Origin of the sequence: Arthrobacter sp. GMC3 (assembly GCF_002929305.1) — a bacterium.
In the GTDB taxonomy this organism is placed as follows: Bacteria; Actinomycetota; Actinomycetes; order Actinomycetales; family Micrococcaceae; genus Specibacter.
The window spans coordinates 227816-283266 of sequence record NZ_PJIO01000001.1 but is presented as its reverse complement, the minus strand read 5'-3'; the positions used below and the strand labels follow the sequence as shown (position 1 = coordinate 283266).

The window sequence follows — 55451 nt, the reverse complement described above, 5'->3', positions numbered from 1 at the left end:
TCCAACAGAAGTGTGTAGGGACCAACCGCGTTGGGGCCAAACCGGGCGTTCGACGACGGTTCGGCCAGCAGCGGCAAGCCCAGCATGCGAGCAAAGTACTCAGCGCTAGGACCGGCCCCGTGCCCGGCCAGGACCACGGTCCGGTGGCTGGTGGAGGGGCGGGACATCACCGGTTCCACCCTGGCCGGCTCGCTCGGCGAAGCCATCGTGGGAAGGTCGTGCGCATCAATGACTGGTAACAGGCGTTCCCATTCGGATCCGTCCAGGGCCGGGGTCAACGGGTCCCTGAAGGCAAGGTTGACCTGGGCCGGGCCAGCGGGGATCGCCTCAAGACGGCCCTGGGCTGCGCTAAGAGCGGTGGCGATGGCACTGCTTGGGTCCATTCCCGCGGCGACATCGGTGGCGAAGCGCACGTGCTCTCCGAAAAGGTCCAACTGCACCGTGGTCTGGTTGGCGCCGGTGCCGCGCAGTTCCTCGGGCCTGTCCGCGGAGAGCACCAACAAGGGCGTCCCGCTGTGGTCGGCTTCCATCACCGCGGGCATGAGGTTGCCAACGGCTGTACCCGAGGTTGTCAGGACGGCGACAGGGGTGCGGGAGCCTTGGGCCAGCCCCAACGCGGTAAAAGCTGCAACACGCTCGTCGATGCGAACATGGGTGGTGATGCGGCCGTCGGCTTCCGCCTCGGCAAGCGCATAGACCAGCGGCGCGCTCCGGGATCCGGGGGCAATCACCACGTGCAGGACCCCAGCCCGTTCCAGTGCATCCACTACGTACCGGGCGGCATCCATCGAACTAAGCATCATCACGGAACCATCTAATCACCGTCCGCGCCCAACCCTCGACTAAAAGTGTTGCCCCTCACCGTCACGGGAGGCGGGAAAACCCCGTGGTGGATATAGAGTTACCGGTGATCTTACGGCAGCAATGAAGGGCACCAACATGGCATACGGACGTATCGCACGCAAGGGGGCGAGCCTTCTCGTTTGCATCGTGACGCTCTCCGGCTGCGGGGTCGCCGTTTCGGAGAGCAGGCCCATTGTTGCCGACCCGGTGACAACACAGGCCACCTCGCCCGCCACCGATGCGACCACGGGCCGGCAGTCACCACCGGAAGAGGCAGTCAGTCCCTGGGATCTTCCCACGGGCGCGTTGTACGTGAACCCGATCTCGGGCCGCAAGGAAATCATCGACCCTGGGGTCACCCGCTCCGCTGTGCTTATTGGCGATTCCCAATCGGGGGGCGCGGCAGGCGTCAAAGCCGCCGACACCTGGGTGGGGCGTGGTCTCGCGGCACGCGGGTACAAGGTGCGTATGATCGCCGTTGGTGGTACCGGATTCGTCTCAAGCATCGCTGCCTGGCCCAACTATCCAGATGCCGTGGAAAGCGGCAGCGCCGTGCTTCCCTTCGGAAATCCGGCCCTCGTGGTGGTCCAGGGCGGCGGCAATGATGCCTCCCGTGGCGTACCCGACTCCGAGATCCTCAGCAACGCCGCCAGGCTACTGGCGGACCTGAAAGTCACCTATCCACGCTCCAAGTTCCTGTTCATCGGCACACTGGCGAAAAGCAGCGCCGACGGCGGCGGCCGGCGAACCCAGGTTGACACCCTGCTGGCCGGTTTTGCCCAACGGAATGGGCTGAACTTTATCAGCGCAGGCGACTGGGTGACCCGCTATGGCTTGGGCGGAAAAATGGCCGACAGCGTGCACCTGAACAGCGAAGGCCACAAGGTCCTAGCGGGTGTGCTCAGCGACGAACTCACCTCGCTGGGACTCAACGGACCCGCCGCAAAATAGCTCTGGTGAGCTTCCCTTACAACAGGGCGTGGGTGCGGCGCAGCCGATCGAGCCACCAGTCGCGACGCTCGGGAGGTGCCGCAAATTTGGCCAACAAGGCTGGCGTGGCCACCACGTCCCGCACGGCCAGTCCCCCGGAAATCGCCACCAGGCTATCGCTGACGACGTCGGCTGCCATCAGCGATACGGTGCCCAGGCCGCAGGCGTAGTCCAGCTTGGGAAGAGCCGCGGCAAGGGCCACGCCGGCCCTGATCCCCACGGAGGACTCCAGGGCGGAGCTGACCACGGCCGGAAGACCCGCCTCGGCCACGATTTCAAGGGCGCGCCGCACGCCTCCCAGCGGCGCGGCTTTCACTACTAGAAGGTCGGCGGCGCCCGCCCGGGCCACGGCCAGCGGATCGGAGGCTTTGCGCACACTTTCATCGGCGGCGATCAAAACCGCCCCGCTCAAGGCTCGCCGAACAGCCGCCATCTCAGGTACTGAGGCAACAGGCTGCTCGGCATATTCCAAACCAAACACCGAAAGCATCCGCAGCGCCTGCACAGCCTGGTCCACGTCCCAGCCACCGTTGGCATCCACCCGGATCCGGGCATCCGGCAATAGATGCCGTACGGCACCCACCCGGGCAGCATCCTGGGCCAGGGATTGCCCGGGCTCGGCGACTTTGATCTTGACCGTGTGGAGGGCGTCGTAGGCGCCCAAAATGCCGGCCACCTCGGCCGGCTCAACCGCCGGGACAGTGGCGTTTACGGGCACCCAGTCCCTGACGGTTGCCGGATATCCATGCCAGCCCGCCTCCACTGCCGAGGCCAGCCACATGGCCGACTCGACGTCGTCGTACTCCAGGAACGGGCCGAACTCCGCCCACCCGGCCGGCCCCTCAAAAAGCATCACCTCACGCTCGGTGACGCCGCGAAATTTCACCCGCATGGGCAGGGTGACCACGTGGGCGGCGGCTTGGAGTTCCTCAAGGGACGGTACGGAAAGCATGAGTTCACTGTAGCGCTCCCGCCAGCTGGCTCCCATGAAACTGTGGGAACCTTAGGAGGATGATTAAGCACGCCGCACGCTCGCCCTCTGGATCCCGTACGCCGGGCAGAGGCCACATCCCGGCCGCGCCATTCATGGTCGCGGCGGCCATTTCACTTGCCGGGCTCGTAGTAACGTACATGTTTTTCATCAAGCGAGCCGCCGGCCAGTTCCTGGACGAGTCCGCCCTGGTGGAGGCAGCCGTGCCGCGGCGGATCATCGGCGTGCAGTCGTCGCAAGTCTTGGATTCCTTGCCCGCGACCTCGGTGGTGATCTCCGTGATCGTGGTGCTGTTCGTCACCCTGGCCCGGCGGCGCTGGAAGGCAGCCGGGATCGCGTTGGCCGCCATGGCCGCGGCAAACCTGACCACACAACTTTTCAAGTTCGGCCTGCCGGACAGGCCCAGCCTTGGCGTCACCACCCTGACACTGAACTCCTTACCATCAGGCCACAGCACCATCGCGGCCAGCGCGGCGGCGGCCGTTTTCCTGGTCGTCTCCCCCCGGTGGCGCCCGGTGGCGGCTTTTGCTGGCGGCAGCTACGCCGTGGTGGTGGGCGTGGCAACAGTGATCAACCAGTGGCACCGGCCCTCAGACGTCATGGCGGCCTTCTTCGTCGTGGCCTTGTGGACAAGCCTGGCGGGCCTGGTCATCGTGCGCACCGGACCCCAATGGAATGTGTGGCTTGGCGCCTCCCAACATTGGGCCTCCAGCCGCTGGTGGGTCGCCACATGCTCTGCGCTGGCACTGGTAGCCGGGATTTTCACGGTGCTGATCCTGCGCTCCGTGGCAGCCGACCCGAGCAGCAGCACCACTAGCTACTTCCTTGCCGGGGTGGGGCAGATTGTGCTGGTGGGGTATGGTTTGGCCGCGGCCGGGACTCTGCTGCTGACCCTCCCCGTTCGACGCCGTTCCTCCCGCTAGCCTGGCCTGGAAACCTGAGTCTGGGCTATTGGCGGGCAATGGGTTTGTTGCGCGGCACCCAGTAGCCCAGGACGGCGGCGGCGGCCAATCCCAATAATCCTGTGGCCGCAATGCCGAAGGACAGCGTCACTGCTGCGCTAAGCCCGGCCAGGATGGCGGGTCCGCTGGAGCCGCCGACGTCGGAGATCAACCGCCAAATCCCCAGGAATTGTGCCCTGCCGTGGCGTGGTGAGTAGTCTGCGCCAAGGGTCATGATCAATCCGGAACCTATGCCGTTGCCGAAGCCGATCAACAGCGCCACGAGCATCAGGGAGACCGGGCCGGTGGTTAGCGGCATGAGCAGCAATGAGATCCCCATCAGGGCCATCGACGGAACGGCAACCCAGATGCGCCCTTTCCTGTCCATGACCTTGCCCGCAGGGTAGAACACCAGCATGTCGATGGCCCCGGACAGGCCGTAAATGAGTGATGTCACCGCCGGGTTCAGTCCCAGACTGTCGGCCCATAGCGGCACCACCACCTGTCGTGAGGATCTCACGGCGCTGACCAGGAGCACGCCAATTCCCACTGTCAGGAATACTTTTTGATGTGTCACCATCAGCGAACGGATGGTGGGCTTGGGCGCGGTGGAGGGCACCCCGTGGGCACTGACAAGGTCTGGAAGCCACCAGGCAAGCGCGCCAGCACCTGCGACGGCGACCGCCGCCACCCAATACGCTCCGGCCAAGCCCACCAGGTGGATGACCAGCGCGCCAATGAATGGCCCGACAAACAGTCCGATCCTGCCCACCCCACCCAGGGTGGACATGGCCCGGGCCCGGAGCAATGGCGGCACGGCCTCCGTCAAATAGCTTTGGCGGGCCAGATTGAACACCGCTGAGGCCGCACCGATCAGGAAGACGCCGACGCCAAATTGTGGCAAGGCTGTGGCAAAAACACACAACAGCAGGGCGCACAGGCTAAGGGCGGCGGCGCCCACCATGCCAACCCGTTCGCCAAATTTCGCCGTAATGATGGAGGCCGGAATATTGCTCACAAGCGACCCAATACCAATCAGGGCCACCACTAGGGCGGCACCTGCCAGCGTGGAACCCATCCCGCGGGCGCTCAGCGGGATGATGGGCAGTATTGCGCCCTCACCAATGCCGAACAGCAGGGATGGCCCAAACGCCGGAATGGCAATGGACCACAGGTTAAAATCGCTGGGCGAGGCATTCTTAGTCACTGCCCCCACTGTAGTCCTGCCCAGGCCGGCCTTTCGCAGGGCGCCTACCAAGGACAGGCGCTACAGATCCGCGAGGACTCCCGCGGGGTCTTCCATGGCGTCTGCAATGAAGCGCAGGAACCCCGCGGCCACGGCGCCGTCGCACACCCGGTGGTCGAAGGCGAGCGTCAACTCGGTCATTTTACGCACGCAGAGCTCCCCCTTCACCACCCATGGCTTGTCAACGATCCGGCCAATCCCCAGCATGGCGACTTCCGGGTAGTTGATGATCGCCGCCGAGCCATCCACCCCGAATACGCCATAGTTGTTCAGCGTGAAGGTGCCGCCGCTCAGTTCCGCAGGGCTCGCTTTTCCCGCCCGGACGGTGTCAGCCAACTCCTTGATCGCGGCGTTGAGCTCTGTGGCGCTGCGGCCCTGAGCCCCGCGCACAACGGGCACTACCAGCCCCCTATCGGTTTGTGTGGCGAAGCCTAGGTTGATGCCGTCAAAGGAGACTTGGGTGTCCACGCCGTTTTCGCTCACCAACTGGGTGTTCAGCTGCGGGAACCGGGCCAGGGCAGCAACCGCGAACCGTGCCACAAAGGCAAGAATGCTCGGCGATTCGCCGGTCCGTGATTTCAATGCGGCGCGCACGTCCAGCAAGGCCGTGGCATCGACATCCACCCAAACGGTGGCCTCGGGGATTTCCCTGCGGCTCCTGGTGAAGGCTGCCGCGGCGGCCTTTTTCACACCAGTCAGTGGCGTACGTGCCAGGACCGGCAGCCCTGTCCGGGCGTCGACGGCGGCTGACGCGCCTTCACCGTGCTGCGGTATTGACGGCGCCTGGAGTGTCTCCGGGGAGTCCACGGTAAGGGATGCCGACACGGCAGCCTCGACGTCGCGGCGCAGGATCAGCCCACCATCCCCGGAACCTCGGATGTCACCGAGCACCAGACCGTTCTGGTGCGCCATCTTGCGCACCAACGGTGAGATCACCAGGGGTGCGGTGCCACCAACCGGCGGCGGCTGCGACACCTGCGGCGAGGCATTGAGCCGCGAGGGACGGGTTCGCCCCGGCCCGCCGTGTGCTGAGGTCCCGTAGCCGATCAGGACATTCCCAGAGCCGTCTGAATCCGCGGCAGCCACGGAGATCAGCGGTTTGCCGACTTCCAGGGTGTCCCCCTCGGCGCCGTGCAGTTCTTGCACCACGCCTTCAAAAGGTGACGGCACCTCAACCACCGATTTGGCGGTTTCCACCTCGGCGATGGGTTGGTCGATATGTACCGATTCACCCACCCCTACCAGCCAGGTCACTAGTTCCGCCTCTACCAGGCCCTCGCCAAGGTCGGGCAGCAGGAAAACTTGCAGACTCATGATTGCTCCCACTGAAGTTGGTCAACGGCGTCCAGAATCCTGTCCACGCCTGGCAGATAGTACTTTTCAAGTCGTGGTGCGGGGTACGGGATGTCGAACCCGGTCACGCGCAGCACGGGTGCGGCGAGGGAATGGAAGCAGCGTTCCTGAACGCGGGCCACAATCTCGGCGGCCATGGAGGCGAACCCGGGGGCTTCGGCGATGACAATGGCCCGGCCGGTGGAGCGCACGGCGGCGCTGACAGTCTCGTCGTCGAACGGGACGAGGGAACGCACGTCAATCACTTGCAGTGAATGTCCCTCGTTTGCCGCGGTTTCGGCGGCTGCGAGCGCAGCGGCTACGGAGGGCCCGTAGGCGATCAAGGTTGCGTCGGTGCCTTCTCGGGCAATGACGGCCTTGCCGATGCTGGAAGGTACGCCGTTGGCGCCGTCGTACCTTGCCCGCAGCGCGTCCAGGTCCACGGTGTCCTTGGAGAAGTAGAGCTTCTTGGGCTCCAGGAAGATCACGGGATCCGGGCTGGCGATGGCGTCGCGAAGCATGCTGTAGGCATCGCTGACCGTGGAAGGCGTGAGTACTGTCAGGCCCGGGGTGTGGACGTAGTAGGCCTCGGAGGAGTCGCAGTGGTGCTCCACTCCCCCGATCCCGCCGGCGTAGGGGATGCGGATAACCATCGGCAGGCGGACCGCGCCGCGGGTGCGGTTGCCCATTTTCGCCACATGGCTGGTGATCTGCTCAAACGCCGGGTAGGCGAAGGCGTCGAACTGCATCTCCACCACCGGTTTCATGCCGTTGATTGCCATGCCTGTGGCCATGCCGATGATGCCGGATTCGGCCAGTGGCGTGTCAAAGCAGCGTTCTTCACCAAAGGTGCGGGTCAGCCCGTCGGTCACCCGGAACACCCCGCCCAGGGTACCCACGTCCTCGCCAAACACCAGCACGGAAGCGTCGGCGGCCATGGCGTCGGACATGGCCAGGGTCAGTGCCTTGGCGAAGGTGATGTTCTGAATACCGGTCAGTGTGGGCTCGACGCCGGACGTGCTGGCTTCGGCGTTCCCTGCAGGATTCCTGTTAGCCATGGTGGTCATGATGGCGCTCCTTGAAGTGGCTGACTGGCGGCAAGTTCATCGGCCAGCATGTGGGCCTGTTCGCGCAATTGCGCCGTGGGCTCGGAATACACATATTTGAAGAGCTCGGCGGGATCGGGGGCGGTCTCGGTGTTGAGCCCGTCCCGGATGGTTTTGGCTAGCTGTTCGGCGGCTGCGGCGAAACGCTCGGTGTCGGCGGCACCCAAGAGACCGGCGTCGGCCAGGTACTTTTGCAAACGCAGCAGCGGATCCTTCGGCACCCACTGGGCCACCTCCTCGGCGCTACGGTACCGGGTGGCGTCGTCGGCGTTGGTGTGCGCCTCCATCCTGTACGTGTGCGCTTCCACCAGGGAGGGGCCGCCGCCGTCCCGCGCCCGTTCCACCGCATGGCCGAGCACGGCAAGCAACGCCGCCAGGTCATTGCCGTCCACGCGTTCCCCGGGCATGCCGTACCCCACAGCCTTGTGCGCCAGCGATGGAGCCACGGATTGGTGAATGAGCGGGACCGAGATGGCGTACTGGTTGTTTTGGATCAGAAAGACCACCGGAACATGGAAAACGGCCGCAAAATTCAGGGCCTCATGGAAGTCGCCTTCACTGGTGGCACCGTCGCCACAGAGGGCCAGCACCACGGTGTCCTCGCCGCGCAGTTTTGCCGCGTGCGCCACGCCCACTGCATGCAGCAACTGGGTGGCGAGTGGGGTGGTGGGCAGTCCCGTGTTGTATTGGTTCGGGTCGAAGCCGCTGTGCCAGTCGCCGCGCAAGGACTCAAACGCCTCCATGGGGGCAACCCCGCGCCCCAGCACGGCAACGGTGTCGCGGTAGGTGGGAAAGAGCCAGTCACTGGCACGCAGGCACATGTCCGCCGCCACCTGACAGGCTTCTTGACCGTACGACGACGGGTACACCGCCATCCGTCCCTGCCGCACCAAGGCACCGGCCTGCTCATTGACGCGACGTCCCACCACAAGGCGTTCATACCCTTGCCGGAGCGAGTCACTTTGGGGGAACACATACTGTTCCTTAAACCCCCCGGTGGGTGCCAACGTGCCCGCGGGCGTGATCAGCTGGACGGGCGTGCCGGACGGCAGCAAGTAGTCCTCGGCCTGGCCAGGGTGGGCACCGTCGCCCACATTTTCCGGATGGTTCGTCATCGAATTCCACTCCCTTCCAAGGGTCAAACAGCCAAAGATGTTCCGTCCCATCAGTATGGAATTGAAATACCTTTTGTATCCACAAAGCCGGGAAACTCTGGATATTTGCTACCCCAAGCCATACTCTGAGAGACATAACAGCAAGGTGATGCGGCTTACATATACAGCTTGTCTCGCCGCAGTTCACTGGCCCACGCAGAAACTGGCCCACGCAGAAAAGGAAAACTATGACTGGTACCGCACCTCTCGACGATGTAGACCGGAAGATCATCGCCGAGCTGACTCGCGACGGCCGGATGTCGGTGTCCGCGGTGGCTGAAAACGTGCATATCTCACGGGCGCACGCCTACGCCCGGATTTCCAAGCTCACCTCAACGGGAGTCCTGACCAAATTCACCGCCCTCGTGGACCCCGTCAAGGCAGGGCTTAAGTCCTCGGCCTATGTAACGCTGAAGGTCAGCCAGCATTCGTGGCGAAAACTGCGTGAGGACCTGCGCGCCATCCCCGAAGTCCAGCACATTGCGCTGGTGGGTGGCGATTTCGATGTGATCTTACTGGTTCGCGCCGAGGATAATTTGGGCCTGCGCCGGGTCATTTTTGACCAGTTGCAATCCATGCCCGGAGTGCTGGATACGCAGACCTTCCTGATCTTCGAGGACCTTGACACCCGTTGAGGGAGGAATTATCCATGAGTATGCCGTGAATAACAAGACTTCCATTGATTTTTTCGCCATCTGGGCGCATTCTGGTGCGGCGGGGGGATTTGAAAATTTGGGAGCAAATCATGACAACCGTGCAAAAACCTGTGCCGCCCCAAAGCTCTCGGCCAGGATTGAAACGTGAAATTGGTTTTATCGGGCTCCTCTGGGCGTCCACCGGTTCCATCATCGGATCCGGTTGGCTGTTCGGGGCAAAGGATGCCCTGCAAATAGCCGGTCCTGCCGCCATCATCTCCTGGGTGATCGGCGGCATCTGCATTTTGATCTTGGCCCTGCCGCACGCCGAACTGGGCGGCATGTACCCGGTTTCTGGTGGCACGGCCCGCTTCCCGCACTACGCCTTTGGCGGCGCGGTGGGAGCATCATTTGGCTGGTTCTCCTGGGTTCAGGCCGCCACCGTGGCCCCGATCGAGGTCCAGGCCATCATCAACTACGCCGGCCACTACGCCTTCGCCACCTCCTGGCTGGTCATCAAACAAACATCCGCCGGCCCTCAACCCACACTGACCGGCAGCGGCCTGGCCGTGGCCATTTTGCTCATGGCTGCGGTCACTGCCATCAACTTTCTGAGCATCAAGAAGCTGGCAACAGTGAACAGTGCCGCAACCTGGTGGAAGGTGGGCGTGCCGCTGCTGACCATCTTCATGCTGGCTGTCTTCAACTTCCATCCCGGTAATTTCACCGCGGCCAACGGCTTTGCTCCCGACGGCGTCAAGGGCATCCTGTCCGCCGTCTCCACCGGTGGCATCATCTTTGCCTTGCTGGGATTTGAACAGGCCGACCAGCTGGCAGGCGAGAGTAAAACCCCGAAACGGGATATTCCACGGGCCGTGATCGGTTCCACCGTCATCGGCATCATCATCTACTTGCTGGTGCAGTTCGCATTTCTGGTGGCGCTGCCGTCCTCGCAAATCGGCACCACCTGGAAGGACGGCCTGTACACCACCATGACGGGCCCGTTCGCCCAGTTGGCCACCCTTGTGGGCTTTGGCTGGCTTGCCTCCATCCTCTACATTGACGCCCTTATATCCCCCGCGGGAACCGCTCTGATCTACTTCACGGCGTCATCCCGCGTCTCCTACGGTCTGAGCCGCAACGGCTACGTGCCGGTGGTGTTTGAAAAGACCAACAAGGCCGGGGTGCCGTGGGTGGGGCTGATCGCGGCGTTCATCATCGGCTGCATTTGCTTCCTGCCCTTCCCCACCTGGCAGTCGATCGTCGGATTGATCACCAGCGCCAGTGTGCTGATGTACGCCGGCGCCCCACTGGCCCTTGGCGTGTTCCGGCGCAAACTACCCAACGAGGAACGGCCCTACCGGCTGCCCGGCGCCACGTTCATGTCGCCCCTGGCCTTCGTGATCGCGAACCTGCTCATCCTGTGGACGGGCTGGAACACCGACTGGAAACTGGGCATTGCGATCTTGATCGGCTACGTTGTCCTGATCGTCAACCGCGTGTTCAACCTGAACCCGACCAAGCCGGCCATGGATTGGAAGGCCGCCCAATGGCTGCCCGTCTACCTGGTGGGCATGGGCCTGATCGTGTACCTCAGCGACTTCGGACCGCTGGCGCGCCCGTGGTTCCCGCTGTACTGGGACATCCTGGCGACGGCCGTCTTTAGCGTCGTCATCTACTTCTGGGCCATCCACGTTTCCCTGGACGCCGAACAAATTCACAAGATGGCCAGCGCCGTGGTGCTGGAGGAAGAACCTCAACCGGGGATGGCGTAGTGGTTCGCTGCGGGGATAGGCTCGAGCCATGAGCACAGCAAGCAAAGCAACTGAACTGCTCCGGCTCCACCAAGCCCCGGAAATCCTGCAACTGGCCAATGTGTGGGACGTGATCAGCACCAAGGTCATCTCGGATCTGCCCGGCACCAAGGCGCTGGCCACGGCCAGCCATTCCATTGCCGCCTCCTATGGTTATGAGGATGGCGAATGCATCCCGCTGGCGACCATGATCGAGGCCGTGGGACGGATTGCCGCGGCCACCGAGCTTCCCGTCACGGCGGACCTTGAGGCTGGCTACGGGAATCCGGGCGAGACCATCCGCCGTGCCGTTGGGGTGGGCATTGTTGGCGCCAATATCGAGGACCAGATGCGCCCGCTGGCCCAGGCCGTTGCGCAGATGAAGCAAGCCGCCGACGCCGGTGCCGCCGAGGGGATCGACTTTGTCCTCAATGCCCGTACCGACGCGTTCTTGCGCGGCGCCGACCGCGATCCGAGGGAGGTGCTGGAGGCCGCCGTCGAGCGCGGAAAAGCGTACTTGGAGGTCGGGGCAAGCTGCGTCTTTGTCCCCGGAAAGCTCGACGAACACACGGTCAAGGCACTCGTGGCTGGTATCGGCTGGGGCAAGGTCAGCGTCATCAACGTGCCCGGCTCGCTCACACCGTCGGCCTTGGAGGCGTTGGGTGTGGCCCGAATTTCCTATGGCCCGTGGATCCAGCGGATTGCGCTGACGGCCATTGCCGACGCCGCCACGGCACTGATGAACGACGGCGTCCTGCCGGAGGGGACCCGGCCACTGAACTGAGGCTCGCTAGGAAAACGCGGGCGAGCCCGGCGGGACAAGGACTTTTACTGCCCTGGGCGCGATCTCCACGAGGGCGGGAAGTGGGCCCACCCTCTCGCCGTCGGCGTAGATGTTCAGCGGCTTGTTGGCACTGATCACCACCGCGCTTCCCCGTGTGGAGGCAATGTTCCCCTGCTTCAGGTGGGTGCCGCGGTAGGAGCGCAGGAATGCGGTGGCCACGGCCACAATCGTGGCACGGCCCAGCGAGACCACGTCCAGCAACCCGTCGTCGACCACAGCTTGCGGGCAGATCCGCAACCCTCCACCGTATTGGCCCACATTGCCCACCGCTACAAACCAGCCCGGGAATGTGGTCTCGCGGCCGTCAACGGAGAGCGTAAAGGTGACGTCCTTCCATGCCAGGAAGGCTTTCAGCCCACCGTACAAGTACACGAACGGCCCCAGATTCAGCTTGGCGCTGTTGCCGTATTCGTTGGCGAGCCCATCGAAGCCCACATTGGCGACACCAAAATAGGGGCGCCCGTTGACCAGCCCGAGGTCGAGGTCGGCCACCACCAAAGCATTGATGGAGCCAACCGCCTTGACCGGGTCGAGCCCCAGCCCTAGCCGCCGCACGGTGTCGTTGCCACGGCCACCGGCCAAGGGCAATATGACGGCACCCGACGTTCGAGCCCCGGCGGCGACGGCACCCAGGAAACCGTCCCCGCCAAGGACCGCCACCAAGGTACCCGCGGCTACCGCACCCGCCTGGGCTGTGGCGTCCTCGAGGCTCTCGGTGATGGAAACGGTTGGCGTGAGCCCTGCCGCTCGCAGGGCCTGGACCGTCCGGGGCCACAGCCTGCGCGCCCGCCCGCCGCCCGACGTCGGATTGACGAGGAGCAGCACCTGGCTGCCGGCAAAGGAGCTCACCGCACGGCCCCAAAGGATGGAGAGGTTGCCATGGCGAGAATCTGTTCCGCCCGGCCCCGGGCTCTGGCCGCGTCTGCAGGAACGAACGCCAGGCGGGTTCGCCGTTCCAGCAGGTCCTCAACGGTGGATGCGCCCTCGGCGCGCAGCGCAAACAGCAACTCCGCGCCCGTGATCTGTGCACCGTCGAACAACGGCTCCGCCAGGATGCCCTCCTGCCGTTGGAGCGCCTGCACCGAGGCGGCCTCCGTCCCGTATTTCGCCACCAGCCGGGCCGGGGCGTCAATGCCTCCGAGCACCTTGGCCGACGCCGCACCGACCAGGGGCAGGGTTCTGGTACCGGATTTTGACTCTGTGCCGAGCCTGGCGGCGGCGGCGTCAACGGCGTCCTGGGCCATCCGCCGGTAGGTTGTCATCTTTCCGCCCACCACGGTTATAGGTTCCCCGGGAACGTCCCGGATCAGGTGTGCGCGGGAAATGTCGGCCGTACCGTCGGGGCCGTCGCCGTGGGCCGCTTCCACCAGGGGCCGCAGCCCAGCAAAGGAACCCACGACGTCGTCGCGGGTCAGGGGGACCGCCAAGGTGGCGTTGACAATGTCCAGGAGGAAGTCGACGTCGTGCTCGGGAACCTGCGGGTGGTGGCCGTCCGCACTGTGGTCCTCCTCGTCTGTCAGACCGATGTACACGACGCCGCCGGGCTGGGGCAGCACGAAGACGTACCGGCCAAAGTGCCCCGGCACGGCAACAGTGTGTGCGGCGTGGGGATTGCCCAGGCGTTGCGCCCGAACCACCAGGTGCGTGCCCCGGCTGGGCGTCACCGTCAGCTGCGGCACAAAGTCGGCAGCCCACACGCCGGTGGCATTCACTACCACCTTGGCCTGGATGCGAACCGGCTCCCCCGTCCGGGTGTCCACGGCGTTCACGGTTGTTGCACTCATGCTGTTCGCGGCCACATCGCGCATGACGTGTGCGCCCCGGCCCGCCGCAGTCCGTAGGACCCCGAGTACTAGTCGGGCGTCATCCACCACTTGACCGTCCCAATAGAGGTAGCCTCGCCGCAGTGCCGCCACATCGAGGGCGGGTGCCAGGGCCGCCACCGCCCTGCTTGAGAGAAGTTGGGGCCGTGGCAGTGTCTTGCTGCCCAGGCCGGACACCCTGCGCAGGACGTCGTAAATGACCACACCTAGCCCCGCGACCGCACCCTCCCAGGCAGGGGCGGAACGGGCATCCGGGATGACAAAGCCCAGCGGGTGGACCAGGTGCGGGGCGATCTTGCTCATGAGCCAGCGACGTTCCACGGCCGATTCCCAAGCCACTGGGAAGTCCATTTTTGCCAGGTACCGCAACCCCCCGTGGATGAGCTTGGAGCTGTACCCGCTGGTCCCGGAGCCGAAGTCGCTGCTCTCGATCAGTGCCACGCTCAGCCCCCGGCTTACGGCATCAAGTGCCACCCCGGCACCGGTGATGCCGCCACCCACCACGGCCACATCCACAGTGTGGCTGGCCACGTGGGCCAGTGCCCGGCTGCGGCTGTCGTCATTGATCCAGCTCGGGTTTCCGGTCATGGTGTCACCGTCCGTTCTTGGCTGGTGTTCGACGGCGTGAGGTACCGTTCGAGCATCTTGTGCAGTTCCGCCAGCGAGTCCTCGAACGCGTCTGTCCTCAGCAACACTCGGGAGGATAGGGCCACACCCTGCAGCGTTAGCAGTAGCGCGGTGGCGGTCCCGGCCGATGCCTCGACGCTGCCATCGGCGATGCCGTCCCCGAGCAGGGCTCGCAATTCGTCCAGGATGAGCTGCTGGCTGGCCCCAAACCTGTCCGTCACGTAGGGGACCAGAAAGTCGGGGTCGCGTTCGGCGATCGAGGCTAGCAGCTCCGATGTCGCAAAGAGCCGCACACTTTCCACGGCGAAGCGCACCAGCTGTTCGCGTCCCGTGCCTGCGGGCGTTCCGGTTCTCAGGCTGCTCGCGGCGCTGGCGAACTCCTGCGTCAGGGTTGCCAGCACGGCGTTTTCCACCGATCCCATCCGGCGGTAGAACGTCATCCGGGAGATGCCGGCGCGTTCGGCAATGTCGTTCGCCGTGGTTCGCCGGACGCCGTGAAGCACTACGGATGCCCGGGTTGCGGCAAGGAGCCTAGTATTCGCCTGCACATTGGTACGTTGTGACTGCATGTGTCACACTGTATCTCATGGTGACGAATCTCACAGAAGAAATTCCCCCGTCCATCTGGTCGGGATGGGGAGACCCTGCACGCGCTCGGCCTCTGAGCGCCGGGGCTCTGGAATTTCTGCGCCGCACACTCAAGCTGGCCAGCGTTGAGGCCACCCACGCTCCCGTTGATCTGGCAGATGTCAGGGTGAGGCCCGCAGCCTTGGACGAGGCGGTCCTGGCCGAACTCCGTGCCATCACGGGGCCGGAGCACGTCTCAACTTTCGATTCGGACCGCGTTCTTCATGCGGGCGGCAAGAGCACCCCGGACCTGATGCGCCGTCGCAGCGGGGACGCACTCGACGCCCCGGACGCCGTCGTCTTCCCCGGCAGCAGCGAGGAGGTGGGCGAGGTCTTGGCTGTCTGTGTTCGACGGAAGTTGGCGGTGGTTACCTTTGGCGGCGGAACATCCGTAGTGGGCGGGGTGGAGCCGCTGCGCGGCCGCTTTTCCGGCCTCATCACCATCGACATGCGCCGCATGAACCGCCTGCTGCACGTGGATCCGCTCTCCCGTACGGCCACCTTTGAGGCCGGCATCCGGGGCCCTGCCATCGAGGCGGCGCTGGCGCCACGCGGCTTCACGCTGGGGCACTTTCCGCAAAGCCATCAGGAGGCGACCCTGGGCGGCTACCTGGCCACCCGCTCCGCCGGTCAGGCCTCCACCGGTTACGGGCGCTCGGATGATCTGGTCAAGTCGGTGCATCTTCAAACTCCCGCAGGCCCCTTCGACGCCGGCTCCCCGGCACCCGGCACCGCTGCCGGACCCAAGCTCCTCGACGTGGTGGTTGGCAGCGAAGGCACCCTGGGCGTCATAACCCAAGCAACTGTGAAGGTATCCCCGGCGCCCGAGGCAAAGGTGTACGGCGCGTGGTCCTTCCCTACCTTTGCCGCCGGGGCCGACGCCATGCGTCAACTGCGACAGCACGGCCGACGCGGCGACATGCCGCACGTGTGCCGTTTGAGCGACACCGACGAAACGGCGTCGACCTTCAAATTGGGCGGCTGGAAGACTGGCATACTCTCGCGCTACCTCACCACTCGCGGCCAAAAGAAGTCTGCGCTGGCCCTTTTTGTTTGGGAGGGCGACGGGCGCCAGTGCCGGGCAGGCAAAAGGCGCAGCGCCCGGATCCTTCGCCGCGCTGGCGGTATCCCGGTGGGGCCGCTCCCGGGGAAGTCGTGGGAGCATGGCAGGTTCAGTGGCCCGTACATGCGCGATGAACTGCTGACCCGAGGCGTGTACGTGGAGACGCTGGAAACGGCCGCCGTCTGGGGCAGCGTGGAGGGGACCTACACGAGCGTTCGCCGGGCCATCCTGGACGCCCTGGAGTCAAACGGTGCGGCCGCCTACGTGCAAACGCACATTTCCCACGTGTATTCCGACGGCGCCTCGCTGTATTTCACTTTTCTAGCGGGCTTGGAGGAGGACGGGCTGGCCCAGAATTCGCGGGTCAAGGAGGCGGCCTCAAAGGCCATCATCTCGGCTGGTGCCACCATCACCCACCATCACGCCGTCGGCCTGGACCACGCTCCCTATATGGCCGCCGAAATCGGAGATCTGGGCCTGAAGGTCCTCGCCAGCTTCAAAACCACATTGGACCCGGAAGGCATCATGAACCCGGGCAAACTCATCCCCTCACCACTGGAGCCGCAGCCGTGAATAGCACCATTGAATCCCTTGCCAATGCAACTGTACTGATCACCGGGGCCGCCATGGGAATGGGCAAAATGTACGCCCAGCTGGCGGTTCGGGATCACGCCGCACACGTGGTCCTGTGGGACGTCAACGCCCAGTTGCTGGAAGATGCTGCTGCCGAATTGAGCGGGAAAGGTTCCCAGATCCACAGCTACGTGGTGGATGTCAGCAAGCTTGAGGCCATCGAGGGCGCCGCAGAAAAGGTGCGCAACGACGTCGGCACCCCGGACATTCTGATTAACAACGCCGGTATTGTGCGTGGCAAGTACTTTTGGGAACACGATCAGCGCAGCGACATCGCGGCCACCATGGCCATCAACTCCCTGGCGCTGATGCACGTCACCCGCGAATTTCTGCCCGCCATGATCGAGGGCGGACGAACGTCCCGGATTGTGAACGTGGCCTCCGCGGCGGGGCTGCTGGCCAACCCCCGAATGAGCGTCTATTCGTCCTCCAAGTGGGCCGTGATCGGGTGGAGCGATTCCCTACGGCTGGAACTGAAGCAGGCCGGACACCACCACATCAAGGTGACCACGTTCTGCCCCTCCTACATCAAGACGGGCATGTTTGAGGGGGCTCGCGGCCCCTTGCTGACCCCGCTCATGGAGCCGGCGGCGGTGACGGAACGGGTGTGGAGGGCTATGAAGGAGGGCACACCCATTCTGATGATGCCGTGGACCGTGAAACTGAGCACGGCGCTGCGCGGGATCCTGCCGATCGCTGCCTGGGATGTGGTGGCCGGGCGTGTGTTCGGCGTCTACAAGTCGATGGAGCATTTCACCGGGCGCAAGTAGATCAGCCGTCCAGCTTTAGCTGGGAGGATGGAGCAATGAAGAATCCCCAAGTCACCCCTGCCAAAGCTGCCCAGACCGCCATTGCCGCCCAGGAGGCGCCTACGGTGAGCAAGCTGATCTTTCTGGCAGCTGGTGTCGGGGCGCTGTTCTCGGCGCTGATGCTGTTTCTTGGCGCAGGTGATCCCGCCACCACGTCCATGACCGTCTTTGTCGCCTCACCGTTGGTCCCGGCACTGTCCGCTGCAATTGTCTGGATTCCGTTGGCGCTCTCGCCTAAAACGGAGGCCCGCCGTCAAACCACCACGGCGGCTGCCTTGATGTTCATCCTTGCCATCATCTTTTTCTTCATAGAGTGGTCGGCGCGCTTTGAACTGAGCCTCTACTTCGCCGTCATGCTTTTTGGCTGGGGCGCCAGGCTCCAGTACCAGGCGCTCAAGTGGGCAGCCCTGCCTTTTTTGGTAGCCGCCGTGGCTCTGCGGGTGTTTGCGTTCCCGGGCGAGGCCTTCGTCCTGGTGGCCCTGGGAATTGCGGCGATCGCCTGGCCGTTCCTGCGCAGGGCCACGCCGCAGAGCTAATTCCCCGTGAAGTCAGGTTTGCGTTTGGCGGTGAAGGCGGCGAACCCCTCGGCATAGTCGGCCGTTTTTGACAGGGCCACCTGTGCGGCGTTTTCTTGTACGACGGCGTCCCACAGTCCCAGACGTTTGTCCCTGATCTGTGCCACCAGGGTTTTGCTGGCGTTGAAAGCCTGAGTTGGTCCGGTGGCTGCCTTCAGCGCTGCTGCCCGGGTGAAGTCCAGTAATTCATCGGCCGGCTTCGTCCTGCTGAACAGCCCCGCAGCGACGGCCTCGGAACCGCTGATCAGCTCCGAGGAGTAGATCAGATCAAGTGTGCGATGGCTTCCGAGCCGTTCGGTGAACAGCCAGTGTCCACCGGAGTCCAGGGTGGCGCCGAGGTTGCCGAACGGTGAGCCGAACTTGGCGTTCTCTGCCACGTAGACAACGTCGGTGGCGATCAGCAACCCGAGCCCTACACCGAGGCAGGCACCTTGCGCCGCGGCAAAGGTCGGCGCCGGGAACACACTCATTTTGCGCAGCAACGGGGTCAGTAACCCCTCAAGGTAGCCGCGCGCGTCGTCGTTGGCACCATCCACCCCGGCAATGTCCCGACCGGCACAAAACGCCCGGCCCGCTCCCCGCAGCAGCAGCGCCCGAACCGCACCGTCGGCCACGGCCGCCCCGGCCTCGTCATAGGCGGCGTCAAGCTCCACGAGCCCGGCCTCATCCAGTGAGTTCAACTTGTGCGGGGCATTAAGCACAATCTCGGCCACGCCGTCGGCAATGGAAAGCTCAATCATGGACACTCCTCAGTTGGCTGGACACAGGGACTGGTGAGACAACCACCACGGCGGCGGAGCCGACATTTTTTGTAGGCGACGTAAAGGAGACGCCAAAGGCCGCCCGCGGCCGACGCGTCGGATAGTCGCCGGAAAAATGCCGGTCCGCCTCCGAAGGTGACGACTTCGCGGCCGCAGTCTAGACGTCGTAGTCAACGGTGACCTCGGGCGTTGTGGGGCGGGACTGGCAGGTGAGGACGTAGCCGTTGGCTATTTCCTCCGGCTCCAGGGCGTAGTTCTCTTCCATATCAACCGTCCCGGTCACGAGCTTGGCGCGGCAGGTGCCGCAGACGCCGCCGGCGCAGGCGAACGGGACGTCGGGGCGCACTCGCAGGGCTGCGTTGAGGATGGATTCGCGGGCGTGGGTGGGGCTGAGGATGTCCGCCTTGAGGCCGTCGAGGGTGAAGGTGATTTTGTAGTTATCTTCCGATTCGTCCACGACGACGCGGCGCCCGGCCTGGCCTTCGGGGCGGTTGGGGGTGCCTGTGGTGAATAGTTCAAAGCGGATACGGTCCTTGGGTACGCCGCGGGCGGCGAGCACGTCGCGGCACAGCTGGACGAGTTCGAACGGTCCGCACAGGAACCATTCGTCGACGTCGTCGCTGTGAATGGCGGTGCCGAGCAGCGCCTCGAGTTTGTCGGCGTCGAGCCGTCCGCTCATGATGGGGGCGATGCGCTGTTCACGGGAGAGCACGTGATGCAGGGCCAACCGGGCCGGGTATTTGTCTTTCAGATCCGCAAGTTCTTCCAGGAACATAACGTCCATGGAGGCTTTGTTGGCGTAGATGAGGTCGAAGCGGGTTTCGGCGTTGGCGGCCAGCAGGGTGCGGGCAATCGCGATGACCGGGGTGATGCCGGATCCGGCCGCGATGGCCACGAAGGTGCCAGCACCGGCCACCAAGTCTTCGGGGTGATTCATGCCCGTGAGCACATTGGAGGGCCCGCCAAGTTTGGAAATGAAGGCGCCCATGGGGCTCATGACCTCCATGGCCTCGCCCTCGGCCAGTTCGGCGTTCGCCCAGGTGGAGAACTGTCCGCCGAGGTCTCGCTTGATGGCCACGCGAATTTCGGAGCTGCCGTCGTCGAACTTCACTGGCGCGGCGCAGATCGAGTAGCTGCGCCGCACTTCCCGCTGCACTCCGTCGTCGTCGGGCATTTGCCTGCGCAGGGCGACGTACTGGCCCGGAAGGTAGTCGTAGTAGCCGGCGAGTTCCGCGGGGACGCCGAAGGTGACCTCGATGGCGTCCTCGGTGAGGCGGCGAACCCCTGAGACCGTCAACGTGTGGAAGGCGGCGCGGCGCCGGGCGGTGGCATCAGCGGGGACGGTCATTAGAGCACCTTGAAGTAGTCGAAGGGTTCCTTGCAGTCCTGGCAGACATAGAGCGCTTTGCAGGATGTGGACCCGAAGCGGGTGATTTCCTTGGTATTCAGCGACTGGCATTGCGGGCATTTGACCGCCAGGGCCAGCCGGATCCGGCCGCTGTGCCCGCCCGCGCCGGAGTGCCCGCTGGGGGCAGCGATCCCGTATTCCTCCAGCTTGGCCTTGCCCGCGTCCGTCATCCAGTCCGTGGTCCAGGCCGGTGCCAGCACCGTTTCAATGGCGACGTGGGCGTAACCTTCGGCGGCGAAAACCGCGGCCAGGTCGTCGCGGATGGCGTCCATGGCCGGGCAGCCCGAGTAGGTGGGCGTGATGGTGATCTGCACGGCAGGTTTGCCCGCAGCGTTTGCTGCATCGCCGTCGTCGTACACCGCAACCCTGCGCAGAATACCCAAATCGGCGATGGTTAGCACCGGGATTTCGGGGTCACACACGCGGGCGGCAATGTCCCACGCCGTCTGCTGCGCCGTTGTTTCGAGAGTGTTCATGACGGTCACCAACTTGCCCCGGGGAATTCGCGCGCCAGCACCTGCATTTCGGCCAGCAGGTAGCCCATGTGTTCGGAATGGCGCCCGTGCCTGCCGCCGCCGGTAGCCGGGGGCGACGCGGGGACATCCAGTTCCGCTTCGGTGAAGACATCCGCCACGCCTCGGTCGAATTCCGCGCGCAGGCTGGAGGGCACGACGCCGGCATCGCCGAGTCGCGCCGTCAGCTCGTCATCCTCGAACAGCTCGCCAACGCACGGCCACATGAGCTTGAACCCGGCGATGATGCGGCGGCGTGATTCCTGTGTGCCGCCGGCCAGACGCAACACCCACTGGGTGCTGTGGTCAAGGTGGTAGTCCACTTCCTTGACGGCCTTGGCAGCGATGGCCGCCAGCATGGGGTCACTCGAACGGGTCAATTCGCGGTAGAGCGGGAACTGGTAGTTGGCCACGATGAACTGCCGGGCAATGGTCGCGGCAAAGTCGCCGTTGGGCTGCTCGAACAGGTGCGCCGAACGGAATTCGGGTTCTCGGCGGAAGTAGGCGAGGTCGTCCTCGCTTTTACCCCACGCGCTGCCGGCGTAGCTCAGGAACGAGCGGGCGTGACCTAGCTGGTCCAGGGCGATATTCCCCAATGCCACGTCTTCCTCGAGCTCGGGTGCACGGGAAATCCAATGGCTCAGCCGCTGCGCCAGGATCAGGGCGTCATCGCCCAGGCGCAGTGCGTATTCGGCCACGTCTTCGCTTGCCTTCGCTGCGCCCTGCCGGGTGGCTTGGGCGATGTCTTCCGGGCGGAGCGCGTTGCCGGGCGTGATTCGGGTGGCGGAGGCGGAGCTGTCACCTACGGACTGTGTCACAGGTGCTTCACCCCTTCGCTCTTCGTGTAATAGGTGGCGTGCCGGTAGTCCTTGCCCTGGGGGGACTCGAAGAAGGCGCCCTTGGCGTCGGGGTCGGAGGCGGCGATGGCGTCGGCCGGGACCACCCAGATGGAAACGCCCTCGTTGCGACGCGTGTAGAGGTCGCGGGCATTGCGCAGCGCCATCGAGGCGTCGGGCGCGTGGAGTGAACCAGCATGGACGTGGCTGAGTCCCCGGTTCGATCGCACGAACACCTCCCACAGGGGCCAGCGGTGGGCTCCCGGCTCGGGCGCCGGCGTCGTGCTTGAGGCTTTGTCTTGCTCATTCATTATCAAGCCGCTACTTTCTGCGCGTTCTTGGCGGCCTGTTTTTCGGCGTAGGCCGTGGCGGCTTCACGAACCCAAGCACCTTCTTCGTGGGCGGACCGGCGACGCTCCAGGCGTTGGGCGTTGCAGGGGCCCCGGCCGGCCAACACTTCCTTGAACTCTTCCCAGTCAAGGGGCGCGTGGTCCCACTTCTTGGTGGCCTCGTTGAAGCGGATCTGCGTATCGGGAAGAGTCAGGCCCAGCACCTTGACCTGCTCAACCATCATCCCCACGAAGCGGGAGCGCAGCTCGTCATTGCTGAACCGCTTGATGTTCCAGGCCATGGACTGCTTGGAGTTGGGCGAATCGTCGTCCGGCGGACCAAACATCATCAGCGATGGCGCGTACCAGCGGTTCACGGCGTCCTGGGCCATTTCCTTCTGCTCAGGGGTGCCGTTGGCCAGCTCAAGCAGAATCTCAAAGCCCTGGCGCTGGTGGAACGATTCCTCTTTGCAGACACGCACCATCGCCCGGCCGTAGGGTCCGTAAGAAGCGCGGCACAGGGGCACCTGATTACAGATAGCGGCACCGTCCACCATCCAGCCGATGGCTCCCATATCCGCCCAGGTGGGCGTCGGGTAGTTAAAAATGGAGGAGTAGCGGGCCTTGCCTGCCACGAGCGCATCCATCATCTCGTCGCGGGAGGTCCCTAGGGTTTCGGCCGCCGAATAGAGGTAGAGTCCGTGCCCGGCTTCGTCCTGAACCTTGGCCATCAGGATGGACTTGCGCTTCAGGCTAGGCGCCCGAGTGATCCAATTGGCTTCTGGTTGCATGCCGATGATCTCCGAATGTGCGTGCTGGGAAATCTGGCGGACTAAGGAGCGCCGGTAGGCCTCTGGCATCCAGTCGCGGGGCTCGATCCGGGAATCCCTGGCGATGATCGCGTCGAAGTTTTCCGCCCCGGCAGCATCCAGCTCGGATTGCTCGTGCGTGGATACTCCCCCGGACTGCACATTTTGTGCCATGGCTTCTCCTTGATGTGTGCCGATTCTTGGTGGATTTAATTACCGACCGTTCGTTCAGAATATAGTGTGACGAACGCCTCGTCAATCAACCCGGGTCACCGCTCAGGCCTTGATTGACAGAACACCCCAACAGGGTATTACCTAATGAACATTCGGTAAGAAAAGTGAGGAGTGACACATGTCGCCCATCGACGCGGATGTCCACCATCCGATGCTCACCCATGACCATGCGAGCGAGTGGCTGGGGATCGAGGTCCTTCACCTCGGAGACGGCCAGGCAACCATCGCCATGACGCTACGCCCGGAGATGATGAACGGTTTCGGCATCACGCACGGCGGCATGATCTTCGCATTCGCCGACTCCGCCTTCGCTCTGGCCTGCAACCCCGCCGACGGCGACGGCAGCACCGTGACTGTTGCGGCCGGCGTCGACGTTAATTTTCTTGCCCCCAGCCGCGCGGGCCAACGCATTACCGCCGTCGCCACCAGACGCCAGCAGCAGGGACGCAGCGGCCTCTATGACGTTCAAATCTTGAGCGACGACGGCGCCACCGTAATCGCCGAATTCCGCGGCCGCAGCCGGACCATTCCGAACAGGCACACCAAGTGAAAGGTCCGTCCACGATGACCGATACCACCCCGCGGGACCCTTCCAAGCTGGATGCGGCGGAACTCATGAGCCGCGACGAACTTGAGGCACTGCAACTGACCCGGCTGCAGCACACTGTGGCCTACGCTTACGACCGCGTCCCCCTGTACAAGCGCAAGTTCGACGACGCCGGGGTCCACCCCTCCGACCTTCGGGAGTTGTCGGATTTGGCGAAATTCCCGTACACCACCAAGGAAGACCTGCGCCAGGAATACCCCTTCGGCATGTTCGCCGTTCCGCAGAACGAGGTGGTGCGCATCCACGCCAGCTCCGGCACTACGGGCCGCCCCACGGTGGTGGGGTACACGGCCAATGACATCAAGATCTGGGCGTCCCTGGTGGCCCGGTCCATGCGTGCATCCGGTGTCCGGCCCGGCATGAAGGTCCACAACGCCTACGGTTACGGCCTGTTCACCGGTGGACTTGGCGCACACTACGGGGCCGAGGCGCTGGGCACCACCGTCATCCCCATGTCCGGCGGGCAGACCGAGAAGCAAATCCAGCTGATCACCGACTTCGAGCCGGATGCCATCATGTGCACGCCAACCTACCTCTTGACCATCATGGACGCCATGCTCCAGCGCGGCATCGACCCGCGCGCCACCTCCCTGAAATTCGCGGTATGCGGCGCAGAGCCGTGGACCGAAGAGATGCGCCACGAGTTGGAGTCGGGCCTGGACCTGCAGGCCTGCGACATCTACGGATTGTCCGAGGTCATGGGCCCGGGCGTTGCCGGAGAATCCGTGGAAACCAAGGACGGCAACCACATCTGGGAAGACCACTTCCGCCCTGAGATCATCGACCCCTTCGACCACTCCACCGTTCTGCCCGATGGCCAGGAGGGCGAGCTGGTGTTCACGGCCCTGACTAAAGAGGCTCTGCCGATCATCCGGTACCGAACCAAGGATCTGTCCAAGCTGCTGCCCGGCACGGCACGTCCGTCCATGCGCCGCATGGCCCGCATCACGGGCCGCAGCGACGACATGATTATCCTGCGCGGGGTAAACCTTTTCCCCTCTCAGATTGAGGAGATTGCACTGCGCATCCCGACGCTGAGCCCGCATTTCCAGTTGGAACTGACCCGCACCGGCCGGATGGATGAGATGACAATCCACATTGAACCGCGCGAAAACACCACCCCTGCTGAGCGCACCGCCGCGGCAGCAACGTTGAAGGCTCAAATCAAGATCCATGTGGGCTCTTCCTGCGTCATCGACGTGGTGGCACCGGGCACGCTGGAACGCTCCAACGGGAAACTTCGGCGCATCTACGACAACCGTCCCAAGGGCTGACGCCGTGAGAAACTAGGAACCATGCCTGCCACCCTCCCCACCACTACGCCGCCCGCCCCGACCAGCAAGCGCGGGCGCCCCGGCTACGACCAGCAATCCGTGCTGCGAATCGCCGTGGAGGTCTTCAACAAGCACGGCTACGAGGCCACCTCGATGGGCATTCTGGCCGACACCTTGGGCATTTCCAAGTCGGCCATCTACCACCATGTCCCGTCCAAAGAGGAGCTGCTGCGCCTAGCCCTCGAAGAGGCCCTGGGCGGTTTGGAAGAGGTATTGACGCTCGACGGCGCCACCTCGGGGACCGCCGTGGCACGTTTGGAATATGTGCTGCGCGGAACCATCGCGGTTCTCGTGGAGCGGCTGCCGTTCGTTACCTTGCTACTGCGTCTGCGCGGGAACACGGCGATGGAACGCGAAGCGATGGCCCGGCGTCGCGCCTTTGACCGGACCATCACCAGCTTGGTCTCCGCGGCCCAGCAAGACTGCACGCTCCGTGCAGATATTGACCCGGGAACCGTCACCAGACTGCTGTTTGGCACCATCAATTCGATCGTGGAATGGTACAAGCCCGGCGGACCACTGACCGCAAAAAAGCTGGCCGACGACGTCATCTCCATGGCTTTCGAGGGCCTGCACCGCTAGCCGCTTCCGCTCCCCGCCGGTGGCTTAATTTGGTGATTCGCTCCTCCACAGTTCGAATAGTTTCGAGAGAAATCCACATATCGTATTTTTCGTCGTAAAATGTCAGACCCTGACCGTAATGTTGAAGTTATGGAAGCGACGGCGACGATACCGGGGCAACCCGGATCCACAAACGGCAGTAGGACAGCTGGTGAACACATCCACCATCTGCTGGCCCTTGCCGAGTCGCTTATCCGCGCCGCTACTGCAAAATCCCGGGTCAACTTGGGCACAGCGGAGGAACCGGCATTGCTTGCCACGCCGCTGGGGCTCGAACTCGATGCACTCTCAGATGATGAAGCCGCGGCGTGGGCTCAAACCCTTGAACATCTCAACCGGCATCTTCAGGGGTTGCTGGTGCAGGCCGCCGGGGAGCTGTCCGCTCGTGTTGGAGCCGGCCGCTATCAAGAATCGGGGGCACGCACACCCGCTGAATACATCGGGTCGTCGCTGAAGCTCAGTAGGGCTGAGGCCTCCCATAGGCTGCTGTTGGCGCAAAAGTTCCTGCCTGCCTACGATTCATTGACTCAGATAGTGAGGCCACCGAGCCAGGTTGTCCTGGGATCAGCTTTGTTCTCGGGAAAGATTTCCGCCGGACAGGCACTGATCGTTTCCGGATTCGTTGACCGAGCCACCGCCCTTGCCGCCGCGGGAAGAATCCCTCAGGAGGCGTCCCGCGAGTTGGAGGAGACTCTGACTGAGTATGCCGAAGTGGAGCCTCCTTACTTCCTTCAGCATTTGGGTGTCCGAGCCATGGCCTTGCTTGATCCGGACGGGCAAAAACCATCCGAGGCCCAACGTTTAGCCAAACAAGGCATCTTCTTTCGAAAGCCGTATAAGGGTTGGGTCCGGATCGACGGTTACTTGACCGTCAGCCAGTACGAACGCGCCATGGCCTACCTCGGCTGGGCTACTAATCCCAAGAGGCTCGACGACCAGTCTCAAGATACGGGGCGGCAACATGACAGCTCTGAGCGTCCCATTCCAACTCCCAGGCCGCCCCTTCAGAACCCTGGACAGCCCCTGTGGACGGCGTCCACCGCTGAGGATGGATCTACGTGGCGGAAACCGCCGCCAGCAGACCGGGTTGCCGGGGTTGGCCAAGGCTGGCGGCCACCACTGGCCCCGGAAGATATCCCGCCGCGACCGCCCAATGCCCCAGCAAACGCACTGCCACCCGTCCATGAGGGTGACACTTGGTTTTGGTTCCCGGACATCACCGAACAGGACAATGGCTGGACTGCTCCCCCTGACGATAGCCCTCTTCCCGAGTCCGAGTCCGAGTCCGAGGACCAATGGTGGGGCGGCCCGGCAGTTCCAGATGCGGAGCAAGGAGTGCCCTGGCCCCACCATGTCGACGGGGTTTTTGTCCCCGTGCCCGGATCCGGAGGGGAACTGGAGGATTTGAGCCCCATTGATCCCAATAGCTCGGATCCGGCGGTGAAGGACAGGCGAACAGCCGCACAGAAATTGCTTGACGGGCTGATCAGCTGCCTCAAACTTGCGGCCAGCACGGACAAACTGCCCATGAATGGCGGTTTGAAGCCGCAGCTCTACGTCTCCGTCACCCAGGAGGACCTTGCCCGGAAGGACCATGGCGGATCTGTACTCACCCCCTATTGTGGTCAAGTTCCACTCGCACTATTCGAAGAAGAGCTGTGTGCATCCGAGGTCACCGAACTCTTCCTCGACAGCAACGGGAGCATTCTTGACGTGGGCCGCACGCAACGGCTGTTCACCTTCGCCCAACGCAAGATTCTCGTGGCCAGGGACATGGGCTGCGCCTTCCCCGACTGCATGGCACCACCGCAATGGACTGAAGGCCATCACATCATTCCTTGGAAGGACGGGGGCGTCACCAGCGTGGACAATGGCGTCTTGTGTTGCAGCCTCCACCACCACTACCTCCACGAGCGGGGCTGGACGGTCAGGCTCGAGGGCAGCATCGCCTGGTTTACGCCTCCCTACTCCGCGGACATCACGCGCCGTGAACGCCAAAACACTTTTCACCACAGCCGGCTTTGATCTCACATCTTGTCGGGCTGCCCTAGGGATTGACGTTTTTCCCGGTCCGGCGCACGCTTTAGGCATGGCCACCAAAATCTCCGAATCCTTGCAGGCACTCTCGCGCGAGCTTCGTTACGAACCAACCACCAAGCGCATCCGCGCATATCTGGGGCAGGAGCTAGTTCTGGACTCCCGCAACGCCGTCATCATGTGGGAACCCCGACGGGTGGTGCCGTGCTACGCGGTGCCGGCCACCGACGTCGACGCCGTCCTTAGCGCAGCCACCCCGGCCACCCCTGGCGGTGGCACTCCAGACGTGCTGCACCCCGGTATCCCTTTTAGCCGGCACAGCACCCCCGGGACAGCCCTTGATGTCACTGCGGGAGGGGCCAGCGCCGCGGGCGGGGCCTTCGAACTTCAGGACGCCGCGTTGGCCGGCTATGTGGCCTTCGACTCCGAAGCATTCACCTGGCGGGAGGAGGACGACATCGTTCAGTCGCACCCGCGGGACCCCTTCCACCGCGTGGACATCCGCCACAGTTCCCGGCACGTGAAGGTCACCTCCGATGAGCTGGTACTGGCAGAATCCTCGGCCCCCCTGATGGTTTTTGAAACCAACTTGGCGGAGCGGATCTACCTGCCCGCGGCCGACGTGAATTGGGATGCCCTGGTGCCCACGGACTCATCCACGCTGTGCCCGTACAAGGGCGAGGCCAGTTACTGGCGGTTGGCTGGCGGGCCGGACGGTGACATGGCGTGGAGCTACCAGACGCCCCTGCCCGAGGCCGGCGAGCTGGCCGGCTACGTATGCTTCTACGACAACCTAGTGGACGTCGAGGAACTCTAGCCGGCGCAGCGACAGTGGTATCCGGTGGCGGAGCCGACATTCCCTCGGCCGCTATCCGACTGACGGCCGCGGGCGGCCTTACAGTCTCCTTTACGCGGCCTACGGAAACGCCGGCTCCGCCGCCTCATTACAGCGCTACGCGTACAGGGTGTCCTCTTTTTCGACGAGGGTCAGCACGTCGTAGGTGGCCACGATCTCGCCGTTCTGGTTGTGCAGGATCGCATCCCAGCAGACTTCACCGTATTCGTCAGTCACGCGCGGGGTGATCTTCTTGGCCGTCAGCGTCACGCGGATCGAATCCCCGGCAGCCACAGGGGTGATGAAACGCAGGGCCTCGAGCCCGTAGTTGGCCAGGACGGGTCCCGGCGCGGGCTCCACGAACAGCCCGGCCGCCCAGGACACCAGCAAGTAGCCGTGCGCCACGATCCCCGGGAAGAACGGGTTCTTTTCCGCGGCAACCGCGTCGGTGTGGGCGTAGAAGGTGTCGCCCGTGGAGTTGGCAAAGGCGGTGATGTCCGCCAGCGTCACCTGCCGCAGGCCGGAGGCGAAGCCGTCACCAATGTGCAGCTCGGCGAGCGACTTCCGGAACGGGTGCACCGCGCTGGCAACCCCGCCGAACTCCGGATCGCCGGCCAGTACTTGGGCAGCGCCCGTGTGCCACACTCCGGTCACGGCCGTGAGCATGTTCGGTGAGCCCTGGATGGCGGTGCGCTGCATGTGGTGCTTGACCGAGCGGATGCCGCCTAGTTCCTCCCCGCCGCCGGCGCGTCCCGGGCCGCCGTGGACCAGGTGCGGTACGGGCGAACCGTGGCCCGTGGAGGTCCGGGCGTCCTCGCGGTTGAGCACCAACACTCGGCCGTGGTGGGCGGCAATCCCCGTCACCAAGGCGGCTGCCGTGGCGGGATCGTTCGTGCAGACGGTCGCCACCAGGGACCCTGCCCCCAACGCGGCGAGCCGGACTGCCTCGCTGACGTCGCCGTCGTGCGATTCATAGCCAATGACGCTCGACACCGGCCCAAACGCTTCCAGCGAGTGCACCTCCGGCGCCTCGGCGTTGGCCCAACTCAGCAGCACCGGCGACATAAACGCACCGTCGACGACGGCGGCAACAGAGCCGTCCGCGCGCGTCACCGCGGGCGCATCCAAGCTACCCCAGGCCAGCTCACCGCCGGCCGCGATCATGGTTTCCACGGCGGCCCGGACGTCGGCAAGCTGTTCCACCGAGGCGAGCGCACCCATTGTGACACCCTCCGCGCGGGGATCGCCCAGCACCACGCGTTCGCTGATCCGCGCACCGATGGCATCAATGACGGCCTGTTTGAGCTCGTTCGGGACGATGGTGCGGCGGATGGACGTGCACTTCTGCCCAGCCTTGACGGTCATCTCGGTGACCACCGACTTGATGAACGCCTCGAATTCGGGCGTACCGGGAACGGCATCGGGACCAAGAATGGCGGCGTTCAGGGAATCGGTTTCCGCCGTGAAGCGGACCCCGCCTTGAACCACATTGGGGTGATTCTTCAAGACATTGGCGGTGGAGGCTGAGCCGGTAAAGGAGACCATGTCGCGGTAGTCCAGGACATCCAGCAGGGTGCGGGCGGAACCGGAGATCAGCTGCAACGAACCGGCCGGCAGAATCCCTGATTCAACCATGGCTCGCACGGCAGCCTCGGCCAGGTAGCCACTGGGCGTGGCTGGCTTGACGATGGTGGGGACGCCAGCCAGGAACGCCGGGGCAAACTTTTCCAACATGCCCCACACCGGGAAGTTGAAGGCGTTGATCTGTGCGGCCACACCGGGGATCCGGGTGTAGATGTGCTCGGCGATGAAAGAGCCGTCCTTGCTCAAAACCTCCACGGGGCCGTCAACGATCACATTGGAGTTGGGCAGTTCGCGCCGGCCCTTGGAGGAGAACGTGAACAGCACGCCGATGCCGCCGTCGATGTCCACCATGGAATCGATTTTCGTGGCACCCGTCTGGGCAGAAACCGCATACAGCTCCTGGCGACGGTCATTCAGATAAGCGGCCAGTTCACGCAGTTTCAGCGCCCGCTGGTGGATGGTCAGCTTGCCGAGTTCGGCTTGGCCTACGGTTCGGCCGTACTCCACGGCCACGCCAAGGTCCAACCCTTCGGCGGAGACCCGGGCCAGCACCTCACCCGTGCTCGCGTCGCGCGCCTCCACGCCGGAGACGCCGTCGGCCGGGGTCCACCAGGCGTCCTGGATGTAGCTCGGAACAGTTTCAATCAGCGTTGCAGTGGTCATCGTCGAGACGTCCTTTCGGGGTTGGTCTTGGTGTGGGGCGGGCGGCTAGGCCCAGTCAAAGAATCCCTTGCCGGACTTGCGTCCCAGCTCGCCGCGGGCCACCTTGTCGCGCAGAATTTGCGGCGGCGCGAACCGTTCGCCGAGCGTCGATTCAAGGTATTCGGCGATGCCTAAGCGAACGTCCAGGCCCACGATGTCCGTGGTGCGCAGGGGTCCGGTGGGGTGCTTGTAGCCAAGCACCATGGCGTTGTCGATGTCCTCGGCGCTCGCCACGCCCTCCTCCACCATGCGCATGGCCTCCAACGCGATCGCCACGCCCAGCCGGGAGGAGGCAAAGCCGGGCGCATCATTGACCACGACGGCGGTCTTGCCGAGCGCTTCCACCCAGCCTCGCGCCGTGTTCACCAGTTCGGGGCGCGTCTGCTGAGCGATGACAACCTCGATCAGCGTGGACGCCGGAACCGGATTGAAGAAGTGCAGTCCGATGAAGTTCTGCGGGCGGGATAGTTCGATGGCCAGCCCAGTCATAGATAGCGAAGAGGTGTTGGAGGCTAGGACGGCGTCGTCGGCCAGGTGCTTTTCCACAGCTTGCAGGGACGAGACCTTCAAGTCCCACATTTCCGGGACGGCCTCCACCACCAATTCACACGGGGCAAAGTCGGCGTAGTCGGTGGAAACCGACAGCCGGGAGGCAATGCCTTCAACCGTGCCGGCCAGGCCGCGTTCCACTGACTTTGCCACGGCAGTTTCCACCCGGTTCCGCGCGGCGGTCGCGGCGTCGTCGTCTCGCTCAACCACCAGCACCTCGCAGCCGTTGACCAGGAAGGCGTGGGCAATGCCGGCGCCCATGCGGCCGCCACCCAGGACTCCGACGCGGGTAGGCAGGGCAGTCGCTGAGATCATTTCTTCCTCTTATCCAGAAAGGCCTGCATGCGTTCAAATTTGGCGGGCGATTCAAACAACTCCGCCTGAGCAAGGTTGTCCGCCTCGGGGTGTGCCTCGCGGGGTTCGTGGAACACCCGTTTGGTGGTTTGTAACGCCAGCGGATCTTGCCGGCCGATCCTGTCGGCGAGCGCGTGCGCGGTGGCCAGAAGCTCGGTGGATTCCACCAGTGCGGTGACGAGCCCAACGCGCAGGCAGTCCTCACCCGTGAGTATCCGCCCCGCGAGCAGAATTTCCTTGGCCACGGGTTCGCCCACGAGTTCCTTCAACCGCCAGGTGGCCCCGGCAGCGGCCATGATGCCCAGGCCTGCCTCGGGCTGACCCATCCGCAGTGACGGGGTGCCGATCCGAAAGTCCGCGGCATAGGCGAGCTCTGCCCCGCCACCCAGCGCGTACCCGTCCAGGGCCGCGATGACGGGCATGGGCAGCCTGGCGATCCGGTCAAAGAGGCCGGAGTTGATACCGGCCAAGGCGTCCTCGCGGCGGCGTTTGATCAGCTCGGCAATATCTGCGCCCGACGCAAAAATCCCCTTGCTGTCTTCGCCTCCCGGAATCCCGGAGAGGACCAACACCTTGGGAGAGGCCTCCAGGTATGCGCAAACCGTATGTAGTTCGTCCACCATCTGCGCGTCAATCGCGTTGCGCACCTCGGGGCGATTTAGCTGGACGGCCAGCCGGTCCTCAGCCTCGGTGACGAGCAGCGTGTGGAACGCAGCGTGCTCCAAGCTAGCGCGTGTCACAGCCCCTCCACCAGCAGCGCGGCGCCCTGGCCCACGCCGACGCACATGGCGGCGAGCCCCAGGCCGCCGGGCGCTTCGCGTTCCAGCCGGCCAAGTAGCGTGACCACAATCCGTGAGCCGGAGGAGCCGAGCGGGTGACCCAGGGCGATCGCACCGCCGTCGTTATTGACGATCTCCGGGTTGATGCCCAGCTCGCGCATGCTGGCCAGCGACTGGGAGGCGAAGGCCTCGTTGAGTTCGACGGCGCCTAGTTGGCCCACGCCGATCCCCTGCCTTTGCAGGATCTTGCGGCTGGCGGCGACGGGGCCCATGCCCATGATCTCGGGGGCCAGGCCGGCGGCCGCGCCGTCGAGGATGCGGGCGCGCGGGGTGAGCCCGTACTTTTGGATGGCTCGCTCGGAGGCGACGATGATGGCGGAAGCTCCGTCGTTCAGGCTGGAGGCGTTGCCTGCCGTGACCACCGTTCCCCCGGCCACCACAGGCCGCAGCCCGGCCAGGACCTCCAGTGTGGTGCCGGCGCGCGGTCCCTCGTCCGTGTCCACCACCGTGTCCCCGCGGCGGCCCTTGACGACAACCGGGACGATCTCCTCGCGGAAGTGCCCGACCGCAATGGCGGCGAGCGCGCGTTCATGGGAGCGGACGGCGAAGGCGTCGCAGTCCTCCCGGGACGTGCCGAAGACGCGGGCAACCTCTTCCGCGGTTTCCGGCATGGAGAAGGTCATCTTGCCGTCGCGGGAGAGTTCGCCGGAGAGGAAGTTCGGGTTGGTGAATCGCCAGCCGATGGATGTGTCGAAGGTTGCCCCGGGTTTGGCAAAGGCCGCCTCAGGCTTGGCCATGACCCAGGGTGCCCGGGACATGGACTCCACGCCGCCGGCCACCACAATGTCCGCGGCTCCGGCCTTGATCATGTGGCTGGCCTGCGTAATGGCGCTCATGCCAGAGGCGCAGAGCCGGTTGACGGTGATGCCGGGGACGGTGTCCGGGAAGCCGGCCAGCAGCCACGCCATGCGTGCCACATTGCGGTTCTCCTCCCCGGCCCCGTTGGCGTTGCCGAGGATGACCTCGTCCACATCCGCCGGGTCGATGCCGGTCCGTGCGATGAGTTCCTTGATGGTTAGCGCCGCGAGATCGTCCGGGCGGACCGAGGAGAGTGCGCCACCGTATCGCCCCACGGGCGTGCGGACACCGCCCACCAAATATGCCTGCGGTGCTGCGGACATGAACACACCCTTCAACGTGATGGTCGGCGCGGCCCATGCCGCCACCGGGAACCCGTCGATAAATTACCGACCGTTCGTTCTATAAATATTTCATGTGATGGGGCACACGGTCAACCACTCCGCTCTGGGCTTACTGCCAGCCCGCACCGGGAGAAGCTCGCTACAGTGGATTCCATGACTTCATCGGACACCGCAGCCACACCTTCCGCCCCCGTAGCAGCTCTCAGCTCACCTCCGGTTGCCAAGAAGGTGCCGGTGGAACGCACCCACCACGGGGACACATTTGTGGACAATTACGAGTGGCTGCGCGAGAAGGAAAACCCTGAAGTGGTGGCGCACCTGAACGCCGAGCAGGCCTACACCGACGCCGTCACGGCTGGCCAGGAGCAGCTGCGGGTGGACATCTTCAACGAGATCAAGAACCGCACTCAGGAAACGGATCTGTCCGTGCCCAGCCGAAAGGACGGCTGGTGGTACTACTCCCGCATGGTGGAGGGCCAGTCGTATGGCATCCAGTGCAGGGTGCAGGCCAGCGGGGACGGCAGCGCCGTGGAGGATTGGACGCCCCCGGTGGTTGCCCCCGGAGTGCCAGTACCGGGCGAACAGATTCTGCTGGACGGCAATGCCGAGGCCGAGGGCAAACCCTTCTTCTCGCTAGGCGGCGCCGCCGTGACCCGCGACGGCAATCTGTACGCCTATGCCGTGGACAACGCCGGCGATGAGCTGTTCACCGTCCACATCAAGGATTTGCGCACCGGCGAACTACTCGAAGACACCATTGACAACGTGTTCTACGGGCTGACCTTCTCACCCGACGGCGGCACCCTGTTCTACATGCTGGCCGACGATTCCTGGCGCCCCTTCCAGGTGAAGTCCCACATCCTGGGCACACCGGTGGCCGAGGACAAGGTTCTCTACCAGGAGGACGACGTCGCCATGTGGACAGGGTTCGGGCTCTCCGCCGATCGCCGCCACCTGGTCATCAGCATCGGCTGTTCAGAATTTAGCGAAACGCGCCTGCTGAACTTCGACGCCCCGGAATCCGGTCTGCAGGTTCTCATCCCCCGCAGCGAACACATCCTGTACGACGCCGAACCGTTCCTCTGGGACGGTCTCGAGAAGGTCCTGCTCACGCATGACCGCGACGCCGTGAACTCCATGATTTCCCTGGTCGATGCCGCCGAATTCACCAAGCCCGTGGCAGAGCAAAACTGGGCAACCGTGGTGGGTCACGACGACGCCGTGCGCATCAACGGCGCCAGCGTCACGGCCACCCATATGGTGGTTTCCCTGCGTAAGGACACGATCGAACGCATCCAGGTGACCGCGCTGGAAGGCTTGGGAACAAAGGAGCAGGCGGCCGCCGTCGAGCCCGCCTTTGACGAGGAACTGTACACAACCCAGATGGGCGGGAGTGAGTTTGAATCGCCGGTGATCCGGCTGGTTTACACCTCGGACTTCACACCGCCGCGTGTCTATGACTACGCCCTTCCCACGACCGCCGCACCCGATGGCGATCTGCTGCTGCGCAAGGAGACCCCGGTTTTGGGCGGCTACAACCCGGCGGACTATGTGGCCACCCGCGAGTGGGCAACAGCCGACGACGGCACCAAGGTTCCACTGTCGGTACTGCGCCGCGCGGACCTGGTGCGGGACGGCTCGAACTCGGGCGTGGTGTACGGCTACGGCTCGTACGAGGTCAGCATGGATCCCGGCTTCGGAGTCCCGCGACTCTCCTTGCTGGATCGCGGCGTGGTGTTTGTCATTGCCCATGTGCGCGGCGGCGGCGAGATGGGCCGGCACTGGTATGAGGACGGCAAGAAGCTGAACAAGAAGAACACCTTCGGTGACTTTGTGGCGGCCACCGACTGGCTGGCGCAGTCCGGCTGGGTGGACCCGGCGAAGATTGGTGCGATGGGCGGCTCGGCTGGCGGTCTGCTGATGGGCGCCGTGGCGAACCTGGCCCCGGAAAAGTACGCCGCCATTGTGGCGCAGGTGCCGTTCGTGGACGCCCTGACCACCATTTTGGACCCGGAGCTGCCGCTGTCTGCCTTGGAGTGGGAGGAGTGGGGCAACCCGATCACCGACCCCGAGGTCTACAAATACATGAAGGAGTACACGCCGTACGAAAACGTGCGGGCCGTGGCCTACCCGAAGATAGCCGCCGTGACGAGCTTCAACGACACCCGCGTGCTCTACGTGGAACCGGCCAAGTGGGTGCAGGAGCTGCGTGCTACCGCAACAGGGTCGGAGCCGGTTGTGTTGAAGATCGAGATGGACGGTGGCCACGGTGGGGCATCAGGCCGCTATGAGGGCTGGAAGACCCGCGCCTGGGACTACGCGTTCCTGGCCGACGCAATTGGCGCCACCACGCTGCGCTAATCAGAGGACGGCGGCAAGTCGCGGAACTTCGCGTAAATGGCTTCCGAGGTCCACTCGCCCTTGAGGTACATGTTGTCGACCAGCACGCCTTCGCGGTGCATGCCGAGCCGTTCGCACACTGCGGCGGAAGCATCGTTGCGGGCGTCCAGCCGGGCCTCCAGCCGGTAAAAGTTGAGCTGCCCAAACGCCAGGTCCAGCACGGCTTTGGCCGCCTCCGTGGCATAGCCATGGCCTTGGGCTGCCGGGGACAGCGTCCAGCCGATCTCGCCAACCCGTTCCGGTACGCCGCCGTCCTCTGGTTTGCCGCCGTCGCCCCACTTCAGTGCTATTTCACCGATTAGGGTTGTCTGCCCTTTGAGGGACAGGGCAAAGGAGATCCACTGGCCCGGCGTGTCAAAGCCGCCGGCGACGAACTGCGCGATCTTGCCCATGCACTGGGCATAGCTGCGTTCCGGATTCAGATGGTAGCGGGCGGTCTCGGGAAGCTGCTGGTAGGCGTAGTAGGCGTCGAGGTCGTCGGTGGAAAATCGCCGCAGCGTCAGCCGCTCGGTGGTCAGGGGAAAAGGAATTTCAGCCATGGGTCCACCCTATTCCGGTTTTTGCACCCATGGGGCGTTGCCGGAAGCAACAGCTGGGAGCCGACCCGGAGTTCCCCCTCAATTACACGATTTCCGTCCCCACAGACCCCCAACCGTGCCACGATTGACTATCCGGAAGCGGCAAGGAGCACGTCATGCGGTTGGGAACGAGTCGTCCAAAGGCAGCACCGTGACGGGCCCTGCAAATCATCTCCACCGTCACCGCAAATGGCCCCTGTGGAGCAAGATCGTCCTCGGCTTCTTCGCGGCGGCTGTGGGGGTGTTGCTGGCGGCGTCGGGCCTTGCCGGATTCACCGCGGCCAAGGTCAGCCACAACATGGTCCATTCCAACGCGCTGGCCAGCATCGCCCCGATCCCCAAACTCACTCAGGACACCAACATCCTTGTCATGGGCCTTGATTCCCGCGTTGACGAGCAGGGCAATCCTTTATCCCCGGCGTTGTATGACGCCCTCGACGCAGGCGATCAGAGCATTGGCGGCTACAACGCCAATGTCCTGATGCTGGTGCACATCCCGGCCGACGGCGGGCAAGCCACCGCGATTTCCATCCCCCGCGACGACTACGTCCAAATCGCCGGCATCCCCGGGGAATCCTTCGACGGCAAAATCAAGGAGGCGTAGGGCGACGGACTGGCCGCGGCCCAGACCCTGCTGCTGTCCCAGGGCAGCCCCGATAACCAGGCCACGTATCAATTGGCCAGGGAAGCGGGGCGGACAGCCGAACTTGCCACAGTTTCCCAATTCCTGGGCAACGTTCATATCGACCATTTTGTGGAAGTCACCATGGCAGGGTTTTACGAGGTGGCCCAGGCCGTGGCACCCATCACGGTCTGCGTTTTGGCTGCCACCCAAGACACCTACTCCGGGGCCAACTTCACAGCGGGCCTGCAGCAGCTCGACGCGCAGCAGGCCATGGCGTACGTACGCCAGCGCCGCGATACCAGCAACCCGGACTACGCCTTTTCGGACCTGGACCGTGAACGTCGCCAGCAGGCTTTCATCGTCGACGTCATCCACCAGCTCAAGCAGTTTGGCACGCTGACCAACATCCCCAAGATGGAGACCATCGTCAATGACGTCAGCTCCAACATCGTGGTGGATTCAGGGTTCAACCTCATCGAAATGCTGCAACAGGCCACCGCGGTCACGAACGGCAACATCTCCTTCAGCACGCTTCCCATCACGGGTTTCGCCACCGCACCTAACGGGGAATCGATCAACACGGTGGACGTGCCTCAGGTTCAGGCAACCGTCCAGGCGCTGCTGGCCCCGCCACCAGCCACTCCGACGCCGGCCTCCCACCCGAGCGCGACGGCCACCGCCTCGGCTAGCACGACGGCGACACCTAGCCCCACGGCGTCGGCCACCCCCACGCCCACAACCCCCGCCACAACCACCTACTCGGATTGGACGGGGGCGTTGCAAGGCGGCAGTATTCCCTGCGTGAAATGAGGCGACTATCCCTTGACGGCCCCGGATGTTAGCCCGGAGACCACGGACTTTCGGAACACCAACACCAAGATGGCAATGGGCAAAACGGCCACAGTACTCGCCGCGAAGAGGGTCCCGTACGGGGTTATGTGAGGGGAACCAAAGAGCGCAATACCCACTGGGATGGTCCTAAAGTCGTTTGAACTGTTAAAGGACAGCGCCATCAAGAACTCCGTCCAACACGCAGTGAAGGTGAAGACGCCAGCGGTAAACAGGCCAGGGAGCGCCATGGGGAGGATGATCGACCACAGCGTTCGCAGCGGGCTGGCGCCGTCGATCCTTCCCATCTCCTCCATCTCCCGCGGGATCCCCAAAAAGTAGTTCCGCAGGATCCAGATAGCAAACGGCAAGTTGAAGGCGGCGTACGGCAGGATGAGTGCCTGGTAGCTGTTCAGCCAGTCGAGCTGGCGCATCAGCAGGTACAACGGGGCGATCAGGGCAATGGCGGGAAACACGGAGATCATCAGCAACAGCATGAGCGTGATGAACTTACCGCGCATCGGCAGCCTGCCCAGGGCATACCCGGCAAGGGTTCCCAAAGCCAGGACAACAACGGTGGCAGCAACGGCAACCACCACCGAGTTCAGGATGTAGCGCCCAAAGGAATTGTTCACGAAGGCGTTGACATAACTTTCAGTGCTCAGCGGGTTGGGGAACCATTGCGGGCTGGGAGCAGAGACGCCAGCATCGGTTTTGAAGCTGGTGACCACCATCCAGTAGATGGGCAGCATTACGAACAAGGTGATGAGCGCACAGGAAACGGCCAAACCAAACCTGTGCCACGGCGAACGTTTGCGCATGACTAGTTCTCCTCTCCCTGATTGACCTGTGCCCTAAATACCCGCAGAAACACGATGCAACCCAGGACCACCAGGGCGGCCGTAGTGACGGCAACGGCAGCACCGGGACCAAATGAAAGGTTCGTGAACATGGCCTGATAGCCGAGCACCGCCAGGGATGTCGTCGCGTATCCCGGACCGCCCTGCGTCAACACAAACGGCAGGTCAAAGAGGCCGAACGCCTGCAGGATACGGAACAGCACGGCCAGTGCGATGGTGGGACGCAGCAGCGGCAGCGTGATCCGCCAAAAGGTCTGCCAGCCGTTTGAGCCGTCCATTTCGGCGGCCTCATAGACGTCGCCGGGGAGCATGACCAGCCCGGCAAGGACAATGATGGCCACGAACGGGGTGGTCTTCCAGATATCGGCCACCATCATGGCGATAATTGCCGAGGCATTGCTGCCCAAAATGACGGGGTGGCCTAACCCCAGCGCGCTAAAAATGGCATCTGCGGCGCCGTAGGTGGGATCGTAAATGTAGTTCCACAGCTGTGCCGAGATGACCGTGATCAAGGACCAGGGGATCAACAGCATGGCCATCATCCAGCCGCGCACGCCACGCAGCCGTTCCAAAACCAAAGCGATCAGCGTACCCAAAACCACCTCGATGGTGACGGTAACCACCGTGTAGATGACCGTGAATGCCAGCGCGTAACGCCACTTTGCACTGCCAAAAACGATGCCGAAATTGTTCAACGTGGCACCGCTGAGTTGGAAGCCGCTGCCCAGCACCTGGACGTTGCTAAAACTCATCACCACGGAAAACACGATCGGGAAGATCGTTACACCAGCAACCACCAGTAGCGCGGGTGTTGAAAAGTACCACCCAAGCCTGGCCTGACGTTTTCGGTTGACATCATGCTTTCTCTTAGCGCTCGGCGGAAGCACCCGGTGCGGGTTCTTGTCTGTCGGCGCGGTCGTTCGATCGGTAGCCATCTTCGACTCCTCGGTAAAAGTAACCGGCCATGAAAACTCATGGCAAAAGGGCTCGCATCCACTGGCGGGCCCCGGCCCGCCAGTGGATGCGGCGCGTGCGACTATTACAGTCCGCCGCCGGAAAGGGCGGTGTTAATGGCAGTTTCAGCGGCCTTCAAGGCCGCAGCCGGCGTCATCGAGCCGGAGAGGACGGCACTGACATTGGTGTAGATGGCGGTGCTAACTTGCGGATAGAACGGTGTTTGGGCGGGGCGGGCGATCAGCTTGGTCTGCGGCACTACGGCCAGCACGGCGTTGCTCTTGACCACGTCCGGGGATTGCCGAACTGCCTGGTTGGTGGGGATCTCCGAGAACTGGGTGGCCAGGGTCTTTTGGGCATCGGATCCGGTCATCCACTTGATGAAGGTCAGGTCGGCCGCAACGTTCTTGCTATGCGGATTCACGTAAAGGTTCCAGCCCCCAATATTGGAGTAGCCGGGGGTCTTTTGACCTTCGAAGGTCGGCATCGGGGCGACACCCACCTTGCCGATCACCGCGGAACCTGGCGCCTGTGATGTTGAGTAGCCATAGTCCCAGTTGCGCATAAACACAGAGTTGCCGGCGGAGAATTCGTTCATGGCCTGAAGTTCCTGGTAGGTGGATTCGGCCTGCGGGCTGACTCCACTGGTGACCAGCTGCTGCTCAAAGGTCAGGGCCTTCAATGCCTCGGTGCTGTTAACGGTCGACGACGTCGCACCGGAATTCAGGACGGTACCTCCGGCATCGGTCAGGAACTCCATGTAGTTACAGGTGGCGCCCTCGTAGGAGGCACCCTGGAACACATAGCCGTACTGGGCTTGGCCTTTGGCTTGGATGGCCTTGGAATCTGCCATCAATTCTTCCCATGTGGTGGGCACCTTCATGTTGTTTTCGGCGAGCAGGTCCTTGCGGTAGTACAAGAAGCCCTGGTCTTCGAAGAACGGTGCACCGTACACCTGATCCTTGTAGGTGGCCCCGGCAACGAGCCCGGGAGCAAAAGTGTCAAAGTAGCTGGCGGGCAAATACTGGGACAACGGGGTGGCCAGCTGGTGGTCGGCGAACTGGGCTGGCCAGATCACATCGCCCATATAGACGTCTGGTCCGGCGCCACCGGAAATCTGGGTGGTCAAGGTGGCCCTGTTCGTGTCGGTGTCCGTGGGCGCCGAGATCAGGTTCACCTTGATGTTGGGGTAGGCCTTTTCAAAATCCGCAATCAGCACGGTGCGAGGATCGGCCCCGCTGCTGGTGATGGGGCTGGCCCACCAGGAGATGGTTCCTGAGTCGGCGGTGCCAGGTGCCGAGGCAACACTGGTGCTCGAAGGTGTGGGCGTGGAGGATGAACTGCACCCGCTCAGCACAACTGCTGTCATGGCGACGCTGACAAAAGCGGCTGCCCGGAACCTCTTTGACCAAGGTGACTTGGCCGGGCGGCGGTTTGTTTCTTTGATGCGCATGGGAAAGCTCGATTCGTTTGTTCGGCGTATGCCAAACCCAGAATTGGGTGGAATTACCGTCACCGTGCGCTGAAATTTTTCGGGGAATGACCCCCGCCCCTTAGTTTTACGCGCGGCCGCGGCACCTCGGGTGAAGTGGCTGCGTTGGGAACAAACGGGTCCCCGCGCAGCTAATGCGGCGAGTTACTGGAATTTGGGGGCTGGCCCGGGAGCGGACGGCTGGCGTCCTGGTTTCGGGGCGAGTCCTAGCGCGGATTGTTGCAGCTTCCTGCATCGCGTTCATGTAGCATGCGCCTCGAGAGTGACCCATCAAGAACTGCGAAAGTTGGGCCACCTCTAACTGTGGAACGCCAAAGATCAACTGTCAAGGACAGTGCAGGAAAACCCACCCGCAACAAAGTGATGCAGCTCTCATTGCGTGCGTACACTTCAAGTCATGACGACGTTAGAACAACCGCTGCCGGCCCGGACGGTGGCCCGGTATGCCATCGGTTCCTTGGGCACGGGAGGATTCGCCACACTTCCGGGGCTGGTGTTGATCTACTACATGACGGACACCCTGGGCATTGCCGCGATCACAGCGGGTTTGCTGGTGACGGCCGCCAAGATCTGGGACGTGGTGATTGATCCGGTCATTGGCGCCCGCTCGGATCATTCACTGGCTGTTACCGGTTCCAGGCGGCGGTTCATGATTCTGGGCGGGTTACTCCTGCCTCTCTTCTTCATCCTTACCTTCGCTGTGCCGTCCGGCATGGGTCCCGGGCTCGCTGGAGTCTGGGTTTTGCTCGCCTTCATGGCCACGGCTACTGCGTTCAGCCTTTTTCAGGTTCCTTATATAGCTCTGCCAGCTGAGCTGACGTCAAGTTACGACCAGCGTACGCGTCTGCTTTCGATACGCGTTGTGGTTCTCTCGTTGGCCATCTTGCTGTTCGGCGCAGGTGGCCCAGCCCTTCGTTCGCTGGGTGGAGAGAACCAGGCGCTCGGGTATCTGATCATGGCCGTGGTTGCTGGAGTTCTCATCGGGGTGGCCATGTTGGTGACCTCGCGTGTGGCGCAGCGTGGAATTCCCCGCCCAGCCGAACCCGGAACCATTGCAAGCAACTACAAGGCCGGTCTGGGGGCACTAAAACGAAGCCCTGCCTTCCGCGTCCTGCTGCTTTGTTTTGCCTTGCAGGGATTGTCCACCGGGGTCATGCTTGCCGGCGCCCAGTACGTGGCCACCTGGGTGTTGCACTCGGAGTCGGCAGTGACGTTTCTCTTCGTGTCCCTCATCGGCCCGGCCCTGCTCTTCGCACCACTGTGGCGGGTTGTTGCTGGCAGGATCGGCAAGGAACGTGCCTTTCGCTACGCCAGCATCATGTTTGGCATCGCGGCCTTCGCGCTCCTTGGCATGATTGCAGCCCCCGGCGCCTGGATCTACCTTCCGGTTGCCCTGGCCGGAGCGGGATATGCCGGCATGCAGTCGTTGCCGATGTCCATGCTCCCTGATGTGATTTCCCACGATGCGAAAACTCACGGGGAGGGTTCGGCCGGCATCTTTGGCGGGGTCTGGACCGCGGGAGAAACCACCGGCATGGCCTTGGGCGCCACCGTTTTGACCTTGGTGCTTGCTGCCAGCGGCTACGTCCAGTCGGTCGCCGGGGAAGCCGTCACGCAGGGGCCGGCCGCCATCAACGGCATCATCGTCAGTTTTAGTTTGGTCCCGGCCATTTTGATTGTGCTCAGCCTGCTGGTTTTCCGCCGCTACCCGCTGCGCCAGCAGGACATCGATGCCGGCCCGAACAATCCAGCCGCTGCCCGTACCGAAGGAGCCCAATGATCCCGTTTGCCGCCAACCCCGAAGAAATTCTCAGCGAGCTGGCCAGACTCCGCGAAGCTGACGCCCCCACCCATGGCGGAAAGGTACTTTCCTACGTTTATGATTCGGGGCTGGCCGCGGTTGACGAACTTGCGGCGGCAGCCATGTTGGCGGTCCAACCGCTCAACGGCCTGGACCCCACCACTTTCACCTCGATCGCCGTCATGGAGCGCGAGGTCCTCGGATTCATGCGCACCCTGCTGGGCGGGGACGACGACGTGGTGGGTACCGTCACCAGCGGCGGCACGGAAAGTTGCATGCTGGCGGTCAAGACAGCGCGGGAGAACTTTCGGGGCGCAGGCACGCCTCGGCTATTGGCCCCGGCGTCGGTTCATGCCGCCTTCCATAAGGCCGCACACTACTTCGGGCTCACCCTTGAGCTGATCCCGGTCGACGCGCAAGGGCACGCTGACGTTGCTGCCATGACAGCGGCGATGGGCCCCGACGTCGCCCTTGTGGTGGCCTCAGCTCCCTCCTACCCGCACGCTGCTATGGATCCTGTGGCGCAGATTGCCGCCTCCGCGGCGTCAAGAGGCATAGATTGTCATGTTGATGCCTGCATTGGCGGGCTGGTTCTCCCCTTCTGGCCGGGGCTCGCCGACTGGGACTTTCGGGTTCCCGGTGTGACCAGCATTTCCGCCGACCTGCATAAATATGGGTACGCCCCCAAGGGCGCATCGGTGCTGCTGACCAGGGGAAGGGACCGCCAGCGGTCCCAATATTTTGCGACGACCTCCTGGCCCGGGTATCCCGTGGTGAACCCGACGCTACTCGGTTCCAAGTCCGCGGGACCCTTGGCCGCCGCTTGGGCCATCATCAAGCTTCTGGGCACGGCCGGCTTTGCGGATCTGGCGGCCTCCTGTCACCGATCCACCAAAGCGCTCTTGGCGGCAGTGGGGGGAATCGAGGGTTTGCGTGTTGTTGGGGAGCCCACGGGCCCACTCTTTGCCGTGGCCGTTGATGCCGCCGTCCCGGGAGACCGCCGGATCGACCCCCACCACTGGGCGGACCGCCTCAAAACCCACGGATTCACCGCCCAGCTGCAGCCGTCCTTTACCCAGAGCGACGGCTCGGTCCTGCCACGAACCACTCACTTGACCATCACGCCCGTCACCGAATCTCGCCTGGCAGAACTTGTCACGGCCATGGCCCGTGCCGGCGATGAGGTCCGCGGGGTGCCGGGCATCGATCCAGAGCAGGTGCTGGCGGCAGCAGATGGGCCCATGGCCGGCCTTTTGGGAGACTCATCGGCACTTATCAGGGATTCGGAAACGGCCCGTAAAATTCTTGGCGCATTGGGCCTGGACGGGCGCGGATTGCCGCAGTCCATGGCCCCGGTCTTGGCGCTGGTTGAGGCCCTGCCAAGCACTGTTGCGGAATGGCTGCTCACCGAATTGTTGGCCGGACTGGTTGAACCGGAGCCTAGAGGTGAACCATGAATGGACTTGGCGAGATTTTGTTTGGCCCCGTAGGCAGCAGCTTGAGCATCGTCGCCTTGGGGTTGAAGATCCTTGGCGCCCTGATCATGTGCGCCGCCTTGGCGTTGCTGGCCCGGCGCAGCGAACTGGGCTGGTGGCTGGCCATTGGGTCCTTCGCCATGTCCCTGCTCGCGGGCACCTTCGCCGTGCCGGTGGATTTTCTCTCCTCGGCAGCTATTGTCACCCTCTACATTGTGGGTTCCTGGATACCGCCCCTGGTGGGTGCCGCCGTGAGTGTTTATGGCCTGCTCTGGTTCAGAAAGGCGCCCGAAACACAGCCTCTTACCCGTGATGTTTCGCTTCGCCGCTTCACACCTGACACTCTGGTGCCTCCCCTACTGGTGGCGGTGATCTTTGCCGCTGCAAATCTGATCCCCGTGCTGATCTTAAATGCCAGCGGGAGCGGCCCCAATCTTCAGATCCCCCTCACCCCAATGTTTGTCAGCGGTTTCCTTGGCGGGTTCCTCGCAGCTGGGCTGCTGGGACTGGCCAACCGTTCTCGCTGGGCGTGGTTCCTGATCGCGGCCGCCGCACTGGTCTCGATTGCTGGCACCACTCTGGCGGCCCAGGGGTCGGTGCTGATTTTCATTTACCTGGCCCAAGCGGTCCTGGCCGTTTACGGCTGGGGCCGGTGGGGCGGAATACCTGAGCGTTCCACCCGCCGTTGACAGCGCAACAGAACCCGTGATGAGATAACAGTGGCCTGTTGGCCAGCTTCGAAATCGACTCTAAGGAGGACCCCATGATTGTTCGCTCAGTTTCCTGCGCCCAAATCATTGCCACATCCTTCCACAGGAGTCGATTTACCCATGAAGTATTCTGCTGACCACCAGCACTTCGAAACACCCTCCCGCAATTCCTCCCAGCGCCGTCGTGCCCAAAACGGGAGCCGCGGACCGCGCCGCGAGCAAGCTGACTGGAACGTTCTAGACGATTCCCTCGCCGAGAATCAGCGCTGGTCCACCTGGCCCGAGCTGGAAAAACTCATGCGCGGCCCCACACCTTACCCCGAGTTCGTTATTGAGGACGCCGCTGCCATCGACACCGATCTAGGCGTCCTCAAGACTGGCAAGGAGGCGGACGTTTTCCTCGTTGAACGCGCCACCGAGTCCCGCAGCGCTATCCTGGCAGCCAAACGCTACCGGTCCGCCGAGCAGCGCCTGTTCCACAGGTCCTCCGCATACACGGAGGGGCGGACCGTCCGGCGCTCACGCGATGCCCGTGCCATCAAGAACGGCAGCACCTACGGCCGCGAGGTGGAGGCCGCCCGCTGGGCCAGCGCCGAGTGGACGTACCTGCGAATGGCCCATGAATATGGCATACCCGTGCCATATCCGGTGCAGATTTCCGGCACCGAGATCATGATGGAGTTCATCGAGGACCCGGAGAATCCAGGTGTTGCGGCGCCGCGTTTGCAGACAGTTCACCCGAGTCCGGCACGGCTTCAAGGCTACTGGGAGCAGATGCTTGCAGCCATGAACGCCTTCGCCCGGATGGGCTACGCCCACGGCGATCTCTCCCCCTACAACGTCCTGGCTGCCGGAGATCGGTTGGTGATCATCGACCTACCGCAGTTGGTGGACCTTGCCGGAAACTTGCAAGCTGTGGAGCTGTTGGCCAGGGACTGCAAGAACATGTGCGCCTGGTTCACCTCGCGGGGCCTGATGGTCGACGACGGCGAACTGCTCAGTGAGCTTCTCGCCGTTCGCTAGCCTGCTCTAGCTCGCCGAGGTAAGCCAGCTGTCCCACGCTGGGGCTACCAGCTCACATAGTGCTGTGTAGCCCTCAGCGCGCGGATGGGCGCCATCGCCTTCAAGAACTTGCTGACGCCATACCGGATGCTGTTCCAGCGCAGTTTCGTCGCCGATTCCGGCCACGAACGAGTCCCCGACAAAGCACACCTGAATGGGCTGCGCGCCCGGATTCATGTTTTGTCTGGGCCGATTTTGCCCGGCAGGAACGGGAGCCAGGGTGCCGAATAGACCAGGGATGAGGAGGTGCCGGGTTCCGCAACGAAAGTCACTTCGCCAAACTTCCACATCCGGTTGAAGAGGAAAATGGTGACCGTGGCGGCCCCTTCCCCCGGAACCTTCCAGTTGCGGGTTCCCCACTGGGTTGGTTGGGCCACGCCGTTGACCACCACCGTCGGCTTGGGAAACCATCCCAGCCACGGTTTATGCAGGGTGAGTTGAAAACGAGGGGGCGTAGCTATGGGCGAGGTCACGCTTTCCAGCCTACCTGCAGCCGCATCAGTGCGGCTTCGTCCGGCGCGCTCAACCCCGAGGCCAGCTGCCTCCCGTCCCATGGCTCATCGAAGGCGATGATGTCCCGGAACGATTCTTCCAAGGATCTGCGCTCCAATCCCAGCGACAGTGCCATGGCGTCCGAGCGTCGCGCGAATCCGGCATGCTCGGGCCCCGGAGGCAATACCAGCGGCAGGGAACGCGGCCCACTCCAGGGAGCAACGCCGTCGTCGGCCATACGGCTCAGCGGGTAGCGTACCAGGGCCGGTTCCGTCCCGGCGGCCGCCTGCGCGGCAAGCAACGCCTCATCGAGCGGGATACTGGCACCCACCGCGTTCACTGCGCCGGTCCGCCCGGCCAGCCCGGCGGTGAGAATGAAGGCAGCCAGATCCCGTGCATCGATGATCTGGACGGACTGGCGGTAGTCTCCGTCGTCCTGCGGCAGCAACACTGGTTCACGGGCATCAGCCAAGCGCAAGGGCCAATACGTGCTCCGTCCGGAAGGATCGCCCGGCCCGCCAATCAGGCCAGGACGCACCATCAACGCCCGTCCCCCGCGCGCCTGTACCGTCAGCTTCTCGCACGCCGACTTCGCCTCACCGTAGAGTTCAGTCGTGTAGTCGGCACTCGAGTCAAGGGGTTCCAGGAGCGCAACTTCTTCTCCTTCACCGGGCACAGAATGGTTCGCGTAGACCGAGCAGCTGGAAACGAAAACCCAATCTTCCGCTTGGATCGTCTGTACCGCAGGGCCGGCATGGGCCGGGATACGGGTTAGCTCCACCACCAGGTCCCAGCGCGTTCCGGCCAATGGGGCGTAGACCCCCGGAGCGTCCCGGTCGCCCACGACGGCGGACACCCCCGCCGGGAAATCGCCAGTCTGGCCGCGGGCAAGCGCAGTGACGCAATGCCCGGCGGAAAGGGCTTTTTCGGCGACGATTCGACCCAACCATCCGGTGCCGCCAAGTACCAAAATATTTGCCATGTGTTCCACACAACCTCCGAGGAAGACCATGCGCAAGGGATTTCACGGTGGGCGAAGTCCTCAGCGTTTTCGCATAGGCTTCCGTGAGTGATGACTGATCAACCCCTTAACGCCGTGGCCACCTGGTGGCAGGCTGTTCTTTCCGGCTTTGTCCGCACCGACGCACCCGCCGTCCCTCCGCTGGTCCTGTTGGGCATCCTGGCCGCCGCCGTTGTGCTGAGCATTCCGCGGGCCACCTGGCGTTGGTTTGGCCTGTACGTAACTTTTGTGCACGAGCTCGGCCACGCCTTCGCGGCCCTCATGACCGGCCGGTTCATTCACGGCCTGAAGATCGGGCTGGACCATTCGGGCCAACTGGTCAGCAGCGGCCGCCGCGGCTTTGGCGCCACCTGGTCAGGATTTTGGGGCTACCCGGCACCCGCAGTGGTTGGCCTCGCACTGGTGTGGTCGGTCTCTTCAGGTTGGGCCGGGGCTGCCGCTTCCATCGGTGCGCTCATCTTGCTTGTGGCCTTGATCTTCCTGCGCAATTTCACCGGGATCCTGGTGGCCCTTGTCAGCGCTGCCGTAGCCCAAGCCTTGGTGATGTTTGCCGATCCGCGCACCGTCAGCTATGTGGTGCTGGCCCTGGGTGTTGCCCTCGGTGTGGGATCGGTGCGGGACTTCTTCAAGGTGGCCTCCGTCCATACACGTCGCCGCGATCAGCTCGCCAGCTCTGACGCCTACATTCTGGCTCGATCCACGGGCGCCCCATCCTGGGTGTGGCTGAGCGGGTTCGCGGTGGTTATCGCCGGCTCTGCGGCTGCCTCCGCATACATACTGTGGGGGCTATTGACACCCTGATCCACTGCCGTTCGGACACCTTAGGCGCTTTTAGGGCAAAGTTCTGTTTCCGTTACCCTTGGTAGTGGCGCCCGTGTGCCACTAGTTCTTGGCGGCGCAAATACCTTCGAAAGGGTCTTACACTTTCATGAGCAATTACAACGGGGCGCCGCAGCCTCCCAACAACCTTCCAGTACCGGGCACCCCTGCTCCCCAGCCCGGGTCCTCCAATCGCAAAACACTGGCCATTGTGTTCGGCGCCGTTGCTGTTGTTGTGGTGCTGGGCCTGGTGGCACTGTTTGTCTGGGTCATCCCTGCCATGACGAAACTCGCAGTCAACGCCCAGCCTGCCCCCACAGCGACCACGGGCCAAACGGCGCAGAGTTCACCATCGCTTGAGGCTGGTGCGGACTCTTCTCCCACAGCTACGAGTACTGGTGTGTTGCCCGCGGGGGCCGTAGCGCTGCCCCCCGGCTGGGATCAGTACAAAGGTTCCAGCAACGTTCCGGCGGATGGAGACCCGCGGTTCGCCATGTTCATCACCGGCGAATCCTCGTTCCAGCGCCTCGCGTCATGGAGCTACGACGGCACCTTCGGCCTCACCACGGATCCGGACACGGGCAAGGAGATGCAGCAGGTAGCCCAGGGCACCGAAGAGAAGGATGCCGACGGAATCTCCCTGGCCTTTGCCTTCTTCGCCGAAACGGACGAGGGCAAGTTCGGTACCGATCCGGCGACCGTGAAGGCCGCTATCCAGGCCATACAAGACAAGCTCGCCAGCACCCCCACAGCTGACCTGCCGAAGAATTTGGTGGGCCACAAATGCGCCTCCGACTTCACCTCCAGCGCCCCGGAAACCCGGGAATTTAGGCGCGGACTCGCCGTCGTGGTGCAATTCAGCTGCAAAACGGCCGCGGGAGAGGATATCCAAGCGGTTAACCTTTTCTCCGTGACACCGTGGGGAACGCCGCAGCGGATGGGTATCAGCGGCCACAAGAGCTACTGGGATGCGAACCCCGGCACGCTCGAATTGCTCGCCAACTCCTACCGCATCAACAAATGGAAGCAATAAAGTCACTCATGATTCGACCGGCTGGGTAGTTCCCCGACCGGCATTCACCGCATAGTGAAGGTGGACGACGCCGTTTCCAAAGTCCCGCTGGTCCAGCAGTTCCAGCGGGGAGCGGGCGCCGTCGGGCAGGGACCGTTTGCCGCCGCCAATGATCACCGGCGAAAGAAACAAGTGAATTTCATCCACCAGGCCAGCTTTTAAGGCCTGGCCTGCCAGCTCGGCCCCGCCCACTGACAAGTTCTGGGTGGCCTCCGCTTTGAGTTGGCGGACGGCGTCAACATCGAAGACCGGCTCAATCCGTGTCTTCTCTGTTGTTGCCTCGCGGAGTGTTGTTGAATAAACAACCTTTTGGGCCTGACACCAAATGTTGGCAAAGTCCGTAAATTCCGGTGTGTGGCCAGGCTGCCCGCGGAAGGGTTCCCATACCTTCATGACCTCGTAGAGCCGCCGCCCGTAGAGGTAGGTGCCGATGTCCCGTTCCAAATCGTTGACATAGGCGTGGACTTCTTGGTCCGGCATGCTCCAGTCGAAGTTGCCGGCCGCGTCCGCAACATAGCCGTCAAGTGAAGATATTGCCGTGTAGACGAGTTTGGCCATGGAGCCCACCTCCTGGTGAATTGGCGCCCCTGCCCTTCAAGTATTCTCCGCGTTGGCCGCCGGGTGAAGCTATTTGCCCATCTTTTTCAGCAGCCATTTCACAATCTGGTCTGACTGGCTGCCAAAGGGATCCTCGTTGACAACGTACGTCCACGTTGATGACGCGCGGCGGATGCCGGCAGCCTCCAAATCCACGGCCCCGTCCTTTACCGGCAGTGATTGGAGGGTGGCCCGCGCACTGTCGTGCACGCGGTTTAGGAAGCCGTCGAAGGCGAAAATCGTTTCACGGCGGTACTCATCCAGCGGGTTCTGCCTGCCCAGGGCGCGTAGATGGATGGCCGCCCGCTGCTCGGACAGGAGGGCCAGATGGTCACTCCAGTGAGCATCCATTTCAAAGAGCAGGATGGCCCGGCACACCTCAATGAGGTCCTGCCCGGCCAGCACGCGACGTAATTCGGCCAGTCTTCCGGCGTCGCCAAACTCATAAGGCTCCAGGGCGGCAGCATCCTCAAGCAGCGCTTTGCTCCGCTCTGTCAGCACCACCTGACGCTGGTAGGCGATGAGTTCGTTGTATTTCCACGAATTTTCCTGCGTGGTAAACCGTTCCTGCTCGGATAAACGCTGCGCCCGGTCAAGCAGCGTGGACACACCCACCTTGGTAACCAGGCCGTCGTCGTCCGTTGCCCCGGAAACAGAATCGCTGAGCTCAAGCCCGTGGGTTTCCTGCCCGTTTGCGGCGGGGTCGTCCATGCTGGAAAAGATGATGCTAGCCCCGGGATCACCCTGGCGCCCGGCCCGCCCGCGAAGCTGCGCGTCCAGGCGGCGCGAATAAAAGCGGCCCACAATGATGACGAGCAACCCGCCCAGCGCGGCTACCGCGGCATGCTCCGCTTCGGCATTCTCGCGATGCGGGTCCGCTCCGCCGAGCACAATGTCGGTGCCGCGGCCGGCCATCTGGGTGGAGACAGTCACGGCGTTGAGGCGCCCAGCCTGGGCGATGATCTGGGCCTCGAGGCTGTCGTTGCGGGCGTTGAGCACCTGGCAGGTCACCCCGTTGCCGGTGAGCAGGGCAGCGAACCGCTCCGATGTCCCGACGTCGTGGGTACCTATCAGCACCGGCTGCCCAGTGGCGTGCGCCTCCATGGCTGCGGCCACCACTGCGGCGTCGCGCTGGGTGCCGGTGGCATAAATCTGTTCCGGGCGGTCACCACGGATGGAGGCTTTATGTGAGGGGATCCGCCCGGCGTCGAGCAGGTAGTTGGTGCGCAGATACTCGGCCACGGCCACGGCGGTGCCGCTCATGCCGGTGACGTTGGCGAATGACTTGATGAGGTCTTTCACGAGCAGCTGGTCCAGGACCTCACCCTGCTCGGTTTTCACCAGGCCTTCTTTGGTTTCCACTGCCGCCTGCAGGCCATCAGGCCAACGTTGCATGCTGGCTACCCGGCCGCGGGAATCGGAAACGATTTGGGCTTGGCCGTCGCGCACAATGTAGTCGACGTCGCGCTGCAGCAGCACCTGTGCGTGCAGGGCCACATTGATGGAGGAGAAAAGTGGCGTCCCGGCAGCTGAATAGAGTTCGACGTCGGGCCACCTCGCCTCCGCGCGATCAATCCCCGCGTCGGTGAGCGAGACGTTGCGCCTGTCGGCTTCTACCGTGTAGTCGGTGTCCGGGTTCAGGCCGCTGACAAAGTCCGCCACGTCAACACTCTGGAGTTCGGCGCGGGCGCGCCCGGCCAGGACCAGAGGAACCGTGGCCTCGTCAACGAGCACCGAATCGATCTCATCCACAATGCACACGTCAAAGGGTTGCAGCATGAGCTGTGCGGGGGCCGTGGCCGTGCGGTCGCGGAGCACATCAAAGCCCAGCTCGTTGACGGAAACGTACACCACATCGCTTTGGTAGGCCTGCTGGCGCTCTTGTCGCGATACGGCCGCGCTCACGGAAGAGACAGTGACACTCAGCGAATCGTAGAACGGGCGCATCCACTCGGCGTCCCTTTGCGCCAGGTAGTCGTTGACGGTTAGCACGTGGACACGCCGTCCGTTGAGGGCGTGGGCTCCGGCTACTACGGCCCCGACAAAGGTTTTTCCCTCACCAGTGTCCATCTCCACCACAGTGCCGCGGATCATGTTAGCGGCAGCCAGCAGCTGGGTATCGAAGAGGGTCACGTCCATGGATTCGGCGACCAGGATGCGGGCACAGAATAGGTAGTCTTCGAGTTGTTGGTCCGTCCAGATGGGATTTTTTCCATTTTCAGGCGTCGCGCGGAGGCCTGTCAGAAGCTCGGGGACAGTCGTGCTGGCATCCTGGTCTGCGGCGTCGGCACGGGCCGCGGCACTGTCGGCCAGCTGACCCAGGTCCTCGGTGTCGGCCACACCGGCGGTGTTGAAAAGCCAATTCCGGAAGGTTCCCCCAAGCCGGCTCTTTCCGCCGGTTTTTGTCCTGGACCCGGCCCCGCGTTCTTTGTCATTTCTCATGGATGGCTCTGCCCGGGATTCTTCTCATGGTGGCTGCAACTGACATTGGTGCTGATACTTCCACCGTAACCGTGCCCGGTTGGGACCGGCAACCACAGACCACCCGGTTGGAAAGCCCAGAACGCTCCCAGCAAAACCGGTTAGCGTGATTGCGAGAGCAGGGTGCCCTCGCAGGAAGGGCAAACCAAAGTGTTCGGCAAGATGCAGGCCATGATTCTTCTCCTCTGGCGGGAAGTGCTGAAGTTTGGCCTGGTGGGCGGCACGGGCTGGTTGATCGACAATGGCCTCTATGCGTGGCTGTGGCACGGTCCAATGTCCGGGAGCACCATCAAAGCCCGAGTGGTCTCCACGGCAGTGGCAACCATTTTTGCCTGGTTCGCCAACCGCTACTGGACGTTCCGGCACCGCCGCTCCGACCATGTCTGGAAGGAATTCTCGCAGTTCCTTCTCATGAACGGTCTGGGCTTAGGCATTGTTGTTGCCTGCCAGTTTGTCTCCCGCTATGTCCTGGGATTCACCTCCTTCAGCGCCGACTTCATTGCTGGCGGCGTGGTGGGCCTAGTCCTTGCCACCATCTTCCGCTACCTGGCGTACAGATACTTTGTGTTCACCGTTGAACTGGCGGACATCGACACACCCGAACCCGTGGGACTGGCAGGCCCGGGCTCGGCTTAGCCGCGTTCCTGACGCGCCGGAACAGCCTCGCTTGCCGGACGGCACCTCTCCACGACGGCGTCAATCTCCGCAGCGTCCACCCCGTTGGCCAGCAGAAACGCCCGCACATCGAGCCCACCAACAAATTCGGCAACCGCCCTGCCCCGGTCCGACACCACGTCGGCCAGTTCCTCGTCGTCCAAGTACCGCTCATAGGGGTGCTTGACGGGCGCCACCAGATGCCAGCTATTGATCCCACGAGCCGCCAACTCATCCTCCCGTGCAACGCGTTCAGTCTGTCCCAGCAGAGCGAGCAGCAGTGAGGCGATCAGCCCGGTTCTGTCCCGCCCGGCCGAGCAGTGAATCACCACGGCCCCCTGCGCCGCCGCCAATTCCTTGAAAACGGCCGCCACCTGCGCCGGGAAAAGCCGCACAATGTCCGCATACAGGCGTGGATGATTCATGTACGGGTGGAAAAGTGCCTGGTATTCGGGACTTTCGGGGTCTTCGGTCGGTGAATGGACCACGGCGAACCTCGCCATTGCGCCCTCACCCACCACCGGGTCCGTTGGCCTGCGCTTGCGTTCCCCCGGGTTCCGGAGGTCGATGACTGTCCGCACGCCGTCGTGGTAGAGCTGATCCCAGCCACGTTCGGTCAGCCACTCGCTACGGCCCATCCGGTAGATGTCCCCCGCCAGACGGCGGGCATTGACCGCGCCGTCCCATTCGGGCGCACTCATATCAACGCTTTTTGGCGAGCCGGAAGTCCAGCCCGCTGCGGACCTGGGGCCACTCGGAGGCAATGATCGAGAAGACCACGGTGTCGCGAAGCGAGCCGTCCGGCATGCGGCGGTGCGCACGCAGCACGCCGTCCTGCTTGGCGCCCAGGCGGGCGATCGCCTCGCGTGACTGAGAGTTCATCCAGTGCGTGTGGAAGTCCACGGCCTCGCAGCCAAGCGTCTCGAAGGCATGTGAAAGCAGCAGCCTTTTGCTGTCCGGGTTTGTCCCCGAACCTTGTGAACTGGCAGCGTTCCACGTTGCTCCAATGGCGAGCCGCGGCACAGAAAGGTCAATGGCGTAGTAGCTGGTCAGGCCAATGATTTGGCCAGGCTCCCCGGTCTCAGGGTCGTTCTTTCGTGTGGTGAAGGACAGCTCAGTCCCTGCGTCCTGCGCGGCAAGGCGGCGTTCGATCTCGGCGCGCATACCCTCTGGTCTGGGCACGGCCGTGTACCAAAGGTTCCACAGCTCGCCGTCGGAGGCTGCCGCCACCAGTCCGTCGTGGTGGTCCATACTCAAGGGCTCGAGGGTGACGTATTTTCCGCGCAGAGTTACGGGTGCAATGGCTGTCATAGACAAAACCATAGTTGATGGTGGCTTTCATTATGCGCACAATGAAAGTACTGGACGGCCAGCGACAGCCACGGCAGACTTTCTCCATGGCGTATTCACTGCAAATTGTTCTCGACTGCCTCCACCCTCATGACCAGGCCGACTGGTGGGCGCAGACCATGGGCTGGCAGGTGGAAGCTACGGACGCGGACTTCATCTTGTCAATGGTGAAGAAGGGCCTCGCCACAGAAGATCAAACCACCTTGCACAAGGGCTCGTTGGTCTGGAAAATTGGCGCAGCCATCACGGCTGGCGACGGGGCGGGAGCCGGCCAGCCCAGAATTCTGTTCCAGCTGGCCGACACCGCCAAAGCAGGCAAAAACCGTGTTCACTGGGATGTTCGGCTGCGCGGCGAGAACAAATCCGAGGTCCGGGAGAAGCTGATTGCCCGTGGGGCCACGTTCCTGTGGGAAGCCAGCCAAGGACCATTTTCCTGGCTGACCATGGCGGACCCCGAAGGCAACGAGTTCTGTATCAACTAGTGCCGGCGGCGCAGCGAAGACACCGAAAAGACGCCCAAGCCCAGCAGCACCAACGCTGAACCACCCAACAGCATGACGCTGCTGGCGCTCGCGCCAGTGACCGCCAAGCCGGTGCCGGTATCGCCCGCTGCAGCGGAGCCGGTAGAACTTTTCGCCGACGGCGCCGGTGTGAT

Annotated in this window: 55 protein-coding genes (2 of these 55 running past the window's edge); 24 read left to right on the top strand and 31 right to left on the bottom strand. The window is 63.5% G+C overall.

Annotated features, from left to right (window positions below):
* Window positions 1-803 carry the beginning of a 2-succinyl-5-enolpyruvyl-6-hydroxy-3-cyclohexene-1-carboxylic-acid synthase gene (menD, locus tag CXQ94_RS01290; protein WP_104086413.1) on the bottom strand. It extends 925 nt beyond the left edge of the window, so 803 of the gene's 1728 nt are visible here — the first part of the coding sequence; the start codon lies at window positions 801-803; the stop codon falls past the left edge of the window.
* Between the two features lie 136 nt (window positions 804-939).
* Between menD and CXQ94_RS01285 the strand changes: the two genes are divergently transcribed.
* Entirely contained in the window at window positions 940-1794 is an 855-nt protein-coding gene (locus CXQ94_RS01285; RefSeq protein ID WP_181034023.1) for an SGNH/GDSL hydrolase family protein, read from the top strand.
* A gap of 16 nt (window positions 1795-1810) precedes the next feature.
* Here the strand turns inward: CXQ94_RS01285 and CXQ94_RS01280 are convergent, their stop codons facing one another.
* On the bottom strand, window positions 1811-2785 hold the full coding sequence (locus CXQ94_RS01280) for an o-succinylbenzoate synthase (RefSeq protein ID WP_104086779.1): 975 nt from the start codon (window positions 2783-2785) through the stop codon (window positions 1811-1813).
* A gap of 59 nt (window positions 2786-2844) precedes the next feature.
* Here CXQ94_RS01280 and CXQ94_RS01275 point away from each other — a divergent pair, with 59 nt between their 5' ends.
* A complete protein-coding gene (locus tag CXQ94_RS01275; RefSeq protein ID WP_104086411.1) occupies window positions 2845-3747 on the top strand; it encodes a phosphatase PAP2 family protein in 903 nt (300 codons plus the stop codon).
* Window positions 3748-3772: 25 nt separating this feature from the next.
* Here the strand turns inward: CXQ94_RS01275 and CXQ94_RS01270 are convergent, their stop codons facing one another.
* From CXQ94_RS01270 to CXQ94_RS01255, 4 genes are read right to left on the bottom strand one after another with little or no spacing between them, the layout of a single operon-like run.
* A complete protein-coding gene (locus tag CXQ94_RS01270; RefSeq protein WP_258066532.1) occupies window positions 3773-4972 on the bottom strand; it encodes an MFS transporter in 1200 nt (399 codons plus the stop codon).
* 60 nt (window positions 4973-5032) lie between these two features.
* Entirely contained in the window at window positions 5033-6325 is a 1293-nt protein-coding gene (locus CXQ94_RS01265; protein ID WP_104086409.1) for a dihydrolipoamide acetyltransferase family protein, read from the bottom strand.
* Complete coding sequence (locus CXQ94_RS01260; protein WP_104086408.1) at window positions 6322-7410, bottom strand: alpha-ketoacid dehydrogenase subunit beta; 1089 nt, start codon at window positions 7408-7410, stop codon at window positions 6322-6324. The genes CXQ94_RS01265 and CXQ94_RS01260 overlap by 4 nt, the downstream gene beginning before the upstream one ends.
* Window positions 7407-8564 (bottom strand): thiamine pyrophosphate-dependent dehydrogenase E1 component subunit alpha, encoded by a 1158-nt coding sequence (locus CXQ94_RS01255; protein WP_104086407.1) that lies wholly within the window; start codon window positions 8562-8564, stop codon window positions 7407-7409. Before CXQ94_RS01255 ends, CXQ94_RS01260 begins: the two co-directional genes overlap by 4 nt.
* Window positions 8565-8791: 227 nt before the next feature.
* Between CXQ94_RS01255 and CXQ94_RS01250 the strand changes: the two genes are divergently transcribed.
* The 3 genes from CXQ94_RS01250 to CXQ94_RS01240 all read left to right on the top strand — a co-directional run bounded on the left by CXQ94_RS01250 (window position 8792) and on the right by CXQ94_RS01240 (window position 11815).
* Entirely contained in the window at window positions 8792-9238 is a 447-nt protein-coding gene (locus CXQ94_RS01250; protein ID WP_104086406.1) for an Lrp/AsnC family transcriptional regulator, read from the top strand.
* 110 nt (window positions 9239-9348) lie between these two features.
* The gene (locus CXQ94_RS01245; protein ID WP_104086405.1) at window positions 9349-11013 is read left to right on the top strand and encodes an APC family permease; all 1665 of its coding nucleotides are present in this window, start codon (window positions 9349-9351) and stop codon (window positions 11011-11013) included.
* Between the two features lie 28 nt (window positions 11014-11041).
* Window positions 11042-11815: an isocitrate lyase/phosphoenolpyruvate mutase family protein gene (locus CXQ94_RS01240; protein ID WP_104086404.1), complete on the top strand. Its 774-nt coding sequence runs from the start codon at window positions 11042-11044 to the stop codon at window positions 11813-11815.
* A gap of 6 nt (window positions 11816-11821) precedes the next feature.
* On the opposite strand, the gene CXQ94_RS01235 is transcribed toward CXQ94_RS01240, so the two are convergent.
* From CXQ94_RS01235 to CXQ94_RS01225, 3 genes are read right to left on the bottom strand one after another with little or no spacing between them, the layout of a single operon-like run.
* A complete protein-coding gene (locus tag CXQ94_RS01235; protein ID WP_181034022.1) occupies window positions 11822-12724 on the bottom strand; it encodes a diacylglycerol kinase family protein in 903 nt (300 codons plus the stop codon).
* A complete protein-coding gene (locus CXQ94_RS01230; protein ID WP_104086402.1) occupies window positions 12721-14286 on the bottom strand; it encodes a glycerol-3-phosphate dehydrogenase/oxidase in 1566 nt (521 codons plus the stop codon). Before CXQ94_RS01230 ends, CXQ94_RS01235 begins: the two co-directional genes overlap by 4 nt.
* Window positions 14283-14894, bottom strand: coding sequence for a TetR/AcrR family transcriptional regulator (locus CXQ94_RS01225; protein ID WP_104086401.1), 612 nt, complete (start codon window positions 14892-14894; stop codon window positions 14283-14285). Before CXQ94_RS01225 ends, CXQ94_RS01230 begins: the two co-directional genes overlap by 4 nt.
* 17 nt (window positions 14895-14911) lie before the next feature.
* On the opposite strand from CXQ94_RS01225, the gene CXQ94_RS01220 reads away from it, so the two are divergent.
* Genes CXQ94_RS01220 through CXQ94_RS01210 form a run of 3 tightly spaced genes read left to right on the top strand, consistent with a single transcriptional unit; the run spans window position 14912 to window position 17993 of the window.
* Window positions 14912-16588, top strand: a complete 1677-nt coding sequence (locus tag CXQ94_RS01220; RefSeq protein WP_104086400.1) for an FAD-binding oxidoreductase — start codon at window positions 14912-14914, stop codon at window positions 16586-16588.
* A complete protein-coding gene (locus CXQ94_RS01215) occupies window positions 16585-17418 on the top strand; it encodes an SDR family oxidoreductase (protein ID WP_104086399.1) in 834 nt (277 codons plus the stop codon). Before CXQ94_RS01220 ends, CXQ94_RS01215 begins: the two co-directional genes overlap by 4 nt.
* Window positions 17419-17453: 35 nt before the next feature.
* Window positions 17454-17993, top strand: coding sequence for a hypothetical protein (locus CXQ94_RS01210; protein ID WP_104086398.1), 540 nt, complete (start codon window positions 17454-17456; stop codon window positions 17991-17993).
* Here CXQ94_RS01210 and CXQ94_RS01205 read toward each other — a convergent pair.
* From CXQ94_RS01205 to paaA, 6 genes are all read right to left on the bottom strand, one after another.
* The gene (locus CXQ94_RS01205; RefSeq protein ID WP_104086397.1) at window positions 17990-18772 is read right to left on the bottom strand and encodes an enoyl-CoA hydratase/isomerase family protein; all 783 of its coding nucleotides are present in this window, start codon (window positions 18770-18772) and stop codon (window positions 17990-17992) included. The genes CXQ94_RS01210 and CXQ94_RS01205 overlap by 4 nt on opposite strands.
* A gap of 178 nt (window positions 18773-18950) precedes the next feature.
* Window positions 18951-20141 (bottom strand): 1,2-phenylacetyl-CoA epoxidase subunit PaaE, encoded by a 1191-nt coding sequence (paaE, locus tag CXQ94_RS01200; RefSeq protein ID WP_104086396.1) that lies wholly within the window; start codon window positions 20139-20141, stop codon window positions 18951-18953.
* Window positions 20141-20677: a 1,2-phenylacetyl-CoA epoxidase subunit PaaD gene (gene paaD, locus CXQ94_RS01195; protein ID WP_104086778.1), complete on the bottom strand. Its 537-nt coding sequence runs from the start codon at window positions 20675-20677 to the stop codon at window positions 20141-20143. The genes paaE and paaD overlap by 1 nt, the downstream gene beginning before the upstream one ends.
* Before the next feature lie 5 nt (window positions 20678-20682).
* A complete protein-coding gene (gene paaC, locus CXQ94_RS01190) occupies window positions 20683-21531 on the bottom strand; it encodes a 1,2-phenylacetyl-CoA epoxidase subunit PaaC (protein WP_104086395.1) in 849 nt (282 codons plus the stop codon).
* Complete coding sequence (gene paaB / locus CXQ94_RS01185) at window positions 21528-21860, bottom strand: 1,2-phenylacetyl-CoA epoxidase subunit PaaB (RefSeq protein WP_104086394.1); 333 nt, start codon at window positions 21858-21860, stop codon at window positions 21528-21530. The genes paaC and paaB overlap by 4 nt, the downstream gene beginning before the upstream one ends.
* 2 nt (window positions 21861-21862) lie before the next feature.
* Window positions 21863-22861 carry a 1,2-phenylacetyl-CoA epoxidase subunit PaaA gene (paaA, locus tag CXQ94_RS01180; RefSeq protein ID WP_104086393.1) on the bottom strand — a complete coding sequence of 333 codons (999 nt, stop codon included), beginning with the start codon at window positions 22859-22861 and terminating at the stop codon, window positions 21863-21865.
* A gap of 178 nt (window positions 22862-23039) precedes the next feature.
* Here paaA and paaI point away from each other — a divergent pair, with 178 nt between their 5' ends.
* From paaI to CXQ94_RS01155, 5 genes are all read left to right on the top strand, one after another.
* Entirely contained in the window at window positions 23040-23471 is a 432-nt protein-coding gene (gene paaI / locus CXQ94_RS01175; RefSeq protein WP_104086392.1) for a hydroxyphenylacetyl-CoA thioesterase PaaI, read from the top strand.
* Window positions 23472-23485: 14 nt separating this feature from the next.
* The gene (gene paaK, locus CXQ94_RS01170) at window positions 23486-24802 is read left to right on the top strand and encodes a phenylacetate--CoA ligase PaaK (protein ID WP_104086777.1); all 1317 of its coding nucleotides are present in this window, start codon (window positions 23486-23488) and stop codon (window positions 24800-24802) included.
* Window positions 24803-24823: 21 nt separating this feature from the next.
* Window positions 24824-25444 (top strand): TetR/AcrR family transcriptional regulator, encoded by a 621-nt coding sequence (locus CXQ94_RS01165; RefSeq protein WP_104086391.1) that lies wholly within the window; start codon window positions 24824-24826, stop codon window positions 25442-25444.
* Between the two features lie 99 nt (window positions 25445-25543).
* Entirely contained in the window at window positions 25544-27508 is a 1965-nt protein-coding gene (locus CXQ94_RS01160; RefSeq protein ID WP_104086390.1) for an HNH endonuclease signature motif containing protein, read from the top strand.
* A 64-nt stretch (window positions 27509-27572) separates the two neighbouring features.
* On the top strand, window positions 27573-28337 hold the full coding sequence (locus CXQ94_RS01155) for a DUF427 domain-containing protein (protein WP_104086389.1): 765 nt from the start codon (window positions 27573-27575) through the stop codon (window positions 28335-28337).
* A gap of 135 nt (window positions 28338-28472) precedes the next feature.
* Here the strand turns inward: CXQ94_RS01155 and paaZ are convergent, their stop codons facing one another.
* Genes paaZ through CXQ94_RS01135 form a run of 4 tightly spaced genes read right to left on the bottom strand, consistent with a single transcriptional unit; the run spans window position 28473 to window position 33504 of the window.
* Window positions 28473-30602, bottom strand: a complete 2130-nt coding sequence (gene paaZ, locus CXQ94_RS01150) for a phenylacetic acid degradation bifunctional protein PaaZ (RefSeq protein ID WP_104086388.1) — start codon at window positions 30600-30602, stop codon at window positions 28473-28475.
* A gap of 45 nt (window positions 30603-30647) precedes the next feature.
* Window positions 30648-31505 carry a 3-hydroxyacyl-CoA dehydrogenase family protein gene (locus CXQ94_RS01145; RefSeq protein ID WP_104086387.1) on the bottom strand — a complete coding sequence of 286 codons (858 nt, stop codon included), beginning with the start codon at window positions 31503-31505 and terminating at the stop codon, window positions 30648-30650.
* A complete protein-coding gene (locus CXQ94_RS01140) occupies window positions 31502-32284 on the bottom strand; it encodes an enoyl-CoA hydratase/isomerase family protein (protein WP_104086386.1) in 783 nt (260 codons plus the stop codon). Before CXQ94_RS01140 ends, CXQ94_RS01145 begins: the two co-directional genes overlap by 4 nt.
* Entirely contained in the window at window positions 32281-33504 is a 1224-nt protein-coding gene (locus CXQ94_RS01135) for an acetyl-CoA C-acyltransferase (RefSeq protein ID WP_104086776.1), read from the bottom strand. Before CXQ94_RS01135 ends, CXQ94_RS01140 begins: the two co-directional genes overlap by 4 nt.
* A 174-nt stretch (window positions 33505-33678) precedes the next feature.
* On the opposite strand from CXQ94_RS01135, the gene CXQ94_RS01130 reads away from it, so the two are divergent.
* Complete coding sequence (locus CXQ94_RS01130; RefSeq protein WP_104086385.1) at window positions 33679-35886, top strand: S9 family peptidase; 2208 nt, start codon at window positions 33679-33681, stop codon at window positions 35884-35886.
* Here CXQ94_RS01130 and CXQ94_RS01125 read toward each other — a convergent pair.
* Window positions 35883-36464, bottom strand: coding sequence for a GNAT family N-acetyltransferase (locus CXQ94_RS01125; protein WP_104086384.1), 582 nt, complete (start codon window positions 36462-36464; stop codon window positions 35883-35885). The genes CXQ94_RS01130 and CXQ94_RS01125 overlap by 4 nt on opposite strands.
* Window positions 36465-36654: 190 nt before the next feature.
* Between CXQ94_RS01125 and CXQ94_RS01120 the strand changes: the two genes are divergently transcribed.
* Together CXQ94_RS01120 and CXQ94_RS01115 are read left to right on the top strand one after the other, a co-directional pair.
* The gene (locus tag CXQ94_RS01120) at window positions 36655-37107 is read left to right on the top strand and encodes an LCP family protein (RefSeq protein WP_104086383.1); all 453 of its coding nucleotides are present in this window, start codon (window positions 36655-36657) and stop codon (window positions 37105-37107) included.
* Between the two features lie 72 nt (window positions 37108-37179).
* Complete coding sequence (locus CXQ94_RS01115) at window positions 37180-37938, top strand: LCP family protein (protein WP_104086382.1); 759 nt, start codon at window positions 37180-37182, stop codon at window positions 37936-37938.
* Window positions 37939-37943: 5 nt separating this feature from the next.
* On the opposite strand, the gene CXQ94_RS01110 is transcribed toward CXQ94_RS01115, so the two are convergent.
* The 3 genes from CXQ94_RS01110 to CXQ94_RS01100 all read right to left on the bottom strand — a co-directional run bounded on the left by CXQ94_RS01110 (window position 37944) and on the right by CXQ94_RS01100 (window position 41223).
* Window positions 37944-38777 carry a carbohydrate ABC transporter permease gene (locus CXQ94_RS01110; RefSeq protein ID WP_104086381.1) on the bottom strand — a complete coding sequence of 278 codons (834 nt, stop codon included), beginning with the start codon at window positions 38775-38777 and terminating at the stop codon, window positions 37944-37946.
* A 2-nt stretch (window positions 38778-38779) separates the two neighbouring features.
* On the bottom strand, window positions 38780-39751 hold the full coding sequence (locus CXQ94_RS01105) for a carbohydrate ABC transporter permease (RefSeq protein ID WP_104086380.1): 972 nt from the start codon (window positions 39749-39751) through the stop codon (window positions 38780-38782).
* A gap of 104 nt (window positions 39752-39855) precedes the next feature.
* A complete protein-coding gene (locus tag CXQ94_RS01100; RefSeq protein WP_104086379.1) occupies window positions 39856-41223 on the bottom strand; it encodes an ABC transporter substrate-binding protein in 1368 nt (455 codons plus the stop codon).
* A gap of 436 nt (window positions 41224-41659) precedes the next feature.
* Between CXQ94_RS01100 and CXQ94_RS01095 the strand changes: the two genes are divergently transcribed.
* From CXQ94_RS01095 to CXQ94_RS01080, 4 genes are all read left to right on the top strand, one after another.
* Window positions 41660-43042 carry an MFS transporter gene (locus tag CXQ94_RS01095; RefSeq protein ID WP_104086378.1) on the top strand — a complete coding sequence of 461 codons (1383 nt, stop codon included), beginning with the start codon at window positions 41660-41662 and terminating at the stop codon, window positions 43040-43042.
* Window positions 43039-44520 (top strand): aminotransferase class V-fold PLP-dependent enzyme, encoded by a 1482-nt coding sequence (locus CXQ94_RS01090; protein WP_104086377.1) that lies wholly within the window; start codon window positions 43039-43041, stop codon window positions 44518-44520. Before CXQ94_RS01095 ends, CXQ94_RS01090 begins: the two co-directional genes overlap by 4 nt.
* A complete protein-coding gene (locus CXQ94_RS01085; protein WP_104086376.1) occupies window positions 44517-45227 on the top strand; it encodes a nicotinamide mononucleotide transporter in 711 nt (236 codons plus the stop codon). Before CXQ94_RS01090 ends, CXQ94_RS01085 begins: the two co-directional genes overlap by 4 nt.
* A 141-nt stretch (window positions 45228-45368) precedes the next feature.
* Window positions 45369-46271, top strand: a complete 903-nt coding sequence (locus CXQ94_RS01080; RefSeq protein ID WP_104086375.1) for a serine protein kinase RIO — start codon at window positions 45369-45371, stop codon at window positions 46269-46271.
* A 6-nt stretch (window positions 46272-46277) separates the two neighbouring features.
* On the opposite strand, the gene CXQ94_RS22115 is transcribed toward CXQ94_RS01080, so the two are convergent.
* From CXQ94_RS22115 to CXQ94_RS01070, 3 genes are read right to left on the bottom strand one after another with little or no spacing between them, the layout of a single operon-like run.
* Window positions 46278-46487 carry a hypothetical protein gene (locus CXQ94_RS22115; RefSeq protein WP_146070196.1) on the bottom strand — a complete coding sequence of 70 codons (210 nt, stop codon included), beginning with the start codon at window positions 46485-46487 and terminating at the stop codon, window positions 46278-46280.
* Window positions 46484-46783 (bottom strand): hypothetical protein, encoded by a 300-nt coding sequence (locus tag CXQ94_RS01075; RefSeq protein WP_104086374.1) that lies wholly within the window; start codon window positions 46781-46783, stop codon window positions 46484-46486. The genes CXQ94_RS22115 and CXQ94_RS01075 overlap by 4 nt, the downstream gene beginning before the upstream one ends.
* Window positions 46780-47784 carry an NAD-dependent epimerase/dehydratase family protein gene (locus tag CXQ94_RS01070; RefSeq protein WP_181034021.1) on the bottom strand — a complete coding sequence of 335 codons (1005 nt, stop codon included), beginning with the start codon at window positions 47782-47784 and terminating at the stop codon, window positions 46780-46782. The genes CXQ94_RS01075 and CXQ94_RS01070 overlap by 4 nt, the downstream gene beginning before the upstream one ends.
* A 90-nt stretch (window positions 47785-47874) precedes the next feature.
* On the opposite strand from CXQ94_RS01070, the gene CXQ94_RS01065 reads away from it, so the two are divergent.
* The gene (locus CXQ94_RS01065) at window positions 47875-48624 is read left to right on the top strand and encodes a M50 family metallopeptidase (RefSeq protein ID WP_104086372.1); all 750 of its coding nucleotides are present in this window, start codon (window positions 47875-47877) and stop codon (window positions 48622-48624) included.
* Window positions 48625-48751: 127 nt separating this feature from the next.
* Window positions 48752-49675: a hypothetical protein gene (locus CXQ94_RS01060; RefSeq protein WP_104086371.1), complete on the top strand. Its 924-nt coding sequence runs from the start codon at window positions 48752-48754 to the stop codon at window positions 49673-49675.
* A gap of 6 nt (window positions 49676-49681) precedes the next feature.
* On the opposite strand, the gene CXQ94_RS01055 is transcribed toward CXQ94_RS01060, so the two are convergent.
* Window positions 49682-50272 (bottom strand): dihydrofolate reductase family protein, encoded by a 591-nt coding sequence (locus CXQ94_RS01055; RefSeq protein WP_104086370.1) that lies wholly within the window; start codon window positions 50270-50272, stop codon window positions 49682-49684.
* Between the two features lie 69 nt (window positions 50273-50341).
* Window positions 50342-52753, bottom strand: a complete 2412-nt coding sequence (gene secA2 / locus CXQ94_RS01050; RefSeq protein ID WP_104086369.1) for an accessory Sec system translocase SecA2 — start codon at window positions 52751-52753, stop codon at window positions 50342-50344.
* Window positions 52754-52963: 210 nt separating this feature from the next.
* On the opposite strand from secA2, the gene CXQ94_RS01045 reads away from it, so the two are divergent.
* The gene (locus CXQ94_RS01045) at window positions 52964-53428 is read left to right on the top strand and encodes a GtrA family protein (RefSeq protein WP_181034020.1); all 465 of its coding nucleotides are present in this window, start codon (window positions 52964-52966) and stop codon (window positions 53426-53428) included.
* Here CXQ94_RS01045 and CXQ94_RS01040 read toward each other — a convergent pair.
* Window positions 53425-54147, bottom strand: a complete 723-nt coding sequence (locus tag CXQ94_RS01040) for a tyrosine-protein phosphatase (protein WP_104086367.1) — start codon at window positions 54145-54147, stop codon at window positions 53425-53427. The two genes, CXQ94_RS01045 and CXQ94_RS01040, sit on opposite strands and share 4 nt — an antisense overlap.
* A 1-nt stretch (window position 54148) precedes the next feature.
* Window positions 54149-54757: a GNAT family N-acetyltransferase gene (locus CXQ94_RS01035; RefSeq protein ID WP_104086366.1), complete on the bottom strand. Its 609-nt coding sequence runs from the start codon at window positions 54755-54757 to the stop codon at window positions 54149-54151.
* A gap of 86 nt (window positions 54758-54843) precedes the next feature.
* Here CXQ94_RS01035 and CXQ94_RS01030 point away from each other — a divergent pair, with 86 nt between their 5' ends.
* On the top strand, window positions 54844-55278 hold the full coding sequence (locus CXQ94_RS01030) for a VOC family protein (protein ID WP_104086775.1): 435 nt from the start codon (window positions 54844-54846) through the stop codon (window positions 55276-55278).
* On the opposite strand, the gene CXQ94_RS01025 is transcribed toward CXQ94_RS01030, so the two are convergent.
* Window positions 55275-55451, bottom strand: partial view of a choice-of-anchor A family protein gene (locus CXQ94_RS01025; RefSeq protein WP_146070194.1) — the final stretch only. 1233 nt of this gene lie beyond the right edge of the window; only the last 177 of its 1410 coding nucleotides appear in the window; its start codon lies off the right edge, out of view; it ends in the stop codon at window positions 55275-55277. The two genes, CXQ94_RS01030 and CXQ94_RS01025, sit on opposite strands and share 4 nt — an antisense overlap.

Excerpts from the sequence above, each read along its gene's own strand:
- CXQ94_RS01285 (WP_181034023.1), top strand. The coding sequence starts at position 940 with ATGGCATACGGACGTATCGCACGCAAGGGGGCGAGCCTTCTCGTTTGC.
- CXQ94_RS01280 (WP_104086779.1), bottom strand. The coding sequence starts at position 2,785 with ATGCTTTCCGTACCGTCCCTTGAGGAACTCCAAGCCGCCGCCCACGTG.
- CXQ94_RS01275 (WP_104086411.1), top strand. The coding sequence starts at position 2,845 with ATGATTAAGCACGCCGCACGCTCGCCCTCTGGATCCCGTACGCCGGGC.
- CXQ94_RS01265 (WP_104086409.1), bottom strand. The coding sequence starts at position 6,325 with ATGAGTCTGCAAGTTTTCCTGCTGCCCGACCTTGGCGAGGGCCTGGTA.
- CXQ94_RS01260 (WP_104086408.1), bottom strand. The coding sequence starts at position 7,410 with ATGACCACCATGGCTAACAGGAATCCTGCAGGGAACGCCGAAGCCAGC.
- CXQ94_RS01255 (WP_104086407.1), bottom strand. The coding sequence starts at position 8,564 with ATGACGAACCATCCGGAAAATGTGGGCGACGGTGCCCACCCTGGCCAG.
- CXQ94_RS01250 (WP_104086406.1), top strand. The coding sequence starts at position 8,792 with ATGACTGGTACCGCACCTCTCGACGATGTAGACCGGAAGATCATCGCC.
- CXQ94_RS01245 (WP_104086405.1), top strand. The coding sequence starts at position 9,349 with ATGACAACCGTGCAAAAACCTGTGCCGCCCCAAAGCTCTCGGCCAGGA.
- CXQ94_RS01240 (WP_104086404.1), top strand. The coding sequence starts at position 11,042 with ATGAGCACAGCAAGCAAAGCAACTGAACTGCTCCGGCTCCACCAAGCC.
- CXQ94_RS01230 (WP_104086402.1), bottom strand. The coding sequence starts at position 14,286 with ATGACCGGAAACCCGAGCTGGATCAATGACGACAGCCGCAGCCGGGCA.
- CXQ94_RS01225 (WP_104086401.1), bottom strand. The coding sequence starts at position 14,894 with ATGCAGTCACAACGTACCAATGTGCAGGCGAATACTAGGCTCCTTGCC.
- CXQ94_RS01220 (WP_104086400.1), top strand. The coding sequence starts at position 14,912 with ATGGTGACGAATCTCACAGAAGAAATTCCCCCGTCCATCTGGTCGGGA.
- CXQ94_RS01210 (WP_104086398.1), top strand. The coding sequence starts at position 17,454 with ATGAAGAATCCCCAAGTCACCCCTGCCAAAGCTGCCCAGACCGCCATT.
- CXQ94_RS01205 (WP_104086397.1), bottom strand. The coding sequence starts at position 18,772 with ATGATTGAGCTTTCCATTGCCGACGGCGTGGCCGAGATTGTGCTTAAT.
- paaE (WP_104086396.1), bottom strand. The coding sequence starts at position 20,141 with ATGACCGTCCCCGCTGATGCCACCGCCCGGCGCCGCGCCGCCTTCCAC.
- paaD (WP_104086778.1), bottom strand. The coding sequence starts at position 20,677 with ATGAACACTCTCGAAACAACGGCGCAGCAGACGGCGTGGGACATTGCC.
- paaB (WP_104086394.1), bottom strand. The coding sequence starts at position 21,860 with ATGAATGAGCAAGACAAAGCCTCAAGCACGACGCCGGCGCCCGAGCCG.
- paaA (WP_104086393.1), bottom strand. The coding sequence starts at position 22,861 with ATGGCACAAAATGTGCAGTCCGGGGGAGTATCCACGCACGAGCAATCC.
- paaI (WP_104086392.1), top strand. The coding sequence starts at position 23,040 with ATGTCGCCCATCGACGCGGATGTCCACCATCCGATGCTCACCCATGAC.
- paaK (WP_104086777.1), top strand. The coding sequence starts at position 23,486 with ATGACCGATACCACCCCGCGGGACCCTTCCAAGCTGGATGCGGCGGAA.
- CXQ94_RS01165 (WP_104086391.1), top strand. The coding sequence starts at position 24,824 with ATGCCTGCCACCCTCCCCACCACTACGCCGCCCGCCCCGACCAGCAAG.
- CXQ94_RS01160 (WP_104086390.1), top strand. The coding sequence starts at position 25,544 with ATGTCAGACCCTGACCGTAATGTTGAAGTTATGGAAGCGACGGCGACG.
- CXQ94_RS01155 (WP_104086389.1), top strand. The coding sequence starts at position 27,573 with ATGGCCACCAAAATCTCCGAATCCTTGCAGGCACTCTCGCGCGAGCTT.
- paaZ (WP_104086388.1), bottom strand. The coding sequence starts at position 30,602 with ATGACCACTGCAACGCTGATTGAAACTGTTCCGAGCTACATCCAGGAC.
- CXQ94_RS01145 (WP_104086387.1), bottom strand. The coding sequence starts at position 31,505 with ATGATCTCAGCGACTGCCCTGCCTACCCGCGTCGGAGTCCTGGGTGGC.
- CXQ94_RS01135 (WP_104086776.1), bottom strand. The coding sequence starts at position 33,504 with ATGTCCGCAGCACCGCAGGCATATTTGGTGGGCGGTGTCCGCACGCCC.
- CXQ94_RS01130 (WP_104086385.1), top strand. The coding sequence starts at position 33,679 with ATGACTTCATCGGACACCGCAGCCACACCTTCCGCCCCCGTAGCAGCT.
- CXQ94_RS01125 (WP_104086384.1), bottom strand. The coding sequence starts at position 36,464 with ATGGCTGAAATTCCTTTTCCCCTGACCACCGAGCGGCTGACGCTGCGG.
- CXQ94_RS01110 (WP_104086381.1), bottom strand. The coding sequence starts at position 38,777 with ATGCGCAAACGTTCGCCGTGGCACAGGTTTGGTTTGGCCGTTTCCTGT.
- CXQ94_RS01105 (WP_104086380.1), bottom strand. The coding sequence starts at position 39,751 with ATGGCTACCGATCGAACGACCGCGCCGACAGACAAGAACCCGCACCGG.
- CXQ94_RS01100 (WP_104086379.1), bottom strand. The coding sequence starts at position 41,223 with ATGCGCATCAAAGAAACAAACCGCCGCCCGGCCAAGTCACCTTGGTCA.
- CXQ94_RS01095 (WP_104086378.1), top strand. The coding sequence starts at position 41,660 with ATGACGACGTTAGAACAACCGCTGCCGGCCCGGACGGTGGCCCGGTAT.
- CXQ94_RS01090 (WP_104086377.1), top strand. The coding sequence starts at position 43,039 with ATGATCCCGTTTGCCGCCAACCCCGAAGAAATTCTCAGCGAGCTGGCC.
- CXQ94_RS01085 (WP_104086376.1), top strand. The coding sequence starts at position 44,517 with ATGAATGGACTTGGCGAGATTTTGTTTGGCCCCGTAGGCAGCAGCTTG.
- CXQ94_RS01080 (WP_104086375.1), top strand. The coding sequence starts at position 45,369 with ATGAAGTATTCTGCTGACCACCAGCACTTCGAAACACCCTCCCGCAAT.
- CXQ94_RS22115 (WP_146070196.1), bottom strand. The coding sequence starts at position 46,487 with ATGAATCCGGGCGCGCAGCCCATTCAGGTGTGCTTTGTCGGGGACTCG.
- CXQ94_RS01070 (WP_181034021.1), bottom strand. The coding sequence starts at position 47,784 with ATGGCAAATATTTTGGTACTTGGCGGCACCGGATGGTTGGGTCGAATC.
- CXQ94_RS01065 (WP_104086372.1), top strand. The coding sequence starts at position 47,875 with ATGACTGATCAACCCCTTAACGCCGTGGCCACCTGGTGGCAGGCTGTT.
- CXQ94_RS01060 (WP_104086371.1), top strand. The coding sequence starts at position 48,752 with ATGAGCAATTACAACGGGGCGCCGCAGCCTCCCAACAACCTTCCAGTA.
- CXQ94_RS01055 (WP_104086370.1), bottom strand. The coding sequence starts at position 50,272 with ATGGCCAAACTCGTCTACACGGCAATATCTTCACTTGACGGCTATGTT.
- secA2 (WP_104086369.1), bottom strand. The coding sequence starts at position 52,753 with ATGAGAAATGACAAAGAACGCGGGGCCGGGTCCAGGACAAAAACCGGC.
- CXQ94_RS01045 (WP_181034020.1), top strand. The coding sequence starts at position 52,964 with ATGATTCTTCTCCTCTGGCGGGAAGTGCTGAAGTTTGGCCTGGTGGGC.
- CXQ94_RS01040 (WP_104086367.1), bottom strand. The coding sequence starts at position 54,147 with ATGAGTGCGCCCGAATGGGACGGCGCGGTCAATGCCCGCCGTCTGGCG.
- CXQ94_RS01035 (WP_104086366.1), bottom strand. The coding sequence starts at position 54,757 with ATGACAGCCATTGCACCCGTAACTCTGCGCGGAAAATACGTCACCCTC.
- CXQ94_RS01030 (WP_104086775.1), top strand. The coding sequence starts at position 54,844 with ATGGCGTATTCACTGCAAATTGTTCTCGACTGCCTCCACCCTCATGAC.